Below are 56,371 nucleotides of genomic sequence, written 5' to 3'. Positions count from 1 at the left end.
TCCGTTGACCACCACCGGCACGTTGGCAAAGGCGATGGAGTGCGACTCCGCCGTGCGCCAGAACTGGTTGCGCTCGTCATAGATGTCCTGGGCGTGGACGATCCAGGAATCCTCGTCGAGGTAGAAGGTGCGCTTCTTGTAGCGGTGGGCGAAGCCGGCCTTGACCTCGGCCTCGATCACCCAGACCCGGTGCAGCTCGTAGCGCGCGAGGTCCTGGTTGATGTGGCCCTTGCCGACGATGTCCTTGTACTTCACCGCCGGGTCGTAGAGCTTGTAGCTGTTGTAGGGGATGATCATCTCCTTCTTGCCCAGGAGCTTGATCGTGTAGCGGTCCAGCGGACCGTTGAACATGTCGATCTGGTCGTGCGTCATCAGGCCGTCGAACAGCGGGTTGTCATAGCCCACCTCGCCGATACGGCGCGCGCGGCCGACGCTGTTGTTGTAGACCCAGACGCCGGTCTGGTCCTTGATGCGGTCCAGCGGCACGTGCAGCAGATGCGCCTCGCCGGCCTTGTTGGGCGGCGACACCACCTTGGTCAGGGCGTAGACGTTCATGCCCTTGAGCGTGTCCGCGGTGGTCTTGGGGTTGTTATAGACGAAGCTCAGTTCCAGGTAATCGCGCTCCACCACGTAGGAGCCATCGGCATTGGTCGCGGCCATGTTGAGGAAGCCGCGGAAGCCCTTGGTGTTGTAGCGCAGGATGTGGTTCCACATCACCTCGGTGCCGTTCTTGGGGATCGGGAACGGGTAGCCCTGGGTGGTGCAGCAGAAACCGTAGCCGTTGTTGTTCAGCTCCACCGTGGTGGCGTTCCTCTTGGTCGCCTCGTAGAACCAGGCCGGGTAGCTGGCGCTGCGCCGGGTGGGGTAGACCAGCATCTTGTAGCTGGACGGGAAGGTCTTGAACAACTGACGGTGGCCCTCGGTCAGCTGGTCCTTGTACTGCTCGACGTTCTTGGCCGTGATGGTGTACAGCGGCTTGTCGGCGGTGTAGGGATTGCTGCCACGGGGCATGGGATTCTGCGGCAGGCCGCCGTCCCAGGCGGGGATGGTGCCGGCGGCGTTTCCGGCGGCCTCCGCACCCATCGGCGTCAGTTCCTTGCCCAGCTTGGCCGCCTCGGCCGCGCTGACCTTGGCCTGCGCGGGCAGGGCGAATGCTGCCAGCAGGGCGGCGAGGGCGATGATCGGGCTTCTCTTCATGGCGTCTGGCCTCCTCGGCCGTGCGCGGGCGCTGTTTCTTCTTCGATTGTGCCGCCGGCCGAAGGTTCTTGTCTTTCCTGCCGCAGGACGGCCCAGGCCAGCGCCGGCAGCAGCAGGATGGCGCCGAACAGGTTGGTGGTGAACATGAACAGCAGCAGCAGGCCCATGTCGTGCTGGAACTGCAGGTCGGAGAACAGCCAGGTGACCACCGCGATGATCAGCGACAGCGAGGTGAATATCACCGCCTTGCCGGTATGCCGCAGCGCCTCCAGGTAGGCCTGGCGCAGCGGCAGGCCGCTGGCCAGCATCGCCGCTAGCACGCTCCACAGGTAGATGCCGTCGTCCACGCCGATGCCGACACCGAATGCCGCCACCGGCAGGGTGGCGGATTTCATGCCGATGCCGATGGTGGCCATGCCGCCGTAGGTCAGCAGCGAGCACAGCACCAGCGGGCCGATGATGCAGATGACGCTGGCCAGCGAGCGGAAGGAGATCCAGACGAAGATCAGCAGGGTCAGGTGCACCCAGACGATCACCACGATCTCGCGGGCGCGGATCTCCTCGTTGGTGGCGGCCATCACGCCGACGTTGCCGGACGCCAGCTTGAACTCTACGCCGCTGTCGCGGTTGGCTTCATCAAAGGCCTTGGTGGCGTCGACGATGCGCTGGATCGTCTCGGCGCGGTGATCGCGCGTGAAGATCAGCACCGGCATCACGCTGCAGTCGGGATTGTTGAGCCCCAGCGAGGAGGGCACCATGCCGGCGACGTTGCCGAAGCCCTCCTGGTTGCGCGGCAGCACGCGCCACTTGGGAGCGTCCTCGAACCAGGCGCCGCGGATCATGCGCGCGAGCTGCGGCAGTGCCAGCACTGACTGCACACCCTCGGTGTTCTGCATGTGCCAAGCGAAGCGGTCGATGGCCTCCATCTTATCCGGCATGACGCAGCCATATTCGCCGGCCACCGCCAGTACCTTGAGCAGGTCCACGCCGATGGCGAAGTTGGAGACGATGGCCTGCGAATCGCGGTTGTAGCGGCCGTCGGGTTTCAGTTCCGGCACGCCAACCTGCTGGTCGCCGATGGTCAGCTGCGGGTACATCCAGATCGCCCAGGCCAGCGACACCAGGGCGATGCCGATAGTGGGGATCGCGAACTTGCGCTCGGCAAAACGGGCCAGCTTGCGCCACAGCCGGTCGCCGAGTTCCGCGCGCCGCTGTTGGCGCTGGCGGAACTGCTCCACGTCCGGCAGCGACACCCAGGTCAGCACGATCGGCAGCATCACCTTGTTGGTGACGATCACGGCGGCCATGCCCAGCGCCGCGTTGATCGCCATCTCGCGCACGATCTCGATGTTGATGAAGGCCAGCGTGGCGAAGCCGATGACGTTGGTCAGGATCGCGACCGTGCCGGGGATGAACAGGCGGCGGAAGGTCTCGATGCTGGCCTCCAGCGGATCACGCTGGTTGACCGCCACCTCGTTGCCCCAGCCGTTGATGTACTGCACGCCATGGGACACGCCGATCGACAGGATCAGGAAGGGCACCAGGATCGCGAAGGGGTCCAGGCCGAATCCGGCCAGGTGCAGCAGGCCCAGCTCCCAGATGACGGCCGTGACGGCGGCGGACAGCGGCAGCAGCGACAGCCGCCAGGAACCGCAGAAGGCCCACAGCAGCAGCATGGTCAGCACCAGCGCCACGAAGAAGAAGCCCACCACCTCCAGGCTGGCGTCGGTGACGTCGCCCACCACCTTGGCGAAGCCGATGATGTGGATGGTGAAGCTGGGATCGTAGTCCGGGTTGGCAGATTGGCGCAGGGTCAGCTCGCTGCGCTTGACGGTGCGCAAGGACTCGTCGGCCCGCTCACGGTCGGCGTTGATCTGGAAAAAACCCGGGGTCCAGGGAGGCGAGGAGTAGCGGGTGGACACGACCTCGCCGGCTTTGTAGCCCTCGATGTCGCGCTGCGCCACCCACTCCCAGCGCTGCGGGCTGGCGTAGCGGCCGCGGATGCGTTCCAGCTCGCGCGCCACCCAGCGGTAGTCCAGCTTCTCGCCGGTAGCCGGGTCGTGCTCCAGCAGTTCGCCGACGATCATGGCGCCGTTCTGGTCGGCCGAGACCAGGCGGCCGATGACGCCGGCCTTGGCCACGTTGCCGCGGATCAACTGCAGCGTTTCCGGTGTCGGCTGGTAGTTGCGCGGCACCACGTCGCCGGAGCCGAAGCCGCCTTCCACCACCTCGATGTAGCGCACGCCTGGCGTGAACAGCGAGGACACGCGCGAGCGATCGACCCCGGGCAGGAAGAACACGTCGTCGGTAATGCGGCGCAGGTGCTCCAGGAAGCGCGCCTCGTAGATGCCCTGTCCGTCGGCCGGATTCTTGCGGATCAGCGCGATAGAGATCAGGTTGGCGCCGCCGAAGGCCTGCTCGTATTGCTTGAACACCTTCATGTAGGGGTGTTCCAGCGGAATCTGCTTCTCGAAGCCGGCGTCGGGCTTGAGGTTCATCGCCGAGATGGCCATGCCCACCGTGATGGCGATCAACGCGACGAAGGTGAGGCGCCGCCGGCCGTATACCAGAGCGATGAAGAACCGCAGTATCGAATCGGCAGTGATTGCCACCGGGCTCCTCCACAATGCTTCTGCCGCCGTTCTGGTGGAATCGTGGCGGCCGGGTCCGGGTTCGTTCCCGGATTCAGGATCTTATTGTGGTCACGGAGGCGGGCAGGCTCAAGCGCCGGGCCTGCTTCAGGGCGGCGGCGAGGCCTGGTCCTGGCGGGCGGACACCACGCTGGCCCCGTTGGAGACCTTCTGCAGACCCGAGGTGACGATGGTTTCGCCGGCCTTCAGCCCGGAGGTGACCTCGGCACGGCCGGCCTGACGCTGGCCCAGCTTGATCTCGCGCTCCCGGGCAAGCCCATCCGCGATGACGTAGACGAACTGCTGCTCGCCGCGGGGGAACACGGCCTGTTCCGGCACCACGATCACCTGCTCGCGGGCTCCGGTCTGCAACCGGATGCGGGCGAACAGGCCCGGTCGCAGGCGTCCTTCGGCATTGGCCAGCCTTGCACGCAGGCCCACCGAGCGCGTGGTGTCGGCGACACGCGGCTCGATGGCATAGACCTCGCCGCGGAAGCGCTCTCCGGGCCAGGCGTCGAACTCGATATCGAGAGGCTGCCCCGTGGACAGTTGCGGCAAGGCCAGCTCCGGCACGCGGAAATCGATCTTGACGCTGGACATGGCCTCCAGGTTGACCAGGGCCTGTCCGGGATTCACGTAATCGCCGGGGCTGACCTGGCGCAGGCCGGCAACGCCGGAGAAGGGGGCGGTGATGAGGGTCTTGGCGAGCTGGGCCTGGGCCAGCGCCAGGCTGGCCGCGGCGGCCTCCTGGGCCGAGGCCAGGGTGTCACGTTCCTGCTGGCTGATCAGCTTGCGCTCGAACAGTTCCAGGCCACGCTGGTAGTTGCGCTGCGCCAGCGTGTACTCGGCAGTGGCCTGGCCGACCTGGGCGCGGTGCACGGCGGCATCCAATTCGAACAGGACCTGGCCGCGGGTGACCGGCCGGCCCTCCTCGAAGCCGACTCGGGAAATCCTGCCGGCGATCTCGGGGCTCAGCGTCACCGACTCGTCGGAGCGGACGCTGCCCACGGCCACGATTTCCTGCGACAGCGTTGCTGTGGTCACGGCTGCGGATTCCACGGCCACGGGTGGCTTGGCGGCCTTGGCGGCGCCCTGCTTTCCCCCCTGGGCCTTGTCGCAGGCGGAAAGGCTCAGGCAGGACAGCAGCAGCAGCGTCGGGAAGCGACGGAGGATCATCTGGGGTGGGTCGGGGGTCGGGCTTGGGTGCGGCTGAGCGGATTTCCCAAGCTTAGCAAGCTTTGCGACCTGTCCTTATTGCGATTCCCGGAGGCGATAGCCGACGCCCGGCTCGGTCACGATCAAGCTGGGGCGCTCCGGATCGGGCTCCAGCTTGGCGCGCAGCTGGCGGATGTACACCCTCAGGTACTGCACGTCGGCCTCCAGCTCGCTGCCCCAGACGGCCCGCAGCAGGTGGCGATGAGTCAACACTTTGCCGGCGTGCAGGACCAGCTGCTGCAGGATCTCGTATTCCTTGGGCGACAGATGCAGCTCCGCTCCGTCCAGCAGCACCTGGCGCCGCACCAGGTCCACCGCCAGGCGGCCGTTGCGGTAGACCGGCCGGGCACCCTGCTGCTGCAGGCGATGGCGCAGCGCGGCACGGATGCGCGCCATCAGCTCCTTGGCCCCGAAGGGCTTGGTGACGTAGTCGTCGGCGCCTTCATCCAGCGCCTGAACCTTGCCGGTCTCGCCGTCGCGGCTGCTGAGCACGATCACCGGTACCGGCGACAGGCCGCGGATATCGCGCAGCAGGTCCAGGCCATCGCGGTCGGGCAGGCCCAGGTCCAGCAGCACCAGGTCGGGCCGCTGCTCGCGCACTGCCTGCAGCGCGTGCGCGGCGTTGCCGGCTTCCAGCACCTCGAAGCGATGCGCGCCGAGCGTGGTGCGCAGCAGGCGCCGGATCGGCACCTCGTCGTCCACCACCAGGATCTTGCCGGCATCCATCACAAGGTCTCCGTCGGTGTCACGAACAGCGAGGATGGCAGCTCGATCTCGAACACGCTGCCGCTGCGCTCGCGCCGGTTGCGTGCGCGAATGCGCCCGCCCATGGCGTCGACGAAGCCGCGGCAGACCGCCAGGCCCAGGCCGATGCCGGCGCGCTGGCGGTCGCCGCCGCGGATGCGAAAGAAGGGGTCGAAGATGCGCTGCAGGTCGGCCTCCGGGATGCCCGTGCCCTCGTCGCGCACCTCCACCGACACGGCGTAGCGGTGCCTCTGCGCGGAGATCTCGATGCGCGAGCCCTCGGGCGCGTACTTGCCGGCGTTCTCCAGCAGGTTCACCAGTACCTGCTCCATCAGCACGAAATCCAGCGTCAGCATCGGCAGGTCCGGCGCATAGGCGGTGGTGACCGTGTGCCGCTCCAGCAGGCGCGCCGTGCGCTGCAGGGCCGAGCCGACGATCTCCTGCAGGTCGCAGCTTTCGCGCCGCGGCTGCAGGGCGCCGGCGTCGAGCCGCGTCATGTCCAGAAGGTTGCCGACGAAGCGGTGCATGCGCTCGGTCTCGTCCTGGGCGGTGGTCAGCAGTTCCTCGCGCTGTGCCTCGTCGTACATCGCACCGTAGGAGCGCAACGAGGAAATGGAGCCCATGATGCTGGCCAGCGGCGTACGCAGGTCGTGCGAGATGGAGGTCAGCAGCGCCGAGCGCAGCTGCTCGGTCTCCGCCAGCATGCGTGCCTGGTCGATCTGCCTGGCCAGGCGGATACGCTCCACCGTGATGGCTGCCAGGTCCGCGATGGTGTCGAGCATGCGGCGCTCCGAGGGCTGCAGCAGGGTGCTGCCGCCGTCGCGCTGTGCACCCAGCACGCCGACGATGCCGGAGGGCGTGCGCAGCGGCAGCCACAGGCGGCTGGCGCCGGGCAGGGTATCGGCACCATGGCCGGTGGCCTCGCCCTTCTCGAAGCACCACTGCGCCGCCGCCAGGTCCTTGTCGTCCAGGCCGCCTTCGGCGCGCAGGCGCTTGCCGTCCTCGTCCGGCAGCAGCAGCAGGCCTTGCAGGTCCAGGATGCGAGCGACCTGGCCGGAGGTGACCGCCAGCAGGTCCTCCAGCTTGCGCAGGCCGGCCAGGCGGCGCGTGAAGTTGAGCAGCTCGGCGTTGTCGTAGGCCTGCTCGCGGGTCGCCAGGCCCTGCTGGCGCAGCCGTGCCATGAGCTGGCTCACCACCACCGATACCGCGATGAAGAACACCAGAGACAGCACGTTGGCCGGATCGCCGACCGTGAAGGTGTAGCGCGGCCCCAGGAAGAAGAAGTTGTAGGCGGCGGAACTGGCCAGGGCCGCGTAGAGGCTGGGCACCATGCCGTAGCGGGTGGCGCTGAGCATCACTGCCGCCAGGAAGATCAGGGCCACGTTGTGCACCTGCGTCACGGCATGCAGCGACCAGCCCAGGGCCGTTGCCGCCGCCACCAGCAGGCTCACCGGCAACAGCGCCTGCAGGTTCCACCCCTCGGTGCCGCCGCGATGGCGCGCGGGGCGACGGCTGTCCGCCTGCGGGTCCGCCACCACGTGGATCGAGATGTTGCGCGCGCGCCGCACCAACTGGTCCACCACCGAGCCGTGCAGCAGTTCGAACCAGCGGCTGCGCCGCGACTTGCCGCTGACGATGTGCGTGATGTTGTGCTCGCGCGCATAGGCCAGCAGGTCGCCGGCGATATCGCTGCTGCCGGCGATCGACAGGGCATTGCCGTCGAGACGCTCGGCCAGGCGCAGGTTTTCGGCCACCTGGTCGCGTTGCGCCTCGTCCAGCTGCAGGCTGCGCGCGGTCTCCAGGTACAGCGCTGTCCAGGGGGCATCCAGGCGGTCAGCGAGGCGCTTGGCGTGGCGCACCAGCGCCTGCGAGCCGGGGGATTCGTTGACGCAGACCAGCACGCGGTCGCCGGCCGGCCAGACCTCCTCGATGCCATGGGTACGGCGATGCTGGCGCAACTGCCCGTCCACCTGCTCGGCGGTGCGGCGCAGTGCCAGCTCGCGCAATGCGGTGAGGTTGCCGGTGTTGAAGTAGCCCTGCAGCGCCCGCTCGCCGGCATCGCCCTGGTAGACCTTGCCCTCGCGCAGACGCTCGATCAGCTCCGCCGGCGTGATGTCGATGACCTCGAGTTCGTCGGCCAGGTCGAGGATCGCGTCCGGCACGGTCTCGCGCACGCGCACCCGGGTGATGCTGGCGACGACGTCGTTGAGGCTTTCCAGGTGCTGGATATTGAGGGTGGACCAGACGTCGATGCCGGCGGTCAGCAGCTCCTGCACGTCGAGATAGCGCTTGGGGTGCCGGCTGCCCGGCGCGTTGGTATGCGCCAGCTCGTCCACCAGCACCAGCTGTGGCCGGCGCGCGAGGATGGCGTCGAGATCCATCTCCTCCAGCTCGCGTCCCTCGTAGGGCACCCGGCGGCGCGGGACCAGGGGCAGGCCCTCCACCAGCGCCAGGGTCTCCCGCCGGCCATGAGTCTCGACGATGCCGATCACCACGTCGATGCCGTCGCGCTGCTTCTTGCGCGCGGACGACAGCATTTCGTAGGTCTTGCCCACGCCCGGCGCGGCACCGAGGAAGACCTTCAGCTTGCCGCGCTGCTCGCGTTGCGCGCGCTCCAGCAGCACCTCCGGCGAGGGGCGGTGCGGCTCGGTGGGGACGGTGCTGGTCATCGGCTCATTCTATGCACTCCGCCAACAAAAGCGGCGCACCCACGGAACGGGCGCGCTGCAGCCGGCCAGAAGGGCTCAGGGGCTGCCGGTCGCGTCCTTGCGGCCTGCAGCGTCCAGGGCCAGGTTCAGGGTCAGCACGTTCACTGCCGGCTCGCCCAGGAAGCCCAAGGCCCGGCCCTGGGTGTGTTCCCGGACCAGAAGCCGCACCCGGTCCGCCGGCAGGCCGCGGCTGGCGGCGATGCGCGCCACCTGGTACTCCGCCGCGGCCGGGCTGATGTGCGGGTCCAGGCCACTACCGGAGGCGGTCAGCAGGTCGGCCGGAATGGCTTGCCCAGGCTGATCCTGGGACAGGCGCTCCGCGTCACCGGCGATGCGCTCCATCAGCGCCTTGGACGTGGGGCCGTAGTTGGATCCGCTGGACGAGGCGGCGTCGTAGCCACTCGAGCCGGCACCCGAAGGGCGTCCCTGGAAGTACTGCGGCCCCTTGAATACCTGGCCCAGCAGCGCGGAGCCGACCACCCGGCCGTCGCGCTGCATCAGGCTGCCGCCGGCCTGCTGAGGGAAGAGCAGTTGCCCGATGCCGGACACAGCCAGCGGGTAGATCAGCCCCAGCAACAGCGTCATCAGCAGGAGCAGCACGAGGGCCGGGCGCAGTACGCCCGGTTCGGGCGGAGTATCGGTCAGTACATGAACGCGCATGATCGAGGCTCCTCAGGCCAGGCCGGCAGCCGCGACCAGCAGGTCGATCAGCTTGATGCCGATGAAGGGGACGACCAGGCCGCCGAGGCCATAGATCGCCAGGTTGCGGGACAGCAGGCGTGCGGCCGGGGCCGGCTTGTAGGCCACGCCGCGCAGCGCCAGCGGGATCAGCGCCAGGATGATCAGCGCGTTGAAGATGATGGCCGACAGGATCGCCGACTGCGGCGAGGCCAGGCCCATGACGTTCAACGCGCCCAGTTGCGGGTAGAAGGCGATGAACAGCGCCGGGATGATGGCGAAGTACTTGGCCACGTCGTTGGCGATGCTGAAGGTGGTCAGCGCGCCGCGGGTCATCAGCATCTGCTTGCCGATGCCAACGATCTCGATCAGCTTAGTCGGGTCCGAGTCCAGGTCCACCATGTTGCCGGCCTCGCGCGCCGCAGCGGTGCCGGTCTGCATGGCCACGCCGACGTCGGCCTGGGCCAGGGCGGGGGCGTCGTTGGTGCCGTCGCCGCACATGGCTACCAGCTTGCCCTTGGCCTGCTCGGCGCGGATCAGCTCCAGCTTCTTCTCGGGCGTGGCCTGGGCCAGGAAGTCGTCGACGCCGGCCTCGGCCGCGATGGCCGCGGCGGTCATCGGGTTGTCGCCGGTGATCATCACCGTGCGGATGCCCATCTCGCGCAGCTCGGCGAAGCGCTCGCGGATGCCCCCCTTGACGATGTCCTTGAGCTGCACCACGCCCAGCACGCGACCGTTGCGCGCCACCGCCAGCGGCGTGCCGCCGGTCTTGGCGATGCGCGCGGCGATCTCGTCCAGCTCCGTGGGGATGGCGTGCCCCGCCGGATGCGACTTCACGTAGTCCTGCACGGCATCGACGGCGCCTTTCCTGATTTCATGGCCATCGACATTTACGCCGGACATGCGCGTCTGCGCGGTGAAGGGGATGAACTTCGCGTGCAGGGGCGACATCTCGCGGCCGCGCAGGCCATGCTTCTGCTTGGCCAGGATCACGATGCTGCGACCCTCCGGCGTTTCGTCGGGGAGGCTGGAGAGTTGTGCCGCGTCCACCATCTCGTGCTCGTAGACGCCGGGCAGCGGATGGAAGGCGGTGGCCTGGCGGTTGCCGAGCGTGATGGTGCCGGTCTTGTCCAGAAGCAGGGTATCGACGTCACCCGCCGCCTCCACCGCGCGGCCGGACATGGCCAGCACATTGAAGCGCACCAGGCGGTTCATGCCGGCGATGCCGATGGCCGACAGCAGCGCGCCGATGGTGGTGGGGATCAGCGTGACGAACAATGCCGCCAGCACCATCACCGAGACATCGCCGCCTGCGTAGGCTGCAAAGCCCGGGATGGTGGCCACGGCCAGCACGAAGATCAGGCTCATGCCCGCCAGCAGCACGTTCAGGGCGATCTCGTTGGGAGTCTTCTGGCGCGCGGCACCTTCCACCAGCGAGATCATGCGATCCAGGAAGCTGGAGCCGCTGGCGGCGGTGATGCGCAGCTCGATGGTGTCGGACAGTACGCGCGTGCCGCCGGTGACGGCGGAGCGGTCGCCGCCGGCCTCGCGGATCACCGGGGCGGATTCGCCGGTGATGGCCGACTCGTCGACCGTGGCCACGCCGACCACCACGTCTCCGTCACCGGGAATGATCTCGCCGGCGCTGACGCGAACGCGGTCACCCACGCGCAGTTCGGTGGCATTGACCGTCTCGACCTGGCCATCGCGCAGGCGATTGGCCACGGTCTGGGTGCGGGTCTTGCGCAGTTCCGCCGCCTGGGCCTTGCCGCGACCCTCGGCGATCGCCTCGGCGAAGTTGGCGAACAGCACGGTGAACCACAGCCAGACGATCACCTGTCCGGAGAACAGCAGGCCGCCGGCACCGGTGAGGGCGTCGCGCAGGAACAGTACGGTGGACAGGGCCGCGACCAGGGCTGTGATGAAGATCACCGGGTTGCGCGCCAGCTTGCCGGGGGCCAGCTTGCGCAAGGCGTCCTTGGCAGCCAGCGCCAGCAGGGCGCGGTCGAACAGGGATTTGTTTTTCAGCGTCATGGATCAAGCCTTTAGTAGCGGCTGCCCTGCAGCAGCGCGAAGTGCTCGGCGATGGGGCCCAGCGCCAGGGCGGGGAAGAAGGTCAGTCCGCCGACGATCAGCACCACGCCAACCAGCAGCGCCACGAACAGGCCGTTGTTGGTGGGGAAGGTGCCGGGCGAGGGCGCCACGGTGTTCTTGGCGGCCAGGGATCCGGCGATGGCCAGCATCGGGATGATGATGGCGAAGCGGCCCAGCAGCATGGAGATGCCCAGGGTGGTGTTGTAGAACGGCGAGTTCGCGGTCAGGCCGGCAAAGGCGCTGCCGTTGTTGGCGGCCGCCGAGGTGTAGGCATAGAGTATCTCGCCGAAGCCGTGCGGGCCCTTGTCCTGCAGGCCGACCAGGCCGACGTCGAGCACCCCCGCCAGGGAGGTGAATCCGAGGATGCACAGGGGCGCGGCGAGGATCGCCAGCACCGTGAGCTTGACCTCGCGGGCCTCGATCTTCTTGCCCAGGTATTCCGGCGTGCGGCCGACCATCAGTCCGGCGATGAACACCGCCAGGATCACGAACAGCAGCATGCCGTAGAGGCCGGCGCCGACGCCGCCAATGACGACCTCGCCGAGCTGCATGTTGATCATCGGGATCATGCCGGCCAGCGGCATCAGGCTGTCATGCATGGCGTTCACCGCGCCGCAGGAGGCGGCGGTGGTGATGATCGCGAACAGGATGGAGGCAGGCACGCCGAAGCGGACTTCCTTGCCTTCCAGGTTGGTGTCCACGCCGGCGGACTGCAGCAGCGGGTTGGCAGAGGTCTCGGCCCAGTAGGCGACACCGACCCCGAGCAGGAACAGCAGGCCCATGGCGCCGAAGATGGCCCAGCCCTCCTTCTCGTCGTCGACCATGCGCCCGAAGACATTGGTCAAGGCAGCGCCGATGGCGAAGATCGACAGCATCTGCACCATGTTGCTCAGCGCGGTCGGATTCTCGAACGGATGTGCGGAGTTGGCGTTCATGAAGCCGCCGCCGTTGGTGCCCAGCATCTTGATCGCCTCCTGCGAGGCGATGGGGCCCTGCGCGATCAGCTGCTTCGCGCCTTCCAGTGTCGTCGCCTCGGTGTAGGGCAGCAGGTTCTGCGGCACGCCCTGCCAGACCAGGAACAGCGCATACGGCAGGCACAGCGGCAGCAGGATGTAGAGCGTGACGCGCGTCAGGTCGGCCCAGAAGTTGCCCAGTGCCTGGGCCTGGCGGCGGGCGAAGCCGCGGATGAGCGCGACGGCCAGCGCGATGCCGGTGGCGGCGGAGACGAAGTTCTGCACCGTCAGGCCGACCATCTGGCTGAAGTAGCTCATGGTGGTTTCGCCACCGTAGGACTGCCAGTTGGTGTTGGTGACGAAGCTGATGGCGGTGTTGAACGCCAGGTGCGGGCTCAGGGCCGGCAGGCCCTGGGGATTCAGGGGCAGCCATTGCTGCGTGCGCAGCAGGGCATAGAGCAGCACGAAGCCGGCGAAGTTGAAGGCCAGCATCGCCAGCGCGTAGCCGCGCCAGGACTGCTCGCCCACCGGATCGACCCCGGCCGCCCGGTAGAACAGGCGCTCCACGGGGCCGAATACCCGCGACAAGCCGTGTCGTTGGCCTTCGACTACGCGAAGGATGTGGCCGCCCAGCGGGCGGACCAGCAGGATGGCGATGCCGCAGAAGACGAGGATCTGCAGCCAGCCGTTGGCTGTCATGGAAAGGCTCCCGGATTCAGAAACGTTCCGCGCGGATCAGCGCGTAGACGAGGTAGATCAGCGTGCCCAGGGCGATGCCGCCACCCAGCAGGTAGTCGAAGGCCATGGTCAGAGTTTCCCCGCGCCCTTGGCATAGAGGACCAGCAGTGCGAAGCCCAGCACGCCGAGTCCGAGAAAGATGAAGTCACCCATCGTGAAGCTCCTGGACCGCGATGATTGCGGCGCGGCCATTAGGCGCGCCCGGGGCGTAGGAATTCGAGGAAGGGCCGGCGGCCCAGACATAAAGGAAAGATAAAGATCCGCCGGTCCCGGCCAGCGCTCAGATGAAGCGCTCGGCCTGCCGCGCCAGGGCGGCCGGCTCGGAGGCCTGGGCCACCAGGTAGACCTGGCGGCCAGGGGCAGCGCCCAGCACCAGCCCCGCGGCGATGGCGCCGGCTCCGATGGCGGCAATGGCCAGGCGCACCGGGCCCTGCCAGGCGGAGAGGAATTCGGAGAGAGCGGCGAGACCGGCGTGATCGTTGCGGAAGGCGAGGCGGGCGAGTTGCCGGCCCTCGCGGCGAACGTCGACCTTCACCTCATGCGGCTGGATGTCGATGCCGACGCAGAGCGCGCTGTCCATGTGCAGTTACCTGTGACGGGGCGGATCGCCCCGGCGCAAAAGGTAGGGACAGCGGCATAAATTGGGGGTGAAGAACGGCGGCCTGGACATCAAGGCCGCATAAAGACCCGGGCTCAGGCCAGCTGGTCCACCAGCTTCACCGCGTCCGGCGACTTGGCATACGCGCGGAACAAGGTGCGCGCCAGCACGCGGAGCTGGCGGTTGACCTCGTCACGCGTCAGGTGGCGCAGCGGCAGCACGCAGGCCTCCACCAGTGAGATGATGGCGCGCGCCATGTCGTCCAGGTCGCCGCCCAGGTCCATGCTGCCCTGCTGCTGGCCGCGCTTGAGGGCGTCGTGCAGCACCTCGATGGCGGCCGCCTCGAAGCTGCGCTGAGCCGTCAGGATATGCACGGTCTCCGGCGTGTCGGGGATCAGCCAGTAGCCGCCGATGCCTTTTTCGATGCGCGGGTCCTGCAGCAGCCGCGACAGGCCGCCAAACAGAGCCACCACGGCCTTGACCGGATCGGGCTCGGCGCGCATCACGTCGAAGATGTAGCTGTCGAAGATCGTGTGCAGGCGCTTGAGGCAGTCCAGGTACAGCGCCTCCTTGCCCTGGAAGTGCCAGTAAAGGGCTCCCTTGCTGAGCTTGGCGGAGGCCGCGATGTCGCCGATCGACACCCCCTCGTAGCCATAGCGGCCGAACAGTTCAAAGGCACAGTCGCCGATGACCTTCAGCGTGTCGAACTGTTCGTGGGCGGGCTTGCGGGGCATGGGACCTGTCGGGAGTAAAGGGTTATGTTTATGGTATGTCTCAAGAAATTCTGAACGATTCCGCTATTCTTTGCCTGTGGCCGCCGCAATTCCCATCGCCGAGCAGGACCTTGATCGCGCCGCCGCCCTGCTGCGCGGCGCCCGGCGCGTCCTGGCCATCACCGGGGCGGGCATTTCGGCCGACTCAGGCCTGCCGACCTACCGCGGCGTGGGTGGGCTGTACGACGATGCCGGCACCGAGGACGGCCTGCCGATCGAGCAGGCCCTGTCCGGCGACATGTTCCGGCGGCGCCCCGAAATCTGCTGGAAGTACATTCACCAGATCGAGCGCAGTTGCCGTGGCGCACGCCACAACGCGGCCCACGAAGCGCTTGTTGCAATGCAGCAAATCTTCCCCGGGGTGACCGTGCTGACGCAGAACATCGACGGCTTCCATGTCGATGCGGGCTCGGTCGATGTCATCGAGATCCACGGCAACCTGCGCGAGCTGTACTGCGTCCGGTGCGGTACCACGCGCGAGGTTTCCGACCTGTCGGGCATCGGCACGCTGCCGCCGCGCTGTGCCTGCGGCGGTGTGGAGCGCCCGCGGGTGGTGCTGTTCGGTGAGATGCTGCCGGAGCCGGCGCTTGAGCGGCTGCAGGGCGTGCTGGAGCAGGGCGTAGATGCGGTGCTCAGCATCGGAACCACCAGCGTGTTCCCGTACATCGCCGCACCGGTGCTGATGGCCCGGCGCCTGGGCGCGCCGAGCATTGAGATCAACCCCGGCAGCAGCGAGGTATCCGGCGTGGTGGACCTGCGCCTGCGCGCACGTGCCATCGACGTGCTGCCGGCGCTGGCCCGGAGGCTGTCGTGAGCAACCTCGCACGCTGGTCCGAGGTCTGGGAGGAGCTGGGCCTGAAGGCCGACCCGGAACTGCACGCCGACCTGCGCCTGCGCTACTCGAGCTCGGCTCGGCACTACCACACGCTGCACCACCTGATGGAATGCCTGGATCTGTTCGCCGAGACCCGCGAGCTGGCCGAGCGCCCGGCCGAGGTGGAATTGGCGTTGTGGTTTCACGACGCGATCTACGAAGTGAAGCGCCACGACAACGAGATCCGCAGTGCCGAATGGGCGCAGCGGGCCTTGCGCAAGGCGGGCGCGGATGACGCCCTGGTGGCGCGCATCTACGAGTTGGTGATGGTGACGCGGCATGAGGGCCAGCCGGTCACCCCCGACCAGCAACTGCTGTCGGACATCGACCTCGCTATCCTCGGTGCACGTCCGTCGCGCTTCGACGAATACGAGCGGCAGGTGCGCGAGGAGTACAAGCACGTGCCGTCGCCCACCTTCAAGGCCGTGCGCCGCCAGATCCTGCAGGGTTTCCTGGCGCGGCCGCGCATCTACCACACGCAGTGGTTCCACGACCGGCGCGAGCGCCTGGCGCGCGGCAATATCGAGCGCTCCCTGCGGCAGCTCTCGCGCTGGCGCCTGTCACCGATGTAGGCCGCCTCCGCGACCTCCGGCAGTCCCTCAACCCCTGGAATACGGCGGCGGCGCTGTCGCCGTTCCGAGGCGGCATGCGCCGGAAATCCCGCCTGGGCTGCGCCAGGATTCTGTCGCCGGGACGACGGAATCCCGGCAGAAGCAGGATTTGTTCCTGAAAGGCCTTGAGCAAGTGCCGAAACCGCTTGTCGGCGATTCACCACCGGCGGCGGGGCAGCCCTGTCGGGGCGCTAGGGCGGACTTTGTAACTGTTGTGTTACCGGAATTTGGAAGCAGATGCTGTCCGCAGGGGGAGGTGCTTCTGGAAAATCCCTGTTCCCTCCGATTCTTGTAAGCAATGGACTACAAAATATCAGCCTGAGCCTACATGTTGGCGCTGCTTACTGGTCCAGCGGTTGGCCCGGGAGCCCGTTGAAACACTGACAGGCAGACCCTGACGATATTTAATCTCGTCGCATGTGGATTGTTTGTGACCTGGCGTACCCCAGAGGGCCGCGCCAACGCCATGAACACCATCTGCAGGACTTCGCCGAACTTCCGCCTTCGTACATTCCGCAGCCTGTTGGTCCTGGGCCTGTTCGCCGCCGGCACCTCCCTGGCCGGCACGGCCCGGGGCTCCGATGGCTACGTCTACGAGCAGGACGCCAACATCGCGGTGGGTGAAGGCGCGGGCGCTGCCACCTATAGCCGGCGCCTGGGCAATGACGGCAACTACGAGGTGCAGGCCAGCTTCCGCAGCTTCTCCGGCGATCCGCTCAGCCTGGCTTTCCGCTTCCCGGCGCGCAGCAGCCATGAGTCGGCGCAGGAGTTCGGCGTTTCCGTGGAGGAACTGGATGCCCTGATGGCCGCCTGCCGTGCCCGCGCCGGTTGTAACCAGGAAGAGTTCAACCGCCACACCTCGCGCTATTACCGCGACCACGCGCTGACGCTGAGCCAGGAGCGTGCCGACCAGGCACCGCGGCTGCGCGTGGACGTACCGCGGGTGGTGGAGCGCAACCGCAGCCGCGTGAAGCCGGTGGCGGTCGCGCTGCGTCGCCTGGCCGCGCAGCAGGGCCGCGACACGGAATGGATGATGGAGGCCGCCATCGCCCTGGTGCAGAGCGGCATGGTCTACCGGCAGCCGGCCACCTGGGACGGCGGCCGCAAGATCCTGGGCTTCTACCCGCCGATGCGCGCCCTGGAGCGTGGTTACGGCGATTGCGACACCAAGTCGGCGCTGCTGGCGGCCATCCTGCAGAACCTGTCCAACCGGCCGCTGGTCGGCGTGCACGTGCCGCAGCACTACCTGCTGGGCATGGCCGGCACGCCGCGCAGCGACCAGGCCTACATCATCCACCAGGGCCGTCCCTACGTGCTGGTGGAAGCCGCCGGCCCCGCCGCGCGCCGGCCGGGCGAGGTGTCCAAGGCTACGCATGCCGCGCTGGTCCTGAAGAAGGGTATCCGTGTCGATCCGATGATCTAGAACCGATCCTGGGGAGTCCCCGCGGCGCAGTACGGTGGCCCGGCCGCCGGCCGCGCTGCGGCTTTATTTCAGGTCCTGGCAAATTGGTTAACCCCTTTTTCGCGGCGGCCCCGTTTACAGGTTCAACACCCCCTGAAAACGGAGCTGAAGATGCGTTGCCCACCCTTGCTGCTGACCCTTTCCACTGCCGGCGTCGTACTGCTGGCCGCCTGCACGAATACCTCGGGGTATCACGAGAGCATTGGTACTGGAGAGGTATCGCCGCCACCTGCGGAAATGGAGGCGCGGTCGGAGGCCCAGGACATGGCGGCCGCCAAGGCACAGGTACAGTCGGCCGGAGCGGGCGCCGCCAGGATGAAGATGACGCGCCAGGCCATGGCCATCGCGCCGGCTGCGCCGATGCTGGCGATGCCGATGCCGCCCGTGGAGGATCGCGAGAACTACGCCAAGGTCGAGAGCAACCCGGTGAAGCTCGTGTCCGAGCAGCCCGTCTCCACCTTCAGCATCGACGTCGATACCGGCAGCTACAGCAACGTGCGGCGCTTCCTCAACGGCGGCAGCCTGCCGCCGCAGGACGCGGTGCGCGTGGAGGAACTGGTCAACTACTTCGACTATGACGATCCGCTGCCCAAGGATCGCAGCCAGCCGTTCAGCCTGCACACCGAGATCGCCCCGACGCCGTGGAATGCGAAGACCCGCCTGCTGCGCGTGGCGATCCGCGGCTGGCAGCCTACCGGCCCGCGTCCGGCGTCCAACCTGGTGTTCCTGGTGGATGTCTCCGGCTCGATGGAGGATCCCAACAAGCTGCCGCTGGTGAAGTCCTCGCTCAAGCTGCTGACCCGGCAGCTCGGCGCGCAGGATCGCATCAGCCTGGTGGTCTATGCCGGCGCCTCGGGCGTGGTGCTGGAGCCGACGCCGGGCAACGACAGCGCCACCATCGAGAGCGCACTCGAGCGGCTCAGAGCCGGCGGGTCCACCAACGGCGGTGAAGGCATCCGCCTGGCCTATGCGATGGCGCAGCGTGCCTTCATCCCCGGCGGCAACAACCGCGTGCTGCTGGCCACCGACGGGGACTTCAACGTCGGCACCACCGGCTTCGAGCAGCTGATCGACTTGGTGAAGGAGAAGCGCAAGGGCGGTGTCGCGCTGACCACGCTGGGCTTCGGCGGCGGCAACTACAACGACCGGCTGATGGAGCAGTTGGCCGATGCCGGCAATGGCAACCACGCCTACATCGACACGCTGGCGGAGGCGCAGAAGGCACTGGTGGACCAGCGCGACGCGACGCTGACCACCATCGCCCGCGACGTGAAGATCCAGCTCGAGTTCAATCCGGCGCTGGTCAGCGAATATCGCCTGATCGGCTATGAAAACCGCCAGCTCAAGCGCGAGGACTTCGCCAACGACAAGGTCGATGCCGGGGAGATCGGCGCCGGTCATCGCGTGACGGCGCTGTACGAAATCGCGCTGGCGGGCGAGGGCGGCGAGCGCATTGAACCGCTGCGCTACGGCGCCAGGGCCGAGGCGAAAGCCTCCGGGGAGGAACTGGGCTTCCTGCGCCTGCGCTACAAGCGGCCGCAGGACGGCATGGATGCAGCCAGCCTGCTGATCGAGCGTCCGCTGCTGCGCCGTGATGTCCGCGACAGCCTGGACGGCACCAGCGACGCGTACCGGCTGTCGGCCTCGGTGGCGGCCTTCGGCCAGTTGCTGCGCGGCGGCCAGTACACCGGCAGCTTCGGCTACACTCAGGTCGAGCGGCTGGCGCGCGATGCGCGAGGGCGCGACCGTCATGGCTATGCAGGCGAGTTCCTGCAGATGGTCAGGCTCGCACAGGGTCTTTCCACCGGCCAGGCGCGGGTGCAGATAGGAGAGTAGCGACTGGAAGCCGCAGAGGGCGGGGCGGGGTTCGCCGATACGGCGGCCCCGCCCAGCGACGAAGCACTGATGCTGCAGTACCGGAACGGAAACATGGCCGCGTTCGAGACGCTCTATCGCCGCCACAAGGATCCGCTCTGGCGCTATCTGCTGCGCGGGGCCGGGGACCGCGAGGCCTGCTACGAGATGTTCCAGGACGTCTGGTCCAGCGTGGTCCGCAGCCGCAGCAACTGGGAGCCGCGGGCCCGTTTTACCACCTGGCTGTACACCCTGGCCCATAACCGGCTGGTGGACTACTACCGCCTGCGCAACCTGGCTACGGCACCGCTGGAAGAGGCTGAAGACGTGGCCGGTCCGGAACACGAATCGCCGGACGCCATCGCCCGCAATGCCCAGTTGCGGCAGCGTCTGCTCGATACGCTGGCGCAGTTGCCGCATGAGCAGCGCGAGGCTTTCCTGTTGAGGGAAGAAGGCGGATTGAGTCTGGAGGAAATCGGCCAGGCGACCGGCGTGGGGCGTGAGACGGTGAAAAGCCGCCTGCGCTATGCGCTGGCCAAACTGAGACAGGAGCTGAGCGATGTCTGGCCCTGAGCGCAAGGCACCTGACGACAAGCTGCTCGAGGATTTCCTCGAGGGGCGCAGCCCCGCAAGCCGGGCTTGGCGCGAGGCCAGGCACGGCGAGTCCGCGCCGCCGGAACTGGACGACAAGATCCTTGGCATGGCCCGCGAGGAAATCCAGGCCGCTGCGGCCCGGCCGCCGTCGCGCGACCGCTTCCGTGACCGGCGCTGGCCGTTTGCGCTGGCGGCGGTGCTGGTGCTGAGCTTCAGCACGCTGCTGACCATCTTGCAGGACCCGGTCGCGCACAAGGACGCGATGATGGTGGCGCCGGACGTAGCGCCGGCCGACGCCGTGGTCCTGCCGGAAGCGGCCGCACCAGTGGCCGCGGACGAGGTCCAGGAGCGTCGGATGCAGGCCATCGAGGCCGAGCGACAATCCATGCAGGCGAAGCGCCGGATGGAGGAGCGGCCAGCCAAGCCTTCGGCCGCGCCAGCTGCTGCGGCCGAAGCGCCCGGCTCCGGAAGCTACGCCGATGCCATGCACGAGCCTGCGGCTGCCGGGGGAGAAGCCGAGGCCCCGTCGGCGCCTGCGCCTGCGGCGGCTCCGGCCGCACCGCCGCCGGCCCCCGCGCCCGTGATGGAAGAAAGCCGGGAGGCCACTCCCGCCAAGTTGCAGGCGGCACCGGCGGCGGAGATGCGCCGGCGCGCCCTGACCGCGGACTACCTTGGAGCGGCGAAGCTCAAGGGCGAATCTGCCGAGCCCGGAGCCGCGCTCGTAGAGCTTGAACGTATCCGCCGGATGCTGGCCGAGGGACGGGAGGATGAGGCTCGGCGGGCGCTGCAGACCTGGCGACAGGACTGGCCGGAGCGGCCGGTGCCGGCTGACCTGCAGCGCCTGCTGGACTGATTCGCCGGCTTCAGGCCGGCCCCAGAAGCTCCGGTGTCCCCAGGATCGCGTTGAGGCGCGCGCAGATGCGCGTTTCCATCGGCCGGGCCAGCAAGGGCAGGCCACGGAATGGCAGGTATTGTGGGTGCTCGCCGAACTCGACCTTGGCGCTGCCGCGCGCGCCGCGATAGCCCTCGGCGATGACCGTGCTGTGGCTGCGCAGCAGTTGCCCCTGCAGGATCGAGAAGCTGTTGTGGCTCAGGTCCATCTGCCACTGCAGGTAGCTGCGAGGTGCGGAAACCTCCAGGGCGGCCGTGCGTTGGCCGTCGATTTCCATGCTGGCCAGGCCGGTCTGGCTGCCCAAAGCGAACTCGGCGTGAGCCAGCAGGCGCGGCAGTCCGTACAACTGCACGCCCACGTCGCGCGGGCGGGCCCGGTCCACGGTGGACGCCAGCGTGACCAGGCCCACGGCGGGGTCGCGTCCGCCATGCAGCGCTTCCCGCAGCAGCGACCAGCCCGGCAGGCGCCGGGGCGTGTCGAGCAGCATCGGCGTGGCGATGTTCAGCTCCTGGTAGCGGCCCAGGCCACCGCGGTGTACGTGGAAGGCCGACACCAGCAGGACGCCGTGCCAGGGTGTCAGGCGAGCCGGCGTCAGGCGCGCGGTCTGCGGCAGCAGCGGGCGCAGGCTGGCCAGTGGCACGGCAAAGGCCGCCGACACCATGCTGACGTCGGTGTGGAGCATGGGGAAGCGGTTCGGCGGCCCGTACCAGCCGGACCAGTCGATTTCCACCAGCGCTGGTCCGGACAGGCCTTCGATCAGCCGTGGGACGATCAGGTTGTCGCGCCCTTCCGCTTCGTCGGCCAGCAGCGATTGCAGGGACGGCGCAACGCCGTCCTTCAGGCGCGCCCGCAGCTTGCCCGGCAATTCCACCGGCGAGACGCGCGGCAGTGCAGGCAGGCGCAGCATCAGGGGTTCCTCATCAGATGCGCGGCCAGCCAGGCCAACACCGGACGCGGCGTCAGGCGCGTGAAGAAGGCCGACAGGGCGTTGAACCAGCCCGGCACCACCAGATAGCGCCGGGCCAGCATGGCCCGGATGCCGGCCTGCGCGACGGCCGTGCTGCTCATCATCGTGGCGTTGTGGAACCAGTTGCGTTGCTGGCCTGACACATCCAGGAACTCGGTGGCGGTAACGCCGGGGCAGATCACGCTGCAGGACACGCCGCTGCCGCGCAGTTCGAAATTGAGGGCGTGGCCGTAGTTGAGTACATAGGCCTTGGCGGCACCGTAGGCGGCATAGCTGGGCGAGGGCTGGAAGGCGCCGGTGGAGGCGACCTGCAGGATATAGCCGTCACCGCGCTTGACCATGTCCCGCGCGAACAACTGGGTGAGCTGGGTCAGGGCCACGACGTCCAGTTGCAGCATCTCGGCACTACGGCGCGGAGGCAGGTCCACGTCGCGGCCGAACAGGCCGAAGCCGGCGTTGTTGACCAGGATGTCCACGTCGATCTTCTGCTGTTTCAGCAGGTCGTGCAGGGCACGAGGCGCATCCGCCTGTGAAAGGTCCAGGGTCACCACGGTCACCTCGGTGCCATGGGCGGCCTTGAGTTCCTGCTGCAATTGCTTGAGGCGGTCCTCGCGGCGGGCCACGACCACCAGACGGCAGCCGCGGCTTGCCAGTTCCCGGGCAAAGTCAGCTCCGAGCCCCGACGAGGCCCCGGTGACCAGCGCAGTCCTTCCCCCGATGACGGAATCCGCCACGGCTTCCCCCTGAATGATCGTTTGATCGCAATTCTTGCATGCGGCGGCGGCGAGTGCCGCAATCCGGCCGTAGCCGGATTCTCCAATCCCTGTCAGCAGATGCCGTCCGCTCCTCAGGACTGGGGAGGCTCCGGGTTGCCCGACTCTTCCTGGGCCAGCCGCGCTGCATGGCGGCCGGGCGAGCCGGTGGCGCGGCACAGGGCGGAGTAGAAGGCCGGCACCACGTACAGCGTCAGCACCGTGGAGAACAGCACGCCGAAGAGGATCACGATACCCAGGATGGCGCGAGCCTCATGGCCGGCACCCGTTGAGAAGATCAGCGGAACCGCGCCGGCCATGGTGGCGACCGAGGTCATCAGGATGGGACGCAGGCGGATGCGGCTGGCCTCCATCAGGGCCTCCTCGAAGTCCCGGCCGGCGTCACGCTGCTGGTTGGCGAACTCCACGATCAGGATGCCGTTCTTGGCCGCCAGGCCGATCAGCATGACGATGCCGATCTGCGCGTAGACGTTGAGTGTGATGCCCAGCGCCCACAGCGCGCCCAGCGCGCCGAAGACCGCCAGCGGCACCGTGGTCATGATTACCAGCGGATGGACGAAACTCTCGAACTGCGCCGCCAGCGCCAGGTAGACGATCAGCAGGGCCATGCCGAAAGTGAACAGCAGGGCGCTGCTGGACTCCTTGAAATCGCGAGACTCGCCCTTGTAGCTCAGCCGGACCTGCTGCGGCAGTTCCTCGCGGATGATGTCCTCCATGTAGGCCAGCGCCTGGCCCAGCGTATAGCCGGGCGCGAGGCTGGCGCTGATGGTGATCGAGCGCAGGCGATCCACGCGGTTGTAGGTGGCGGCCGCGGCCTTTTCCTTCAGGGCCACCAGGGAGGTAAGGGGCACCAGGCTGCCGTCGGTCTGCGAGCGCACGTAAATGTCCGACAGGTCCTGCGGATCGCGTCTCTGTTCGTCCGGTGCCTGAAGGACGATGTCGTACTCCTCGCCGTTCTGCTCGAAGCGGGTCACGACGCGGCCGCCCATGAAGGTTTCCAGCGCGGTCGCGATGGCCGACACCGACACGCCACGATCACCGGCGCGGCCCAGGTCCATATCCAGCTCGATCTGCGGCTTGGTCTCCTTGTAGTCGGAGTCCAGGCGCTGCAGGCCCGGATTCTCGCCGGCGCGGCTCAGGATGCGGTCGCGCCATTCGGCCAGCTCGCCGTAGTCGTTGCCGCCCAGCACGACCTGCACCGGCTGGCTGGCGCCGCCGCGCTGGCCGAAGCCGGCACGCTGGTTGACCACCGCGCGCACGCCGGGCAGGTCACGCAGCGCCTTGCTGTACTCCTCGCCGATCTCCGCGGAACTGCGCTCGCGCGACTTCCAGTCGACCAGCGACAGCGACAGGTTGCCGTTGTTGACGTCGTCGTTGCCGCCGCCGACGGCGGGGATGCGCAGCATTACGCGCTCGACCTCACCCTGGCCGATGCGCGGGGTGATCAGGGCCTCGATGCGTTCCATCTCGCGGCTGGTATACGCCAGGCTGGCGCCCTCGGGCGCGGTAACCTGGATCAGGAAGCCGCCACGGTCCTCGCTGGGAGCGAACTCCTGCGGGATGACGTGGAACAGGCCCCAGGTACCCAGGCCCAGCGCCGCCAGTGCTACCCACGCGAATACCGGCCGCCGCACGAAGCCGCCGAGTGTGCGGCCGTAGGCCTGCGACAGGCGCTCGAAGCCGCTCTCGATGGCCTGTCCCATGGGGCCTCCGTGGTCGTTCTTGCGCAGCAGCGCGGCGCTCAGTGCCGGCGAAAGCGTCAGCGCCACGACTGCGGAACAGATCACGCTGCCGGCGAGCGCCAGTGCGAATTCGCGGAACAAGCGGCCGATATTGCCTTCGAGGAAGCCGATCGGCACGAACACCGCCACCAGCACGGCGGTGACCGCGACGATGGCGAACCCCACCTCGCGGGCACCGCGGTAGGACGCCAGCAGCGGCGATTCGCCCAGCTCGATGCGGCGATGGATGTTCTCCACCATGACGATGGCATCGTCCACCACCAGGCCGATGGCCAGCACCAGCGCCAGCAGCGTCAGGATGTTGATCGAGAAGCCAAAGGCATGCAGGAAGATGAACGAGGCCAGCAAGGAAATCGGCACGGTGATGGCGGGGATCAGCGTAGCGCGGGCATTGCCCAGGAACAGGAAGATCACCACGATCACGAACAGCGCCGCGTAGACCAGGGTCAGCTCGACCTCGCGCAGCGAGGCCTCGATGAATGAAGAGGTGTCGTAGTTGACCTCCAGCTTCATGCCCTCGGGCAGGTCCGGCCCGATCTCCTGCAGCATCTGCTTGGCCTGCTGGGCGACGGTCAGCGTGTTGGCGGTCGAGGTCTTGACGATGCCGATGCCCAGGGCCCCGGCACCGTTGGCGCGGAAGGCGCCGCGCGGATTCTGCGGCCCAAGCTCCACCGTGGCGACATCGGAGAGGCGCACAGGGAAGCCATCGGCTCCACGCGCAATCACCAGGTTGTTGAAGTCCTCCGCGCTGCGGAAGGGGCGTGCCGTGCGTAGGCCGAACTCGCGCTCGGCCGACTCGATGCGTCCTGCCGGCCGCTCGATGTTCTGCTGGCGCAGCGCGTTCTCGATGTCCTCGGCGGTCAGCCCCCGCGCCGCCAGCCGGCCGCGATCGAGCCAGACCCGCATGGCGTAGCGGCGATCGCCGCCGTAGCGCACCTGCGAGACACCGTCGATGGTGGAGAACCGGTCCACCAGGTAGCGTTCGGCATAGTCGGTGAGCTGCAGCGTATCCATGCGGTCCGAGGTGAGCACGAACCAGATGATCGGGCTGGAGTCCGCGTCGGCCTTGGCGATTTCCGGCGGGTCCACCTGGTCGGGCAGGCGCCCGACAATGCTCGACACGCGGTCGCGCACGTCGTTGGCCGCGTCGTCGATGTTGCGCGACAACTCGAACTCCACGTTGATCTGCGAGCGGCCGTCGCGCGAGGACGAAGTGACCGTCTTGATGCCCTCGATGCCGGCGACGCGGTCCTCGATCAGCTGGGTGATCTGGGTCTCGACCACCGCGGCCGAGGCGCCGGCATAGGTCGTGCTGATGGAGACGATGGGCGGATCGATGTCCGGGTATTCACGGACCGAGGTCGAGGTCAGGCCGAACAGGCCGAAGACTAACAGCAGCAGGTTGATGACCGTGGCGAGGACTGGACGCTTGACCGAGGTATCGGTGATCCACATGACGGGCTGCCGGCTGTTAGGGGTGGCGCAGAGGCTTCCCGGCTTGTTTCCAGGATTCAAAAAAGACTGTGCCGGACGCAGGGTCCGGCACAGTTTGACAGCAGGGATGCAGTAGGGCTACCTCAGCCCTGTTTCAGGGCGCCGCCGCGGCGCCATCCACGTTGGGGTCCGACACGAAACCGATCTTGCCCAGCCCGGCCTTTGCGGCCTCCGCCATGACCTCGGCGATGATCTGGTACCTGGTCTCGCGGTCGGCGCGCAGGTGCAGTTCCGGCTGTGGCTGCTGCTGGCCGGCTTCCACCATGCGTGCCACTGCCACGGCCTTGTCCACCGGCTCGCCGTTCCAGTACAGCGCGCCAGCCTGGTCGATCGAGAACTCGATCTTATTGGGCGGAGGCGGCGTGGAGTCCGCGGTGGTGCGGGGCAGGTCGATCTTCACCGAGTGCGTCAGCAGCGGCGCCGTGATGATGAAGATCACCAGCAGCACCAGCATGACGTCGATCAACGGGACCATGTTGATCTCCGCCATCGGCGTGGTGTTGCCCTTCTGTTCGAAACCGCCGAACGCCATGGCCTTACGCTCCGGTCTTCAGCTTCACGACATTGCCGCCACCGGCGACCTGCTGGCCGGTGGTGAGGAAGGCGTACAGGTCGTGGGCGAAGGCGTCGAGGGCGCCGAGCACCACGCGGTTGCTGCGGACCAGGTAGTTGTAGCCCAGCACCGCGGGGATGGCCACGGCCAGGCCGACGCCGGTCATGATCAGGGCTTCGCCCACAGGGCCGGCGACCTTGTCCAGGGTGCCCGCGCCGGACATGGCGATGCTGACCAGGGCGTGGTACACGCCCCATACCGTGCCGAACAGGCCGACAAAGGGGGCGGTGGAACCCACCGAGGCCAGCACGCTGAGGCCGGACTCCATCTTGGTGGTTTCCTCGTCGATGACCTTGCGGATCGTGCGGGTCAGGAACTCCGAGGCGGTGCCGGCTTCCTCGAGGCGGCTGGCGCCGAAGCGGGCATGGTGATCGCGCGCGGTGATGGCATGGTGCGCGAGGTGCGAGAACGGCTCATCGGCACGATGCGCGGCGACGGCATCGTGCACCTGATCGAGGCTCTTGGCGTTCCAGAAGAAGTCGAGGAAGGCCTTGCTGCGCTTGCGCTCGAGGTGGCCGCGAATCGACTTGACGACGATCAGGTACCAGGACGCGATGCTCATCACCAGCAGCACGAACAGTAGGAACTTGCCCACCACGTCCGACTGGCCGATGAAGTGGGCAAAACCAAGGGTCTGGGTTTCCATGAGGCTCCGGAAAAACTCTTATTTGTTCAGAGTGAAAGGCATCGGGAAGGTGACGACTTGCTCGAACGGCTTGCCGCCCTTCGTGCCTGGCTTGAATTTCCAGCGCCGCACGGCACTGACCGCTGCGTCGTCGAGGCGGCTGAAGCCGCTGGACTTGCTTACCCTGATGGATTTCGGCAAGCCGTCCACCGATACCAGAACGGTCAGTTCGACAACCCCTTCCTCGCCCAGTTGCCTGGAGCGCATCGGGTACGTCGGCAAAGGGCTGTTGCCATAGGCTGCGTCCAGCTTCGGGGGCTCGATCACGGGCTCGGGCGCGGGACCGGGTGCCGGTGGCGGCGCGGCCTGGATCGGCGGCAGCGGCTCGGGCTCCACCGGCTCCGGCGGCGCCTGGATGGCCTGGGGCGCCGGCTCGGTCGACTGCGTGGTGATCAGCGGCTTGGGCTTGGGCTTTTCCAGCGGCGGCGGCGGTGCCGGTGGCAGCGGCTCGGGCGGCTTGACCGGTTCCGGCACTTCAGGGGTGATGAAGCTGACGAACAGCGGTGCCGGCGCTACCTGCTCGGGTGCGATCTCCGACAGCATCAGAATGCCCCAGAGACCCAACAGGTGGGCGCCGACCACGAGGGCCAGGCCACCGAGATTCAGCGGACGGTCATTACCTTGGGAAAGGGTAGCCAGCATCGGGCGAGCAGTCGGACAGCAGCGAAAGAACGAAAACTCCCTGGTCCGGCTGGAACTGCCGGATTCATTGAGAATGTTTCTCATTCTAGCTGTCTGCTGCAGCGCAGCGCAAGCCGAAAAGGCAGTTAATTAGCAAGCTAGGGATGCTTCGTGCGACACTATTACAACCCCCGTCACCACGATGACATAATCGATCGACTCGGAGCTGCGCTCCCGGCTGAGGAACAAGATGAACAAGCTTTCCACGGCGATGCGTGTCGCCCTGGCCGTATTGGTGATCTATGCCGGCTACCTGGTGGTTCTGGCGGCCAGCCTGACGCCCGAGGTCTTCATTCCGCTGTTCTCGGAGCAGGGCCCCTTCGAGGAAATGAGCATCGTGCTGTGGGTGGCTCTGGGCGCCATGCTGCTGTTCCATGACTTCCGTTCTCGCAGGATGCTGGCGCTGGCGGCGCTGTCCTTCGTGTTCGCGGCCCGTGAGGCCGACCTGCACAAGGCCTTCACCGTGATGAGCATCTCCAAGATCAAGTTCTATGTCAGCCCCGACGTGCCGGTGATGCAGAAGGTCGTCGGCGGCTTGGTGTTCCTGGCCGTGGTGGCTCTGATCGTCTACCTCGCGCGCCTGTGCTGGCAGTATTTCTCCCGCCAGGGCGGCCTGCGCACTCCGGTCGGCCAGGTGCTGTTGCTGCCGGTGTTGCTGTTGCCGATCTCCAAGTTCCTGGACCGCTTCAGCAACGTGCTCCGCGAGAGCTTCAACATTGAGCTCTCGTATGCGGTTAACCAGTTCATCGCCGCCTTCGAGGAGGGCATGGAAATGGCCATGCCGGTGCTGTTCATCGTGGCGTTGATGCTGTATCGCGCCCACCAGCGGGAGTCAGCGCAGCCACAGGGCTCGCCGCTGTCGCCGGGCAAGCACTGAGTGCAGTGATCCTCGGGCTTCACGACAAAGGGCTGCCGAGCGGCAGCCCTTTTTCGTTGGCGCTGGCTTTCAGGCCAGCGGGATGAAGTCCGGCTTCTCGCGCACGGCACAGTCCGGGCAGGGCCAGTGGTCCGGGATCCGTGACCAGGGCGTGCCCGGCTTGAAGCCCTCGTGCGGGCAGCCCGCGGCCTCGTCGTAGATATAACCGCAGTCGCTGCACTGGTAGCGGGCAGCCTGGGCCGCGCCGCCGCTGGCCGCCGGCGGGTGCTCGCCCGGGAAGGTCTCCGGGTGACCGTCGTCCAGCGGCTGGCGATGCCAGCGCGCCATCAGCTCGGCCCGCTTCGGCGGATAGATATTGGCTAGGCTGAGATCGCCTTTGTGATGACGCGCCACCAGCGGATCCATCTGGCGGAACCACAGCCAGGGGATGTAGGCCGGGATCAGCATCGACGCGTAGCCGGACGGCAGCTGAGGTGATTCGTCGAAGTGACGCAGGGCCTGGAAGCGGCGCGTGGGATTGGCGTGATGGTCCGAGTGCCGCTGCAGCTGGTACAGGAACAGGTTGGTCACCACGTTGTTGCTGTTCCAGGAATGCGCCGGCGTGCAGCGCTCGTAGCGGCCGCTGGGCAGCTTCTGGCGCATCAGGCCGTAATGCTCGATGTAGTTGATCACCTCCAGCAGCGAGGCGCCGTAGAAGGCCTGCGCCAACAGGAAAGCCAATGCCGGCCAGCCCAGCCAGGCAGTGAGGGCGCCGAACATCAACGCAGTCATGCCCCAGGCCTGCAGGTTCTCGTTGTGGATGCCCCACACGGACTGGCCGTTGCGGGCCAGGCGATCCTTCTCCAGGTGCCAGGCCGAGCGCAGGCTGCCGAGCATGGTGCGGGGCAGGAAGGCCCAGAAGCTCTCGCCCATCTTCGAGCTGGCCGGATCGTCCGGCGTCGCCACGTTCTTGTGATGGCCCTTGTTGTGCTCGATGAAGAAGTGGCCGTAGGCCACCGGCGCCAGCGTCAGCTTGGCCATCCAGCGGTCCAGGCTGTTGGTCTTGTGCCCCAGTTCGTGAGCCGTGTTGATGCCGATGCCGTTGATGGTGCCCACGGTGAACATCAGGCCGATCCATTCCCAGGCGGCCAGCCCGCCGGTGGCGGCCAGCCAGGCGCCCCAGACCGTCAGCAGGAACTGTGTCGGCAGGTAGGCCAGCACGATCGCGCGGTAATAGCGGTCGTTCTCCAGTTGCGCCACGGCGGTCTCGGGCGGGTTGCTGCTGTCCACGCCCACCAGGCGGTCCAGTGCCGGGATGATGACGTAGACCAGGATCGGGCCTCCCCAGAGCCAGGCACCGTAGCCGGTCAGGTGGTACAGGACCACGGCCAGCGTACCCAGTACCGGGATCATGGGGCTCAGCAGCCAGAGGGCGCGCTTGCCGTCTACCCAGGGTGTGGCGCCCGTCGTCGCCATCGTTGTTGTATTCATCTGCTGCCTCCAGCTCCTGCCACCCGCGAAAGGCCGCGGTGAGCCGCTCCCGGGGTTCTACGCCTGGGGCGGTGCTATAGTCAAACCAGCGGCGGGCAGGGGGAAGTCGTCATTCGCCGCTGTATCATCGTTAGACGCCGCCGCCTGCGCGGAACTCCGGAATACCTATTAAAAACGCCGGCATGGATACGCTGAGCCTGATTCTCGACGACATCCGCCTGAAGGGCGCCGTGTTCCGGCAGTACGCCCTGGCACCTCAGTGGTCGATGCGGCTGGAGACCCCGGGCCTGTCGAGCTTCCATATCGTTACCGGTGGCCAGGCTTGGCTGCGGCGCGAGGCCGAGGCGCCGCTGCTGCTCCAGTCCGGCGATCTGGTGCTGCTGCCGCGTGGAATCGACCACCGCGTACAGGACGACCCGGATTCCGGCACCCCGCCGCGGGACATGCTGCCGGACCTGGATGCTCCCACGGACGAGTTGATCAGGATCGGAGAAGGGGCCGTCGGCTGCACCCTGCTGTCCGGCTACTTCCGATTCGAGGTGGAACTGGCGCGTCCGCTGATGGCCGCGCTGCCGCAGCTCCTGCACCTGCGCACCCTGGCGGCGAGCCCGCCGGTCTGGCTGCGGGCCGGGCTGGAATTCATCGCGGACGAATTCAGCCGGCCGCGGCCGGCTCGGCAGGCCATCGTCAACCGCATCGCCGACATCCTGCTGATGGAATTCCTGCGCCATCACGTGGAGAGCCTGCCGGAAGGCTCCGGCAACTGGCTGCTGGCCCTGCGCGACCAGGCTCTGTCGGCGGCTCTGTCGGCCATGCACCGCGAGCCGCAGCGCGCCTGGACCGTGCCGGAGCTGGCGGACCTGGCCTGCCTGTCGCGCTCAGCCTTCGCCGAGCGCTTCACCCAGGTCCTGGGGCAGCCGCCGCTGGCCTACCTCACCGAGCATCGGATGCGCCTGGCGGCCTGGCAGCTGCGCTCCGGAAGCCAGCCGGTCGCACGTATCGCCGAGGCCAGCGGCTACGCCTCGGAAACGGCTTTCAGCCAGGCCTTCAAGCGGGCCTACGGCAGCAGCCCCAGTGCCTGGCGGCGGGAGCGGCAGGGGTAATTCCACATCATGGCCGGAACGGACGGTGGAATTGTCATGAAGTTGGGGTAAAGTCAGTCTGCTAGACGTTGCGGTCGGACTGCTTTTGACCGCCGTCTCCACTTGGGTCGAACAATCACCGGATGGATCCGGGACAAAACAGGGGAGAGTTGTCCATGCATATGCGGAATGCTGCCGTGCTGGCCATGCTGGTTTCGGCACCGGCCTTTGCGGTCACCACCCAGGGCTACAACATACCGTACGCAGGTGTGTTCTATGGCTATGAAATCTCCGACAGCTCCCGTGATTCCGACGGCGCCAACGGCCTGCAGCTCAACGTCGGCACCCCGATAGATTGGGGCACCAACAACGCCATCGAACTGAGCCTCTACGACGCCGGCCGCAAGCGCGATGTCGATGGCGGCAAGGACTACCAGACTGCATTCTTCGTGGATCTGGTCCACCACTATGCTCCCACCAACGGCGGCATCCAGGCCGTTCCGAAGTTCACCCCCTACGTCCTCGGCGGCGTGGGCGCGATCCAGGAAGACGTGGGCGGCGACGACCACATGCATTTCGGCGGCAGCGTCGGTGGCGGCCTGTTCTTCCCGCTGCCCTGGCACGGCCTGGCCCTGCGCACCGAAGCTCGCGCGCAGCTGCAGCTCAACGACAAGTCGGTCTCCGGTGAGGACTACCTGATCGATTACCGCTTCAACGTCGGCCTGCAGATTCCGCTGTACTTCCTGGCCGAGGGCAAGTTCGCTTCCGCTCCGGCGCAGGAATGCGTGGTCACCGTGGTCGACCCGGTCACTGGCCGCAAGGATTGCGCGGTAGACAGCGATGCCGACGGCGTCAACGATACCGCCGACCAGTGCCCGAACACGCCGGCCGGGGTGGCGGTGCAGGCCAACGGCTGCCAGTAAGCTTCACGGCTTCACGAAAAAGCCCCGCTTTCGCGGGGCTTTTTCGTTGCCGGCCCAGCCGATTCAGGTGGGAGCCTGAGCACCGGCGGCCAGCTTGAGTACCTCGCCGTAGCGCGGCGGCTCGCTGGCCGCGCCCCGCTGCCGCAGCAGGGCATGCAGCTTCGGCAACCGGTAGAAGGGCACCGAGGCCATGGCATGGTGCTCCTGGTGGTAGTTCACATGGGCCGGGGCGAAGAACAGGCGCTGCCAGGCACGGGCCCGGGTCGTGCGCGTGTTCTGGAACATATCCGACACCCGCGGCAGCATGCCGTGCTCGGCGATGGAGCGGATACGCACGAACAGGGGGAACGGCGTGATGTAGGCCAGCACCCATAGCAGGTACAGCCAGGCATGGCCACTGGCGGCGAGGATGCCCGCGAGCAGCGCATTGGTCAGCAGCATGCCGCTGGCATTGCGCAGGAAGTCCGCCGGGTAGTTCCACCAGCGCCGGCCTTGCTGCGGCATTTTCTGCACGTCATTGGCCACCGTCCATTTCAGGACGCCCGTATCCATCAGGGCCAGGCCCAGCATCAGCTTCAGGCCGGTGTAGCCAGAGAGGTCCCGCAGCATCTTGCGGCGCAGCGAGGCCGGCGTGGTGGGATAGGACGCATGCAGCGAGATGTCCGGGTCCTCGTCACTGCCGGTACGCGTGTGGTGAACGAGGTGATGGGCGCGGTACTTGTGCAGGTTCTGCCAGACCGGCCGCGCGCAGAACCAGTCGCCGAAGAAATCGTTCAGCCGGCGCGTGCGGAACAGCGTGCCGTGGGCTGCCTCATGCTGGAGGATCGCCAGCGCCAGCTGCCGGCCAGCCAGCAGCGGCAGGGCGAGCAGCACCGTCAGTACGCCCGGCCACAGCGCCACCATGGCGAAGCTGGCCGCGATCAACCCCCAGGACAGCGCAATGGCCAGCAGGCCGCGCGCGTCAGAGCGTGTCGTCAGTTCAGCGATCTCCTCGGCCGACAGCAGTGAGCGTAGGCGCCGCCGCGTGACGGCGGGCAACTCGACGGGCGTGGAGGTGGGGGCGTCGATCGACATGGCAGCTCCGGACAAGGGCATGACGTATCTTACTTGATAGGAATTAATATGTCTCCGTCCGTAATATTACGTTAATTGAATATACATGCAATTAATAGAAATAAAATGATTGGCGCCGCTCAGCGGTTCCAAACGTCATTCCGTCATGCATTCGGTACGGGAACTAATTTCCCTGCGGCAGACTCTGAGTAACTCCTCTCCCAAGGAACCCTTGGCCCGCCTCGCGCGGGCCGCTCTTTTTGTGCGATCCAAAAAAGAACCCCGCAGGGAGCGGGGTTGGGGAGAGGGCGGGCCGAGGGCCCGCCCAGGGAGACGTCCGCGCCGATGGCGGGTATGGCTGGACTCTGGCGCGGGGGATTCACGGCTTCTGTGGCGGACGTCACAGTCCATGCCGATGTCGGGGTTTGCCTACGGCGTGGCGGGATTTTGGCTGGCGGGGCGGGAAGGCCTGACAGTGAGTTCGCCGGCAGGCAGAGGCTCGGGAAGGCTTCGCTCAGGGAATCCCCTCCGCTGCGCTCCGGGCCGGGGCGGGCACAGAGGCCCGCCCGCTTCGGCGGCGCGGAGCAAAACTGTTTGCTCCGCGACAACCCCGCCGAAGCCCCCCGTCCGTACCGGACAGGGATTCGATTCCTGCGGGGCCTACAAATAAAAACGCCACCTTGCGGTGGCGTTTGTTGTTGGTGGAGGTGAGGGGAATCGAACCCCTGTCCGTCAGCTTTCCGCCCTTGGATCTACATGCGTAGCCTTCTCATTGATTTTGGTCTTCGGCTGCCGGAGGGGCACGGAACGCCGTCGCTTATCCCCTTAGGTTTTTAGCAGATCGGCCAAGGGCGGGCTTCACTGCGAGTTGATGAGAGTCGACATCCGATTCAGGGGCATCAACACCGTCTGGTCGGACGCTCGCCGGGATTAGGCGGCGAGGGCGTAGTTGGAGTCGTTCGCAACTAGCTTGGTTGCCACGGGATTTACGAGGACATGACACCTCGGCATGCACTTCGGGTTTCCAACCAGCGTCGAAGCCAGGTCACCCCCTGTGAACCTTGATTGTAGCACTCAGACCATGGATGGGGGCGGGGGTTCCCATATCAAGAAGGGCGCGCGCCTCGCACCTGACGAGGCGTATCGCTATTCTCCTCGCTTATTCCAGGGTCTGAGGTCGTCAGTGGCAGCTTTTGCAGACAACGCCGTGAGATGCAGCGATGATTCCGGGATATTGAACCTTCCGTGAGCCAGATTGCAGGTGTCCTGCTTTTTGAGCCGCAGGCGGCGAGCCCGGCACTGGCCGATTACATCCTGCCGGAGCTGCAGCAAGTCCCTTGGGACCGCTGCGATACCTGGTCGCCAGGGCAGATCGCCCTGGCGCAACTCGCCTTTGACGTATCCGCGGAAGATGGTTGGGATCGGCAGCCGCTCCTGGATCCCGAGTCGGGATGCTGCCTGGTCTTCGACGGTCGGTTGGACAACCGCGCAGACCTGCATCGTCGGCTCCAGATCGACAAGCCCCTGGCCGGCCTGCCCGATTCGTATCTGGTGCTGGCCGCCTGGAAGCACTGGGGTAGGGATGCACCCGCCCAACTGCTCGGCGACTTCTGCTTTGCCGTCTGGCATCCGGAGAGGCAGACGCTCTTCCTTGCGCGCGATCCGCTGGGGGTGCGTCCCCTGTATTACAGCCTGACGGACCGGCATTTCGCGTTCGCCAGCCAGGCCAAGGGTCTCTACCGGCTACCGGGTGTCGATCTGCGGGTCGATGAGCGCTGGGTTGCGGACTTCCTGACGCTGACCCACTCTGATCGGGAAATAACCATCCACCAGGGCATCCGGCGCCTGCCGGGTGGCCACTGGATGCAACTCGACACCTCCGGAGCCGATCACCAGATCGAGCGTTACTGGAGGCTTGCGGCGCCGGCGGGGGGGATACCGCGCACGGCTCGGGAATGCAGCCAGCATTTCCGCGGCTTGCTGACGGAGGCGGTAGCCTGCCGCATGCGTGGCGCCGGGCCCGTGGCGAGCCTGCTGTCTGGCGGGCTGGACTCCTCCACGGTGACGGCTTTGGCCTACCCCCAAGCAATGGCTGCGGATAGGCCCATGCATGCCTTCAGCTCCGTCCTGCCGGAGGGCCATACGGGGCCGGAGCAGGACGAGCGGTGGTACATCGAGGCCTTTTTGGCCAAGTATCCGGCGGTGCGGTGGACGCCGCTTTCGGATGATGGCGGCGACCCACTGACCGGGATCGAGAAGATTGTCGAAATCCTCGGGCAGCCCTGTCGTGATGCCTTCCATCGCCGCTTCCAGGTCTTGCTGGATGGGGTCCGCGAGACGGGAGCACGGACCCTGCTGACCGGTTTTGGCGGCGATCACTTCGCCAGTCGCCGAGTGACAGGGACGTCCGTCCGCCTGCTCCTGCAACTCCGATGGCGGAGCCTGGTTGGCCAATACCGGCGCGAAAAGAAGCGAGGCCTGGTGGCCGGTCCATTGGCATTCGGCCGCTCAGGTCTGCTCAAGCCGCTGTTGCGAGACACCGCTTTCCACCGGGGGCTGGCAAAGGCGGGTGCTGCGCCAAGGGAGCAGGAGCCCTTGCTGGCACTCTCCCGGACACTCGGCAGGCGGGTGGGAGTGCATCGCCGGCTTCGTGGAAACTCCCACTCGCTCAGTCGCCATCCTCTTCGCAATGCCGTGGCCTGCGAGGAATCCGTAGCGCTCTCCGGGTCCTTGGCTCAGGCAATGGAGTATTTCGCCAGCCTGGGCTACGCCTGGGGAATCCGCATCGAGATGCCCCTGCTGGACTGCAGGATCATCCAGGCGGTGGCGGCTTATCCTCTGGAAGCCCGGGAGTTCGGCACCTGGAATCGGCTGCTCATGAGGCAAGGCGCCAAGGGGCTGCTGCCTCCGCGCATACGCTTGCGACAGGACAAGTCCCCCTTCTGGCCCGACGTGGCGAGCCGCTTGAGGCAGCGGCTGAATGCTGAGGATCTGGAAGCATCGATCCTCGACGGGGCGGCCGACGTAGAGAAGTATGTCGACCGTGCGACGCTACGCGCCGCGATTCGGGACGTTTCGGAGGGGACAGCCGCTCGCGGTGGCATTCATCAGATTGCTGCGATCAGCAGTGCGGCCCAGCTTGCGATCTTCCTGCGGCAGGCTGAGCAGCGTAGCGGCTCCTCATGGGGCTAACGGGATGGCACCAATCCGGTGACCAGGCCCGCTTCCTCATGATGCGCTCTTTGTCGCGCTGCCAGTGGCGACGCGAGCCACGGCGCTCGCGAAGCAGCGCCCAGGCGAAGTCGGAGCATGGGACTGGCGGGATGACACCAATCTGGTGATCAGGCCCGCTTCCTCCTGATGCGCTCTTTGTCCCGCTGTCAGTGGCGACGCGAGCCACGGCGCTCGCGAAGCAGCGCCCAGGCGAAGTCGGAGCATGGGACTGGCGGGATGGCACCAATCCGGTGACTAGGCCCGCTTCCTCATGATGCGCTCTTTGTCCCGCTGCCAGTCCCGATCCTTCAGGTCAGCGCGCTTGTCATGCTGCTTCTTTCCCTTGGCCAAGCCAATCTGCAGCTTGGCGCGGCCGCGGGTCCAGTGCAGGTCCAGGGGGACCAGGGTATAGCCGGCGCGCTCGACCTTGCCGACCAGCATTGACAGTTCGCGCTCGTGCATCAGCAGCTTGCGGGTGCGGGTGGAGTCGGCGATCTCGTGGGTGCAGGTGTGCTTGCCCGGGGTGAAGTGGGCGCCGATCAGCCAGGCTTCGCGGTTCTTGAGGACGACGTAGGCCTCCGTGATCTGCGCACGGCCTTCGCGGAGGCTCTTGACCTCCCAGCCCTGCAGCATCAGGCCGGCCTCATGGCTTTCCTCGATGAAGTAGTCATGGCGCGCACGACGGTTTTCCGCGATGCGGCGGTCACCGTCCTTCTTGTTATCTTCCTTCTTGCTCATCGGTGAATTATAGGCGTCATGGCGGATATCCGTGGCCGGATGGCCTGAACAGGGCCGTTCCGGCCCGGATCAAGGCGCAAAAGCCGCCAGGAAGGGTCATGCGGAATGCGTGGTTCCCGCTAGACTATCGGCATGAACATCCGCGAAAGCAGTTACGGCTACTGGGGATCGTCAAGCCGCTTCCTGTGGGTGGCCGCCGGTGCCACGGTGGGCATCGGCAACGTCGCGCGCCTGCCGTACCTGATGGGCGAGCACGGCGGCGCGGTGTTCCTGGGCTTCTACCTGCTGTGCCTGCTGCTGGTCGGGCTGCCGTTGCTGGCCACGGAATGGGTGCTGGGCCGCTGGATGCGCGACGACGTCATCAGCGGCTTCCGTCGCGTGGTGGATGCGGCGGGGGCCTCGCGTTTCTGGGTGGTGATCGGCTACCTGTCGCTGGCCAGCGCGGTGATGGTCCTGTCGTACTACAGCGTGATTGCCGGCTGGAGCCTGGCCTATGCCGTGCGCGCGGCCGGCGGGGTATTCGATGGCATCGGCGTGGAGCATGCCCGCGAGGCCTTCCTGAGCTTTGCCCAGGACCCGGAGCGCGCGCTGTCCTGGCATACGATCTTCATGGTCACGGCCTGCATCATCGTCACCCACGGTTTTCGCGACGGCATCGAGCGGGCTGCGCTGCGCCTGCTGCCGACAGCCTTCCTGGTGGCGATCGGCCTGTGCCTCTACACCATGCTCACCGGCAGCACGGCCGAGGCCCTGCGCTTCCTGCTGACGCCGGACTGGCAGAAATTCGGCTGGCGTGGCGCACTGGAGGCCCTGCAGCAGGCTTTCTTCACCATGGCGCTGGGCATCGGCTCGATGCTGGCCCTGGGCAGCTACCTGCCGGCGCGGGCGCCGCTCAAGCGACTGGCCCTGGGCGTGGTGCTGATCGACACGGGCTTCAGCCTGCTGGCGGGCCTGGCGATCTTTGCGCTGATCTTCAGCGCTGGCGTGGAGCCGGCCAGCGGCGTGGCGCTGCTGTTCCAGGCGTTGCCGGCGGCATTCCCCGCCGGCGTGGTCGGCATTGTGGTGGCGCTGTCGCTGTACACCATGCTCTTCATCGTCACGCTCACGGCGGCCAGCGCACTGCTGGAGACCACCACGCGCTACCTGATGGATCGCTTCCGCACCACGCGTGTATTCGCCGCCACGTCCAGCTCGCTGCTGATCTGGTTCCTGGGGTTGGGTACACTGCTGTCTTTCGGCGTGCTGCAGGACGTGACGCTGATGGGCCGCAATTTCTTTGGCTGGATGCAGTGGCTGACGGCCAACTGGTTCGCGCCGGCCACGGCGCTGCTGATCTGCATCTTCACGGCGCGGATCATGCCGGAGGAGATGGCGCGCTCCGCCTTCGGCGAGCGCGAGGGCTGGCTGTTCAGCCTCTGGCGCGCGCTGCTGCGGTATCCGACGCGCCTGGCGCTGATCATCATCCTCGGCTATTCGGCCGGCCTGCTGGACTGGATCGCGGAACTCTGGGGCTGATGGCGACCCTGGAACGATCGGCGCTGCTGCGTTTTTCCGCGGCCGCCATGTACGAGCTGGTGGCCGACATCGAGGCCTATCCCGGCTTCCTGCCCGGCTGCGTCTCGGCCGTGGTGGAGCACAGCCAGGACGATCGGGTGCGTGCAAGGGTGGGTTTCAACGTCAAGGGGCTTAAGGACAGCTTCGCCACCGAGAACCGTCTGCAGCCCGGTCGCAGCATCCACATGCGGCTGGTGGATGGCCCCTTTCGCCAGCTCGATGGCACCTGGGAATTCCAGGCTCTGGCCGAGGATGCCTGCAAGGTGACACTGAAGCTGTCGCTGGATTTCGGCAGCCGCATCGTGGAAAGCACGCTGTCGCCCTGGATGGACCGCGCGGTCAACGGGCTGATCGAGGCATTCCGCCGCCGCGCCGAGGCGCTGCATGGCAAACATTGAGACCATCCAGGTTGAAGTGGCCTATGCCAGGCCCGGAGAGCAGGCGATCCTGGTGCTCGCGGTGCCGGCCGGCACGAAGGCCGAAGAAGCCATCATGGCCTCCGGCATCCTCGCGCGCTTTCCCGAGATTGATCTTCCCAATGCCCGCCTAGGCCTGTTCTCGCGGCCCGTGGCCCATGACGAGCCGCTACGCGATGGCGACCGCGTGGAGATTTACCGGCCGCTTCAGGCGGATCCCAAGCAGGTGCGCCGTCAGCGCGCCGCCGCTACGCGCCGCAGGTAATCCAGCCTACTTGGTAATGCGCTTCTGCACCGCGGCGGCGGTGAAGAAGTCCGGCTTGTAATCCGGCGTGAAGTCGTAGGGCTTGTCCTCGTTGAACATCGCCGTGATGAAGTAGCGGCCGCTGTCGAAGTGATAGATCACCTCCGGCGCCGCCGAGCTGGCGAGGATGTTGGTGCCGAACTGCGTGTGCCCTTCCTGGAACTGGTAGAGCTCGCCGCGGTTGTTGTAGTTGTCCACCATGACGATGTTCCAGCCGTCTTCGTCGAGGTAGAAGCGGCGCTTCCTGAAGGTATGCGCCATGCCGGGCCGCAGCTCGGCGTCCACCACCCACACGCGGTGCAGCTCGTAGCGCGGCAGGTCCTGGTTCAGATGTCCGGGGCGTGCCAGCTGCGAGAAACGGATGGTGTTGCTGCCGATACGATGCGAGTTGTAGGGGATATACATCTCGCGCTTGCCCACGAGCCTCCAGTTGTAGCGTTCCAGGGTGCCGTTGAACATGTCCACCTGGTCGTAGAACTGGCTGCCGTCGGTTCCTTCGGCGGGGTTGTCGCAGCAGACCGTGGGCGCACGGCGCACGCGCTTGAGCGTGGGCGTGTAGAGCCAGGCGGCGCGCCCCTCGCTGCCGGTGCCGGCGCGGTCATGCACCAGGATCGTGGTGCCGGCCACGCGCGGCGGCGCGGTGGTGGCCGACAGGTAGCGCAGGAACTCAGCGTCGCCGCGATGCAGCGTCACGGGTTTGCGGATAGAGCCGTAGGTGAACTGCACGTCCTCCAGGATCTTGGTCAGCTGGTACTGGCCATTGGGCTGGACGATCATCTGGTTGTTGTAGCGGCGCACGGCGTCGCCGCGCCAGCGCAGCTTGTGGTTCCAGATCGGCTCCGGCCCAGACTTGGGAATGGGGAAGGGGACGCCCACGCTGCAGCCATCCAGCTCATCCAGGCCATGCAGTTCGCAGACGCTGGCGTTGACCTTGGTGGCGGCGTATATCGCCTCCGGCATCGCCACCGGGCGGTGCGAGGGATACACCAGCATCTTGTAGCTGGGGTGCAGCGACAGCAGCTTCTTGTGGCCTTCAGACAGCCGCTCCAGCGAGCGCGACATGTTGGAGGCGGAGAGCACCAGGATCGGTTGCTCTGAGTCGATGGCGGGGTCGGAGAAGAACTCGCCGCTGAGCTTGCCGCGCTGCTTGCCGGGGGACCAGGCGGGGATGCTGCCATCCTTGTTGGCGGCCCGTTCGGCGCCGACCGGGGTGAGGGGCCCACCGAGCTTGGCGGCCTCGGCGATGTCGGCCTTGGCCGAAGCCTGACCGGCCATGACGAGCAGCGACAGGGCCGCCGCGATCCGCAGGATGGAACGGTTCATGTTGCTCTCCCCAATCGAGCCATGCAGATGGAAGGTGTCGCCCGGGCGGTGACACCACCAAAGACCGGCCCCCGCCGGTCCCCGGGCGCCGCGATCAGGGCGAGCTGCGGTCCGGCGTCAGGATGACGCCCGATTCCTTGCCCTGTTCGCTCTCGATGCGCGTCTCCTCGGCCTGGGCCTTCTTGTCCTCGCGCAGTACGGTCTTCACGTCCGGATCTTCCAGGGCCTTGTTGTCGGCGTCCGGCGCCTTGACCCCGTCCATGCGGCTGACTTTGTCGCCATCGAACCAGAGGCTGACCACTCGGGAGGACACCTTGCCGCGCGGCGACTTGTAATAGCCCACGTAGTCCCAGCGACGGTCCTCGAAGGGGCTGGCGGCCACGGGCGTGCCCATCAGGAAGCGGACCTGCTCGCGGCTCATGCCGACCTGGAGCTGGTCAAGCTGCTTCTGCTCGATGACGTTGCCCTGGCGGGTGGGAAGCTTGTAGACGATCTGGCAGGCGCTCAGGGCCAGGGCCGTGAGAACCAACAAAATAACTCGCATGGGTTGATGCCTCGTAGGGGAGTGCGATAATACCGGAAATCCTCCCTTTGACAGGCATCCCGTGGAATCGTCCGATCTTCGTAGCGCCGGCCTCAAGGTTACCCTTCCGCGCCTGAAAATCCTGGAGATGCTGGAGAGCCATCCGGCTCGCCACATGTCCGCTGAAGATATCTATCGCAAGCTGATGGACTCGGAGGAGGACATCGGCCTGGCCACGGTCTACCGCGTCCTGACCCAGTTCGAGACCGCCGGCCTGGTCAAGCGCCACCATTTCGAGGGTGGCCACGCCGTGTTCGAATTGGAGCGCGGCCCTCATCACGACCACATGGTCAACCTCGATACCGGCGAAGTGATCGAGTTCGTCTCCGAGGAGATCGAGAAGCTGCAGAAGCAGATCGCCGAGAAGCACGGCTTCACGGTGGAGGACCACAGCCTGGTCCTGTACGTGCGGCCCAAGGGCGGCAAGAAGAAGGGCTGATGGCTTTTCCCCTCGCCCGTTTACGGCAGGGTGGCCGTAGGCCGGAAGGGGGTTTCTGTAAATCTGGGCTTGGCTGACTTGGGACGATTTACAGCAGCCCTCTCCCCGACCCCTCTCCCGCAGGCGGGCGAGGGGAGCAAGAGCTCAGGCCTTCGCCGCTCGCTGCAGCAAATCCTTTGCATGGTTCAGCGCCGCAGCGGTGATCTCCACGCCGCCCTGCATGCGCGCCAGTTCCTCCACGCGGTCCTTGTCGGCCAGCGGCCGCACGCGGGTATAGGTCTGGCCTGACTTCACTTCCTTGGCGATGGCGAACTGGCGATGGCCCTGGGCCGCGACCTGCGCCAGGTGGGTCACGCAGAGTACCTGGCCCTGCTGGCCGCCCAGCTCGCGCAGCTTCTGGCCCACCACCTCGGCGACGCCGCCGCTGATGCCGGCATCCACCTCGTCGAAGATCATGGTGGCGGCGCCGGAGCGCTGCTGGCCCACCACCTGCACCGCCAATGACACGCGGGACAGTTCGCCGCCGGAGGCCACCTTGGCCAGCGGGCGGGGCGGCTGCCCGGGGTTGGCGCTGAAGTCGAACCGAACTTCATCGTCGCCGCTGCTGCGGGGGCGACCCTCGGCGTCGGTCTCCACGGCGGCCAGGAACTGGGCGTTGGCCATGCCCAGCTGGCGCACGATCGCCGACACCTGCTCGCCGAAGCCCTTGGCGGCTTTGCGCCGGGCCGTTCCCAGCTTGGCGGCGGCCTCGCGGTAGCGCTTCAGCGCGGCCGTGCGGCGGGCTTCCAGGGCTTCCATCTGGCCGGCCGCGTCTTCCAGGCCGCCCAGTTCCTCGCGCAGGGCCGCCAGCTTTTCCGGCAGTTCCGCCGGGCGGATGCGGTGCTTGCGTGCCAGGTCATGGATATCGGCCATGCGCTGTTCCAGCTGGGCCAGCTGCTCCGGGTCCAGGTCCAGGCGGGCCAGCAGGCGGCTCAGGGAGTCGGCCGCCTCGCGCACCTGGGCCTGGGCGCTCTCGGCCAAGTCCAGGGCCTCGCGGAAACCCTCGTGCAGCGGCACCAGTCCGGTCAGCAGTCCGGAGGCGGTCGCCAGCTGGTCGTAGAGGCTGGCCTCGGCGCCGTAGAGCATCTCCTGGGCCTGGTTGCCTTCCTGCATCAGCCGGCCCGCATTGGCCAGGCGGCGGTGCTCGGCTTCCATCTGCTCGATCTCGCCTTCGCCCAGGTTCATGGCCTCCAGCTCGCGCAGCTGGAAGCGCAGGTAGTCCAGCTGGGCCGGATCGCGGCTGCCGGCAGTGCGCAGGCGCTCGATCTGCTTCTCCACGTCGGACACTTCACGGGCGGCTTCGCGCACCGCGTCCAGTGCCGTCCCGTGGCCGCCGAACTGGTCCAGCAGTCCGCGCTGCACCTCGGGGCGCAACAGGGTCTGGCTCTCGGACTGGCCGAAAATCTCGATCAGCCGCTCGCCCAGGTCCCGCAGCGGGCCGGCATTGACCGGCTGGCCGTTGACGAAGGCGCGGGTGCGGCCTTCGGCGTAGACCACGCGGCGCACCAGGCAGCGGCTGGGCTCGTCCTCATCGACCAGCTCCTGTTCCTTGAGCCAGGCGGAGGCGTCGCCACCGGCGACCAGCGCGAACTCGGCGCTGACCTCGGCCTTCTCCTGGCCGCTGCGCACCAGGCTGGCATCGGCGCGGCTGCCGACGATCAGGCCGATGGCGTCGATCAGGATCGACTTGCCGGCGCCGGTCTCGCCGGTCAGCGTGGTGAAGCCGCGTCCGAAGTCGAGGGCCAACTCGTCGATGATGGCGAGATTCTTGATCTGCAGGTGGGTCAGCATGGGTCAGACTTGGAGGCTCAGCCCGGCTCGCGTTGCGCGGGGCCGCGGCCCCAATGGAGTTTGCTGCGCAAGAGATTGAAGTAGCTGTAATTCTTGGGGTGGATCAGGCTCAGGGGCCACTCGGCCCGGGAGACTTCCACGGCGTCGCCGGGCTGCAGGATTTCGCTGGTCTGGCCGTCGCAGGTCAGCATCACGCGGGAGCCGTCATGGCCGCCCAGCACGATGCGCACCGTCTGGCTGGCGCTGACCACGATCGGACGGTCCGACAGGGTGTGCGGGCAGATCGGCACCAGCGCCAGTGCCTCCAGCGAGGGGTGCACCACCGGGCCGCCACCGGACAAGGCGTAGGCCGTGGAACCGGTGGGCGAGGCGATGATGAAACCGTCGGCGCGGTGCTGCGAGATGAATTCGCCGTCAATCCAGGTTTCGAACTCCACCATGCGGATGGCCGCCTGGTTGCGGATGACCACGTCGTTGACGGCCAGGGCCGGCTGCACCGGCATGCCGTTGCGCAGGATACGGCAGCTCAGCAGCAGGCGGTCTTCGCGCAGGTACTCGCCGCGGAAGATCGCGCCCAGGCTTTCGCGCATGTCCTCGGGGGTCACGTCCACCATGAAGCCCAGGCGGCCCTGGTTGATGCCGAGCAGGGGCACCGCGGCCGGGGCCATCTCGCGCGCCGCCGACAGCAGGGTGCCGTCGCCACCGACCACCACCACCAGGTCGCAGCGCTTGGCCAGCTCGGCGCGGGTGACGAAGCTCACCGGCTCGTCGACCAGGTCGGCGCTATAGGTGTCCACCAGCACGGTGCGGCCCAGTTCCGCCAGGTGGCGGCACAGGGCATTGAGCACGGGCGCAACCTGAGGGCTGCGGTGCTTGCCGATCACACCGACGGTCTGGAAGTGGGTCATGGAGCGTCTGAGAGCCGAGACGGCCGGAAAATACCACGAAATCTCGCGCTCCTGATGCGTTCGTGCTATTGAATTGCGGTAACAAGTGCTTCATTTTTAAGGTATGTCGAATCCCCTGGACTCCCGCGCCGCGGAGCTGCTGAAGCTGCTGGTCGAGCGCTATATCCACGATGGCCAGCCGGTCGGCTCGCGCACGCTCTCGCGCATGGCCGCGTTGGGCCTGTCGCCGGCGACGATCCGCAACGTCATGGCCGATCTGGACGAGCTCGGCTTCGTCGCCTCGCCGCATACCTCGGCCGGGCGCATCCCGACCACGCGGGGTTACCGCTACTTCGTTAACAACATGCTGGCGCCGGAGCCGCTGTCGGATAACGAGCGCGAGCACATCGCCGATACCCTGGTGCCCCACCGCGCCCGCTCGGAGGCTGATCTGGTGCAGGCCGCCTCGGCGCTGCTGTCGCAGCTGTCGCACATGGCCGGCGTGGTCACCGTGCCGCGCCGCAATCTGGCGATCCTGCGCCAGGTGGAGTTCCTGCCGCTGTCGGGCAACCGCGTGCTGGCGATCCTGGTGGTGAACCAGGCCGAGGTACAGAACCGCGTCATCCACACCGAGCGCCCCTATGGCGCCGACGAACTGGGCCGCTACGCCGCGCTGCTCAACGAGCAGTTCGCCGGGCGTGATCTGGTGAGTCTGCGCAATGCGCTGATGAGCGACGCCCTGGATACCCAGAACCGCCTGAACCTGCATCTGCGCGATGCCGCCTCCATGGCCGAGCAGGCGGTGACCGGCGAGCGTGCCCCGGACTACGTGCTGGCCGGTGGCAGCAACCTGATGGGCTTCCAGGAGCTGGCCGACGTGCAGCGCCTGCGCGGCCTGTTCGACGCCCTGGACCGCAAGCGCGACCTGCTGAACCTGTTCGACCAGTGCCTGGGGGCGGACGGGGTGCAGATATTCATCGGCGACGAGTCGGGCTACCAGGTGCTGGACGAGTGCAGCGTGGTCACCGCGCCGTATTTCGTCGAGGGACAGGTGGCCGGCGTGCTGGGTGTGATCGGCCCGACCCGCATGGCCTACCGCCGCATCATCCCGTTGGTACAGGAAACCGCCCGGGTACTCACCCAGGGCTTGAAAACCGGCGGCTAGGCCCCAAAAACCGTTGCCTGGAGGCGTCCGCGGCAGGCGCGGGCGGCCTTTTTTCATTATCCTGCGCGCCCCTGAACGGGCTCCAAACCCGCTATAAAACCCCTTAAAAGCCAAAAAAGCCGACATGACTACGCCGGAAACCCAGGCGCCCGCGGACTCCGCGCCGCCGCCCGACGACGCCAACGCCGAGATCGCCGCCCTCAGCCAGGAGCTGGAGCAGGCCCGCGCTGAAGTCGCCGCTGCCAAGGACGCTCAGCTGCGCGCCGCCGCGGACCTCGAAAACACCCGCCGCCGCCTTGAGCGCGACGCCGCCAGCAGCCTCAAGTTCGCCAACGAACGCGTGATCGGCGACCTGCTGGCCGTGGCCGATAGCCTGGAACTGGGCCTGAAGGCCGCCGGCAGCGCCGAGGGTGCCGCCAAGGCACTGGCCGATGGCATGCAGCTGACCTACCGCCAGCTGATGTCGGTGCTGGAGAAGCACGGCGTCAAGGTCGTGGACCCCACCGGCCAGCCTTTCAACCCGGACCACCACCAGGCCATGACCATGGCCGAGTCCGCCGAACTGCCCCCCAACCATGTCGTCAGCACCATGCAGAAGGGCTACCTGCTGCACGAGCGCCTGTTGCGCCCTGCGATGGTCGTGGTGTCCAAGGCGCCCGCCGCGGCCAGCTGAATATACGGTTGTGCAAGTGGCCTCTTGAATCGCCACTCCGCGCCATCAAATAACGCATAAGCAACGAAATTCACGGAGTACCTGAGCAATGTCCAAGATCATCGGTATCGACCTCGGCACCACCAACAGCTGCGTGGCGGTCATCGAAGGCGGCAACGTCAAGGTCATCGAGAACGCCGAGGGCGAGCGCACCACGCCGTCCATCGTGGCGTACACCGACGACGCCAACCCGATCACTGGCCGCGCCGCCAAGCGCCAGGCCGTGACCAACCCGCACAACACGCTGTTCGCGGTGAAGCGCCTGATCGGCCGTCGCTACGAGGACGCCGAGGTGCAGAAGGCGATCAAGCATTCGCCCTTCAAGATCGTCAAGGCCGACAACGGCGATGCCTGGGTCGACGTCAAGGGCAAGAAGCTCGCCCCGCAGCAGGTCTCGGCCGAGATCCTGATGAAGATGAAGAAGACCGCCGAGGACTACCTCGGCCACCCGGTGACCGAGGCGGTCATCACGGTGCCGGCCTACTTCAACGACAGCCAGCGCCAGGCCACCAAGGACGCCGGCCGCATCGCGGGCCTGGAGGTCAAGCGCATCATCAACGAGCCGACCGCGGCCGCGCTGGCCTTCGGCCTGGACAAGGTCAAGGGCGACAAGAAGATTGCCGTGTACGACCTCGGCGGCGGCACCTTCGACGTGTCGATCATCGACATCGTCGAGTCCGACGGCGAGAAGTCCTTCGAGGTGCTCGCCACCAACGGCGACACTTTCCTGGGCGGCGAAGACTTCGATCACCGCGTGATCGAGTACATCGCGGCCGAGTTCCAGAAGGAGCAGGGCATCGACCTGCACAAGGACCCCCTGGCCCTGCAGCGCCTGAAGGAAGCCGCCGAGAAGGCGAAGATCGAGCTGTCGTCGACCACGCAGACCGAGGTCAACCTGCCGTACATCACGGCCGACGCTTCGGGCCCCAAGCACCTGAACATCAAGCTGACCCGCGCCAAGCTGGAGTCGCTGGTGGACGACCTCATCGCCAAGTCGATGGAGCCCTGCAAGATCGCCCTGCGCGACGCCGGCCTCAAGGCTAGCGAGATCCAGGACGTGATCCTGGTCGGCGGCCAGACGCGCATGCCCAAGGTTCAGGAAGCGGTCAAGAACTTCTTCGGCAAGGAGCCGCGCAAGGACGTCAACCCGGATGAGGCCGTCGCCGCGGGCGCCGCCGTTCAGGGCGCCGTGCTGTCCGGCGACCGCAAGGACGTGCTGCTGCTCGACGTGACCCCGCTGTCGCTGGGCATCGAGACCCTGGGCGGCAAGATGACCAAGCTGATCGAGAAGAACACCACGATCCCGACCAAGAAGTCGGAGACCTTCACCACGGCCGACGACAACCAGACCGCCGTGACGATCCAGGTCTACCAGGGTGAGCGCGAGATCGCCTCGGCCAACAAGTCGCTGGGCCGCTTCGACCTCACCGGCATCGCGCCGGCGCCGCGCGGCATGCCGCAGGTCGAGGTGATCTTCGACATCGACGCCAACGGCATCCTGCACGTCACGGCCAAGGACAAGGCTACCGGCAAGGAGCAGTCGATCCGCATCACCGCCAACTCGGGCCTCTCGGAAGACGAGATCCAGAAGATGGTGAAGGACGCCGAGGCCCACGCCGAGGAAGACAAGAGGTTCGGCGAGCTGATCGCCGCGCGCAATCAGGCCGAGGGCATGGCGCACGCGGTCGAGAAGTCGCTGAAGGACCTGGGCGAGGATCAGGTGCAGGCCGACGAGAAGAAGGCCATCGAGGATGCGCTCGCGGCGTTGCGCGAGGCCGCCAAGGGTGAGGACAAGGCCGACATCGAGGCCAAGACCACCGCCCTGACGGAAGCCTCGGGCAAGCTGATGGAGCGCGTCTACGCCGCCAAGGCGGCCGAGGGCGGCGCTCCGGGTGCCGAGGCGCCGGGCGCGTCGGCCGGTAGCGGCTCCAAGGACGGCGACGTCGTGGATGCCGAGTTCACCGAAGTGAAGGACAAGAAGTAAAGACGTAAGGCGTGAGGGGTGAGGCGTGAGGCGTAACAGCCGCGCCTCGCCCCTTTTGCCGTTTGGGGATTCAACAAAAAAGCTGTAGGGAGCGGTACATGAAGTCGGCTAATGCCTCACACCTCACGCCTCACGCCTCACGATGAAGCGCGACTACTACGACGTACTCGGGGTCGAGAAGACTGCCACCGAGGATGAGCTGAAGAAGGCCTATCGCAAGCTGGCGATGAAGTACCACCCGGACCGCAATCCGGGCGACAAGGCGGCCGAGGAGAAATTCAAGGAAGCCAACGAGGCCTACGAGGTGCTTTGCGACGCGCAGAAGCGCGCGGTCTATGACAAGCACGGCCATGAAGGCTTGCAGCGCGGCGGCCCGGGCGGCTTCGGCGGCGGCGCCGGCGGCTTCTCCGACATCTTTGGCGATGTCTTCTCCGACATCTTCGGTGGAGGCGGCGGACGCGGCGGCCCGCGTCGTGGCGCGGACCTGCGCTACATGATGGAGCTGACGCTGGAGCAGGCGATCTTCGGGACCACCGAATCCATCCGCATCCCCACCTGGGGCGATTGCGAGCCCTGCCATGGCAACGGCACGGCCGACGCCAAGAAACCCTCGTCCTGCCCGACCTGCAAGGGTTCCGGCCAGGTGCGCGTGCAGCAAGGCTTCTTCGTGCTGCAGCAGACCTGCCCGCATTGCCGCGGTCGCGGCACCACCATCACCGACCCCTGCAAGAGCTGCCGCGGTGCCGGCAAGATCAAGCGCGAGAAGACGCTGGAGGTGAAGATTCCCGCCGGCGTCGACACCGGCGACCGCATCCGCCTCACCGGCGAGGGCGAGCCGGGCGACAAGGGCGCCACCCCGGGCGACCTGTACGTGCAGATCAACGTGCACCCGCACGATTTCTTCGAGCGCGACGGCAACGACCTGCACTGCACCGTGCCGATCTCCATCGTCACCGCGGCCCTGGGCGGCAAGCTCGAGGTGCCGACGCTGGACAGCCGCGCCGAGATCGACATCCCGGACGGCACGCAGAGCGGCAAGCAGTTCCGCCTGCGCGGCAAGGGCGTGCGCTCGATCCGCAGCTCGGCCACGGGAGATCTCTACTGCACCGTGATGGTCGAGACCCCGGTCAAGCTCAGCCGCCAGCAGAAGGACCTGCTGCGCGACTTCGGCAAGACGCTGGAGGGCAAGGAAGCCAGCCACCACCACCCGGAAACCTCGTCCTGGCTGAACCGCGCCAAGCAGTTCATCGACGATCACCTGAAGTAACCGGGAGCCGCGACGATGCCGTTCAGCGTCCTGCGCAACTTCGTACTGGGCACCCTGGTGCTGATCATCGCGCTGTTCACCGGCGGCTTCTTCCTGCCGGATACGGCGCGGGTCGAGCGCCAGGTGTTGGTGCAGGCGTCCCCCCAGCAGATCTTTCCGCTGATCAACGGCTTTGCGCGCTTCAACGAGTGGCAGCCCTGGGCCCGGATGGACCCGGGCATGAAGATCGAGCGCAGCGGCCCGGCAGAAGGTGTCGGCGCTCGCCAGGCCTGGTTCAGCGAGAGCAAGGGCGTGGGCTCGGGCAGCCTGGAGATCATCGAGTCGGTGCCCGACAAGACGGTGAGCATGCAGGTGGCCTACACCGGCTTCGACGGTGACAACCAGTCGATCTTCACGCTGAAGCCGGAGGGCGAGGGCACGCGGGTGACCTGGACCTACCGGACCCGCGTGGGCACCAACATCATCGGCCGCTACTTCGGCCTGATGCTGGACGGCATGGTGGGCAAGGACTACGAGACCGGCCTGCTGAACCTCAAGCTGCTGGCCGAGCGCGACGCCGCCAAGCCCGCGTCCTGAAACGCTTCATCCGCCGGGCGTGATGCCCAGGCACCGGTTCCAGGTATCGGCGGCGTAGTCACGCGCAGGGCGCTGCGTGCGGTAGGCCCCGGCCACGATCTCCTCCGACTCGCTGGAGCTGAAGCCGAGCTGTCGCCGGACCGATTCGATCGGCTGGCCAGCCTGGGCCTGGTTCCTGGCGACGAGCGCGACATCGAGATTCCAGATGCACAGGGTCGGCGTCTGCAGGCGCGTCATCGAGTCGATCCCGGCGCTGCGCTGGGCGCAGGTGCGGAAGTATTCCTTCGAGAACTCCCAGGGCGAGCCGAACGTGCTCCGGTACACCGACTCCAGGGCCGACAGCGTATCCGTCGAACGGCCGGCGTGACGATCACGCGCCTGCTCCAGCGGCAGCCCCTGCAGCTTGAAGGTCGCCATCAGGAAGGCTTCGCCCGCCAGGTTGCTGCAGCGCTGCAGGCCGACGAGTTCGGCCGGAGTGAAGCCAGCCGTGGCAGGGGCGGGCTCCTCGGGTGCTTCGGCAGGCGCGGAAGGCGGAGCCGACGCACAGCCCGCCAGGGCCAGCACGGTGGCAACGAGAAACGAACGGGCCATGCCGGAAAGGCCGATGCTCATAGCCCGAGGCTGCGCAGTTCCTGCGCCGGCACCGACTCCTCCCACAGCGCATTGAACGTGCGCAGTTGCTGGCGGGCGTCCAGCGGCGCGTGGGGCAGATATTTTGCGTCGATCTCTTCCGGCGCGCCGCGCAGCAGCAGCGCCTTCTCGTCGGCCAGGATGTACTCGTCACCCGGCAGCGTGCGCTCCGGCAGCGGCTCCCGGAACTCGATGCGGCTGCTGAGCAGGCGGCCCAGCTCCACCAGCCGGTGCGCACCGCGCATGGCCAGCGCCGGTTGGCGCACCAGGGCCCGCAGCCGCGCGCGGCGATGCTGCAGCACGAAGCTGCGCACGGTGGCGACGAAAGCCTCGTCGCCGTAGATGCGGCGGTCGAGGCTGTCGCTGTAGATCACGATCTCCATGCGCGCGGCCCGGGCCACCAGCACGGCGTGCTCGGTGAATGCCGCCACGCCGCTGACAAGGGCGGGAGCCGTTGTCACGTCGTCGGGCGGCATGGCGTCCATGGAGTGCGGGCCTTCAGACGCCCTTGGCCTGCTGCACAGCGTTGCCGGTGTAGCTACCCGGCGTCATCGCCAGCAGGCGCTGCTTGTCCTCTTCCGGCAGGGCCAGGCCCTTCACGAACTCGCGCAGCTGATCCTTGCCCACCTTCTGGCCGCGGGTCAGGCGCTTGAGCTGCTCGTAGGGCTCCGGCAGGCCGTGGCGGCGCATGACGGTCTGGATGGCTTCGCCCAGCACTTCCCAGTTGGCGTCCAGGTCCTGGCCCATCTTCCAGGCGTCGCCTTCGAGCTTGCCGATGCCCTTGGCGATGGCCTGGTAGGACACCAGCGAGTGCGCAATGCCCACGCCGAGGTTGCGCAGGACGGTGGAGTCGGTGAGGTCACGCTGCCAGCGCGAGATCGGCAGCTTCTCGGAAAGGTGCTGCATGATGGCGTTGCCGATGCCCAGGTTGCCCTCGGCGTTCTCGAAGTCGATCGGGTTGACCTTGTGCGGCATGGTCGAGCTGCCCACTTCGCCGGCGACGGTCTTCTGCTTGAAGTAGCCCAGGGAGATGTAGCCCCAGACGTCGCGGCAGAAGTCGATGAAGATGGTGTTGATGCGCGTCAGCGCGTGGAAGTACTCGGCGATATAGTCATGGGGCTCGATCTGGGTCGTGGCCGGGCTCTGGTCCAGGCCCAGGCCCTTGATGAAGCCGGCCGAGAACGTCGGCCAGTCGACATCCGGGTAGGCGGCGTAATGGGCACTGTAGTTGCCCACGGCACCGTTGGCCTTGCCCAGCAGTTGCACCGCGGCCAGCTGGTCGCGCTGGCGGCTGAGGCGATGCACGAACACGGCCATTTCCTTGCCCACCGTGGAGGGCGAGGCCGGCTGGCCATGGGTGCGGGTCAGCATCGGCTGTTCGGAATAACTGCGCGACAGGCCGGCGATGGCGGCGATCAGCTTGTCGATCTGCGGCAGCAGCACCTGTTCGCGAGCTTCCTTGAGCATCAGGGCGTGCGAGAGGTTGTTGACATCCTCCGAGGTGCAGGCGAAGTGGATGAACTCCTTTACCGCAGCCAGCTCGGGGTGGCTGCCGATCTTTTCCTTCAGGTAGTACTCCACCGCCTTGACGTCATGGTTGGTGGTGTCCTCGATGGCCTTGACCCGCTGGGCCTCCTGGATGTCGAAGGCCGAGGCGATCTTCTCCAGTTTCTCCCGGGCGGATTCGGACAGCGGCTTGACCTCGGGGATGCCCGGGTGCTCGGCCATGGCCTCCAGCCAGCGGATTTCCGCCAGCACGCGGAAGCGCATCAGGCCGAATTCGCTGAAGATTTGCCGCAGCTTGACGGTTTTTTCAGCATAACGGCCATCAATGGGGGAGACGGCGGACAGGGAGGTGAGGTTCATCGAAAAGACATTAGCTGGGATTTGTTGACCATTTTACCAATTAACCCCCGCGGAAGCGTCGAAATGCATTTTCGAGGCCGAAGGCGCATTTACGAAGAGCACTCGAAGCGTCAGGGTCGATCCCTGCCGAAAGCAGGGGTGGGGCCGCAGATCGCGCAAATCACCGGAGAGCGGAGCTATCGTACTCTGGCAGTTGCGCATGTTGCCGCAGAAACAGGCCAACGAATGCCTGGACTGCCACGCACCGTTGGCTGAGCGGAAGGCGCTGGTGGCGCAGATCCAGGCCTGGGCCTCGGCCCCCAAGACACCGCCGCCGGCACACGTGCCTGCCACGCTGGGGCATGACGGGCTGGTCTGTGCTGCCTGCCATGTGCGTGGCCACACGCGCTTCGGCCCGCCACCGCGCAGTGGCAAGCCGGCGGCAGGCGGCCCGCACGGCGGCTTCGAGGTCTCGGCGGCCTTCGAGGACGCCCGCTTCTGCGCCGCCTGCCACCAGTTCCCGGAGGAGGGGCCGCGCGTGGCCGGCAAGCTCTAGGAGGACACGCTGGCGCAATGGCAGCAGAGCGAACACGCGGCGCAGGGGCGCCAGTGCCAGTCCTGCCACATGCCGGATCGGGAGCATCGCTGGCCCGGCATCCACTCCGCCGACATGGTGCGCAAGGCGCTGGACGTGAGACTGGAAGTGGAGGCCGATGGCAGAGCCGTGGCGCGGTTGAGCAACGTCGGCGCCGGGCATCACTTCCCGACCTACATGGTGCCCAAGGTCCGCGTGGAGCTGCGGCTGGCGACGCCGGACGGGCAGTCACGGTTGCTGGCCGAGGACACGATCGGCTGGGACGTGAACGTGGAATTGACCGAGGAGAGCTTCGATACCCGCATTCCGCCGGGCGGCTCCCGGACGCTGGAGGCGCGCCTGCCGCCATCCTGGCCGGCCGGCTCGGAGCTGGAGCTGAGGATCGCCGTGGCGCCGCGGGAGCACTACGAGCGCACCTACCTGTCGGTGCTGGCCCAGGCCGACAAGCTGGATGCCGAGACCCTGCGCCTGCTGCGGCAGGCCTACGACGAGGCCGTGGCCGCCCGCTTCGAGGCCCTGCGGCTGCGCCGGCCGCTGCCGCCGGCTCCAGCCGCGAGGCCGGACGGCTGAGGGGGTAGGAGGGGACCGGCCAACAGGGCCGGGCACATCGGGTAAAATTCGCGCGCCGATTCTCGCCCGATATTCCCAGCCAGGCCTTTTCATGACCACGATCCGCCAGGAAGACTTCATCCAGTCCATCGCCGACGCTTTCCAGTACATCAGCTACTACCACCCCCTGGACTACATCCAGGCACTGGGTGCGGCTTATGAACGCGAGGAGTCTCCCGCCGCCAAGGACGCCATTGCGCAGATCCTGACCAACTCGCGCATGTGCGCCGAGGGCCACCGCCCGATCTGCCAGGACACCGGCATCGCCGTGGTCTTCCTGAAGGTGGGCATGAACCTGAAGTGGGATGCCACGCTGTCCGTGCAGGACATGGTCAACGAGGGCGTGCGCCGCGCCTACAACCACCCGGACAACAAGCTGCGCGCCTCCGTGCTGCTGGACCCGGCCGGCAAGCGCATGAACTCCAAGGACAACACGCCGGCCGTGGTGCACTACGAGATCGTGGCCGGCGATCACCTCGAGGTGATCTGCGCCGCCAAGGGCGGCGGCTCGGAGAACAAGTCGAAGCTGGCCATGCTGAACCCCTCCGACTCGATCGTGGATTGGGTCATCAAGACCCTGCCGACGATGGGCGCCGGCTGGTGCCCGCCGGGCATCCTGGGCATCGGCATCGGCGGCACGCCGGAGAAGGCGATGCTGCTGGCCAAGGAATCGTTGATGGCGCCGGTGGACATCCACGAGTTGCGCGAGCGCGCCGCCGCCGGTGTCGAGCTCAGCCGCGTCGAGGAACTGCGCCTGGAACTGATGGACAAGGTCAACGCGCTGGGCATCGGCGCCCAGGGCCTGGGCGGCCTGACCACGGTGCTGGACGTGAAGATCATGGACTACCCGACCCACGCGGCCTCGCTGCCGGTGGCGATGATCCCGAACTGCGCCGCCACCCGCCACGTGCACTTCCACCTCGACGGCACGGGCCCCGCGGTGCTGGAGACGCCGAAGCTGGAAGACTGGCCGCAGGTCACCTGGAAGGCCGACGAGAAGACCGCCAAGCGCGTCAACCTGGATACCCTGACGGATGCCGAGATAGCCAGCTGGCAGCCCGGCGACATCCTGCTGCTGAACGGCAAGATGCTGACCGGCCGCGACGCCGCGCACAAGCGCATCGCCGACATGCTTAAGAAGGGCGAGAAGCTGCCGGTGGACTTCACCGGCCGTGCTATCTACTACGTGGGGCCGGTGGATGCGGTGCGTGACGAGGCCGTGGGCCCGGCCGGCCCGACCACTGCCACGCGCATGGACAAGTTCACCGACATGATGCTGTCCCAGACCGGCCTGCGCGTGATGATCGGCAAGTCCGAGCGCGGCCCGGTGGCCATCGAGTCGATCAAGCAGCACAAGGCGGCCTACCTGATGGCGGTGGGCGGCGCGGCCTACCTGGTGTCCAAGGCGATCAAGACCGCCAAGGTGCTGGGCTTCGCCGACCTGGGCATGGAGGCGATCTATGAGTTCGAGGTCCAGGACATGCCGGTGACCGTGGCCGTCGACAGCCAGGGCACTTCCGTGCACAACACCGGTCCCAAGGTCTGGCAGGCCAAGATCGGCAAGATCCCGGTCGCGGTCGCCTGACCCCCATCCACCCACCTGGGCCCACGATGACCCTCAACTTCCGCCTGCTGAACCTGCTCGGCTTCCTCGGCTGCATCTTCGGCCTGCTGTTCGCGCTGTACCTGCAGCACTACCGCGGCTACGAACCTTGCCCGTTCTGCATCTTCCAGCGCGTGGCGATGCTGGCGACCGGCCTGGTGTTCCTGGCGGCCGCCATCCACGGCCCGAAGGTCGGCGGGCAGTGGGTCTACGTGTTCCTGTCGAGCATGGCGGCGCTGGTCGGCGCCGGCATCGCCGCACGCCACGTCTGGCTGCAGAGCCTGCCGCCGGACCAGGTCCCGGCCTGCGGCCCGACGCTGGACTACCTGATGGACATGATGCCGCTGCAGGAGGTCGTCGCCACCGTGCTCAAGGGTGACGGCAACTGCGCCAAGATCGACGCGCAGTGGCTGGGCATCAGCCTGCCGGGCTGGACCCTGATCGCCTTCATCGGCTTCGTCGTCTATGCCGTCCTGACTCCCGTCCTTCCCAAGATCCTGAGGAAATCCGCATGAGCACTGCTACCACCGATCTCTCCGACGCCCACCCGGACGCCCAGGTCGCCGATCCGATCTTCGCCGACTTCGGCGGCGTGCTGGCCTTCCATGGCCCGATCGTCACGCTGAAGGTGTTCGAGGACAACGCTGCCGTGCGCAGCGCGCTGGAGGAGAAGGGCGAGGGTCGCGTTCTGGTGGTGGACGGCGGCGGTTCCACGCGTTGCGCGCTGGTCGGCGGCAACCTCGGCGTGCTCGGCGTGAAGAACGGCTGGGCCGGCATCGTGGTCAACGGCTGCATCCGCGACTCCGAGGAGATCGGCGGACAGGAGATCGGCGTGAAGGCCCTGGCCACGCACCCGCGCAAGTCCGAGAAGGGTTTGCACACGGCGCACCGCGACAAGGTGGTCAGCTTTGCCGGCGTAACCTTCAAGCCGGGTGCTTGGCTCTATGCCGATGCCGACGGCATCCTGGTGAGCGACACCGCGATCCACAAGTAGAACCGGATTGACCCGTCCTGAAGTAGGTTGACACCTATGCGGGATAAAGCTGGTTGCTAAAGTATGCTGGATACAGACGCCCGATGGACTTCATCGGGCGTTTTGTATTTGAGGGCCAAGTGTGGCCGT

At 67.0% G+C, this 56,371-nt stretch carries 51 protein-coding genes and 1 other RNA gene (1 of these 52 cut by a window edge); 24 read left to right on the top strand and 28 right to left on the bottom strand.

Translation table 11 applies throughout. The annotated features are described in order from the left end of the window. The 11 genes from QT386_RS15895 to QT386_RS15845 all read right to left on the bottom strand — a co-directional run. Window positions 1–1,197, bottom strand: the 5' portion of a protein-coding gene (locus tag QT386_RS15895) for a DUF1329 domain-containing protein (RefSeq protein WP_289274723.1). Its footprint begins 153 nt before the window's first position; the window shows 1,197 of its 1,350 coding nt (coding positions 1–1,197); its start codon is at window positions 1,195–1,197; the stop codon falls past the left edge of the window. Next, window positions 1,194–3,809: an efflux RND transporter permease subunit gene (locus tag QT386_RS15890; RefSeq protein ID WP_289274722.1), complete on the bottom strand. Its 2,616-nt coding sequence runs from the start codon at window positions 3,807–3,809 to the stop codon at window positions 1,194–1,196. Before QT386_RS15890 ends, QT386_RS15895 begins: the two co-directional genes overlap by 4 nt. Window positions 3,810–3,935: 126 nt before the next feature. Continuing rightward, window positions 3,936–5,003: an efflux RND transporter periplasmic adaptor subunit gene (locus QT386_RS15885; RefSeq protein ID WP_289274721.1), complete on the bottom strand. Its 1,068-nt coding sequence runs from the start codon at window positions 5,001–5,003 to the stop codon at window positions 3,936–3,938. A gap of 75 nt (window positions 5,004–5,078) precedes the next feature. Continuing rightward, window positions 5,079–5,768, bottom strand: coding sequence for a response regulator (locus QT386_RS15880; RefSeq protein WP_289274720.1), 690 nt, complete (start codon window positions 5,766–5,768; stop codon window positions 5,079–5,081). Continuing rightward, window positions 5,768–8,455, bottom strand: coding sequence for a sensor histidine kinase KdpD (locus tag QT386_RS15875; RefSeq protein ID WP_289274719.1), 2,688 nt, complete (start codon window positions 8,453–8,455; stop codon window positions 5,768–5,770). Before QT386_RS15875 ends, QT386_RS15880 begins: the two co-directional genes overlap by 1 nt. Window positions 8,456–8,530: 75 nt before the next feature. Beyond that, window positions 8,531–9,154, bottom strand: coding sequence for a potassium-transporting ATPase subunit KdpC (gene kdpC / locus QT386_RS15870; protein ID WP_289274718.1), 624 nt, complete (start codon window positions 9,152–9,154; stop codon window positions 8,531–8,533). Between the two features lie 12 nt (window positions 9,155–9,166). Further along, the gene (gene kdpB / locus QT386_RS15865; protein WP_289274717.1) at window positions 9,167–11,206 is read right to left on the bottom strand and encodes a potassium-transporting ATPase subunit KdpB; all 2,040 of its coding nucleotides are present in this window, start codon (window positions 11,204–11,206) and stop codon (window positions 9,167–9,169) included. An 11-nt stretch (window positions 11,207–11,217) separates the two neighbouring features. Then, on the bottom strand, window positions 11,218–12,918 hold the full coding sequence (kdpA, locus tag QT386_RS15860; RefSeq protein ID WP_289274716.1) for a potassium-transporting ATPase subunit KdpA: 1,701 nt from the start codon (window positions 12,916–12,918) through the stop codon (window positions 11,218–11,220). Window positions 12,919–12,934: 16 nt separating this feature from the next. Further along, entirely contained in the window at window positions 12,935–13,024 is a 90-nt protein-coding gene (kdpF, locus tag QT386_RS15855; protein WP_289274715.1) for a K(+)-transporting ATPase subunit F, read from the bottom strand. A gap of 213 nt (window positions 13,025–13,237) precedes the next feature. After that, window positions 13,238–13,537, bottom strand: coding sequence for a hypothetical protein (locus tag QT386_RS15850; RefSeq protein WP_289274714.1), 300 nt, complete (start codon window positions 13,535–13,537; stop codon window positions 13,238–13,240). Window positions 13,538–13,650: 113 nt separating this feature from the next. Next, window positions 13,651–14,289: a TetR/AcrR family transcriptional regulator gene (locus QT386_RS15845; RefSeq protein WP_289274713.1), complete on the bottom strand. Its 639-nt coding sequence runs from the start codon at window positions 14,287–14,289 to the stop codon at window positions 13,651–13,653. A 76-nt stretch (window positions 14,290–14,365) separates the two neighbouring features. On the opposite strand from QT386_RS15845, the gene QT386_RS15840 reads away from it, so the two are divergent. The 6 genes from QT386_RS15840 to QT386_RS15815 all read left to right on the top strand — a co-directional run bounded on the left by QT386_RS15840 (window position 14,366) and on the right by QT386_RS15815 (window position 20,576). Next, window positions 14,366–15,142 (top strand): NAD-dependent deacylase, encoded by a 777-nt coding sequence (locus tag QT386_RS15840; protein WP_289274712.1) that lies wholly within the window; start codon window positions 14,366–14,368, stop codon window positions 15,140–15,142. Next, window positions 15,139–15,774, top strand: a complete 636-nt coding sequence (locus QT386_RS15835) for a hypothetical protein (RefSeq protein ID WP_289274711.1) — start codon at window positions 15,139–15,141, stop codon at window positions 15,772–15,774. Before QT386_RS15840 ends, QT386_RS15835 begins: the two co-directional genes overlap by 4 nt. Before the next feature lie 469 nt (window positions 15,775–16,243). Continuing rightward, window positions 16,244–17,236 carry a hypothetical protein gene (locus tag QT386_RS15830; protein WP_289274710.1) on the top strand — a complete coding sequence of 331 codons (993 nt, stop codon included), beginning with the start codon at window positions 16,244–16,246 and terminating at the stop codon, window positions 17,234–17,236. A gap of 150 nt (window positions 17,237–17,386) precedes the next feature. Further along, the gene (locus QT386_RS15825) at window positions 17,387–19,111 is read left to right on the top strand and encodes a VWA domain-containing protein (protein WP_289274709.1); all 1,725 of its coding nucleotides are present in this window, start codon (window positions 17,387–17,389) and stop codon (window positions 19,109–19,111) included. 93 nt (window positions 19,112–19,204) lie between these two features. Continuing rightward, entirely contained in the window at window positions 19,205–19,702 is a 498-nt protein-coding gene (locus QT386_RS15820; RefSeq protein WP_289274708.1) for a sigma-70 family RNA polymerase sigma factor, read from the top strand. Further along, the gene (locus tag QT386_RS15815; RefSeq protein ID WP_289274707.1) at window positions 19,689–20,576 is read left to right on the top strand and encodes a hypothetical protein; all 888 of its coding nucleotides are present in this window, start codon (window positions 19,689–19,691) and stop codon (window positions 20,574–20,576) included. The genes QT386_RS15820 and QT386_RS15815 overlap by 14 nt, the downstream gene beginning before the upstream one ends. A 10-nt stretch (window positions 20,577–20,586) precedes the next feature. Here QT386_RS15815 and QT386_RS15810 read toward each other — a convergent pair whose 3' ends face one another. From QT386_RS15810 to QT386_RS15785, 6 genes are all read right to left on the bottom strand, one after another. Next, window positions 20,587–21,522 (bottom strand): hypothetical protein, encoded by a 936-nt coding sequence (locus QT386_RS15810; RefSeq protein ID WP_289274706.1) that lies wholly within the window; start codon window positions 21,520–21,522, stop codon window positions 20,587–20,589. Then, window positions 21,522–22,316, bottom strand: coding sequence for an SDR family oxidoreductase (locus tag QT386_RS15805; protein WP_289274705.1), 795 nt, complete (start codon window positions 22,314–22,316; stop codon window positions 21,522–21,524). The genes QT386_RS15810 and QT386_RS15805 overlap by 1 nt, the downstream gene beginning before the upstream one ends. Window positions 22,317–22,429: 113 nt before the next feature. After that, on the bottom strand, window positions 22,430–25,552 hold the full coding sequence (locus QT386_RS15800) for an efflux RND transporter permease subunit (RefSeq protein ID WP_289274704.1): 3,123 nt from the start codon (window positions 25,550–25,552) through the stop codon (window positions 22,430–22,432). Between the two features lie 133 nt (window positions 25,553–25,685). Further along, the gene (locus QT386_RS15795) at window positions 25,686–26,123 is read right to left on the bottom strand and encodes a biopolymer transporter ExbD (RefSeq protein WP_289274703.1); all 438 of its coding nucleotides are present in this window, start codon (window positions 26,121–26,123) and stop codon (window positions 25,686–25,688) included. Window positions 26,124–26,127: 4 nt separating this feature from the next. Then, on the bottom strand, window positions 26,128–26,850 hold the full coding sequence (locus tag QT386_RS15790; RefSeq protein WP_289274702.1) for a MotA/TolQ/ExbB proton channel family protein: 723 nt from the start codon (window positions 26,848–26,850) through the stop codon (window positions 26,128–26,130). An 18-nt stretch (window positions 26,851–26,868) separates the two neighbouring features. Next, window positions 26,869–27,615, bottom strand: a complete 747-nt coding sequence (locus tag QT386_RS15785; RefSeq protein ID WP_289274701.1) for an energy transducer TonB — start codon at window positions 27,613–27,615, stop codon at window positions 26,869–26,871. A 145-nt stretch (window positions 27,616–27,760) separates the two neighbouring features. On the opposite strand from QT386_RS15785, the gene QT386_RS15780 reads away from it, so the two are divergent. Continuing rightward, window positions 27,761–28,447 carry a hypothetical protein gene (locus QT386_RS15780; RefSeq protein WP_289274700.1) on the top strand — a complete coding sequence of 229 codons (687 nt, stop codon included), beginning with the start codon at window positions 27,761–27,763 and terminating at the stop codon, window positions 28,445–28,447. Window positions 28,448–28,516: 69 nt separating this feature from the next. Here the strand turns inward: QT386_RS15780 and QT386_RS23495 are convergent, their stop codons facing one another. Further along, window positions 28,517–29,917 (bottom strand): fatty acid desaturase, encoded by a 1,401-nt coding sequence (locus QT386_RS23495; RefSeq protein WP_367401452.1) that lies wholly within the window; start codon window positions 29,915–29,917, stop codon window positions 28,517–28,519. 182 nt (window positions 29,918–30,099) lie between these two features. Here QT386_RS23495 and QT386_RS15765 point away from each other — a divergent pair, with 182 nt between their 5' ends. Continuing rightward, window positions 30,100–31,020, top strand: coding sequence for an AraC family transcriptional regulator (locus QT386_RS15765; RefSeq protein ID WP_289274699.1), 921 nt, complete (start codon window positions 30,100–30,102; stop codon window positions 31,018–31,020). A 155-nt stretch (window positions 31,021–31,175) separates the two neighbouring features. Next, window positions 31,176–31,922 (top strand): outer membrane beta-barrel protein, encoded by a 747-nt coding sequence (locus QT386_RS15760; RefSeq protein WP_289274698.1) that lies wholly within the window; start codon window positions 31,176–31,178, stop codon window positions 31,920–31,922. Between the two features lie 63 nt (window positions 31,923–31,985). Here the strand turns inward: QT386_RS15760 and QT386_RS15755 are convergent, their stop codons facing one another. Beyond that, a complete protein-coding gene (locus QT386_RS15755; RefSeq protein WP_289274697.1) occupies window positions 31,986–32,996 on the bottom strand; it encodes a fatty acid desaturase family protein in 1,011 nt (336 codons plus the stop codon). A 678-nt stretch (window positions 32,997–33,674) separates the two neighbouring features. After that, window positions 33,675–34,028: a transfer-messenger RNA gene (ssrA, locus tag QT386_RS15750) on the bottom strand. A 192-nt stretch (window positions 34,029–34,220) separates the two neighbouring features. On the opposite strand from ssrA, the gene QT386_RS15745 reads away from it, so the two are divergent. After that, window positions 34,221–36,167, top strand: a complete 1,947-nt coding sequence (locus tag QT386_RS15745) for an asparagine synthetase B (protein WP_289274696.1) — start codon at window positions 34,221–34,223, stop codon at window positions 36,165–36,167. A 276-nt stretch (window positions 36,168–36,443) separates the two neighbouring features. On the opposite strand, the gene smpB is transcribed toward QT386_RS15745, so the two are convergent. Then, a complete protein-coding gene (gene smpB / locus QT386_RS15740; protein WP_289274695.1) occupies window positions 36,444–36,926 on the bottom strand; it encodes an SsrA-binding protein SmpB in 483 nt (160 codons plus the stop codon). A gap of 132 nt (window positions 36,927–37,058) precedes the next feature. On the opposite strand from smpB, the gene QT386_RS15735 reads away from it, so the two are divergent. From QT386_RS15735 to QT386_RS15725, 3 genes are read left to right on the top strand one after another with little or no spacing between them, the layout of a single operon-like run. Beyond that, window positions 37,059–38,441 carry a sodium-dependent transporter gene (locus tag QT386_RS15735; protein ID WP_289274694.1) on the top strand — a complete coding sequence of 461 codons (1,383 nt, stop codon included), beginning with the start codon at window positions 37,059–37,061 and terminating at the stop codon, window positions 38,439–38,441. Further along, a complete protein-coding gene (locus QT386_RS15730) occupies window positions 38,441–38,878 on the top strand; it encodes a type II toxin-antitoxin system RatA family toxin (protein WP_289274693.1) in 438 nt (145 codons plus the stop codon). Before QT386_RS15735 ends, QT386_RS15730 begins: the two co-directional genes overlap by 1 nt. Next, window positions 38,865–39,161: an RnfH family protein gene (locus QT386_RS15725; RefSeq protein WP_289274692.1), complete on the top strand. Its 297-nt coding sequence runs from the start codon at window positions 38,865–38,867 to the stop codon at window positions 39,159–39,161. The genes QT386_RS15730 and QT386_RS15725 overlap by 14 nt, the downstream gene beginning before the upstream one ends. A gap of 6 nt (window positions 39,162–39,167) precedes the next feature. On the opposite strand, the gene QT386_RS15720 is transcribed toward QT386_RS15725, so the two are convergent. Next, window positions 39,168–40,523, bottom strand: coding sequence for a DUF1329 domain-containing protein (locus QT386_RS15720; RefSeq protein WP_289274691.1), 1,356 nt, complete (start codon window positions 40,521–40,523; stop codon window positions 39,168–39,170). A 94-nt stretch (window positions 40,524–40,617) separates the two neighbouring features. Next, window positions 40,618–41,067, bottom strand: a complete 450-nt coding sequence (locus QT386_RS15715) for an outer membrane protein assembly factor BamE (protein ID WP_289274690.1) — start codon at window positions 41,065–41,067, stop codon at window positions 40,618–40,620. 61 nt (window positions 41,068–41,128) lie between these two features. Here QT386_RS15715 and fur point away from each other — a divergent pair, with 61 nt between their 5' ends. Beyond that, window positions 41,129–41,545 (top strand): ferric iron uptake transcriptional regulator, encoded by a 417-nt coding sequence (gene fur / locus QT386_RS15710; protein ID WP_289274689.1) that lies wholly within the window; start codon window positions 41,129–41,131, stop codon window positions 41,543–41,545. A gap of 144 nt (window positions 41,546–41,689) precedes the next feature. Here fur and recN read toward each other — a convergent pair whose 3' ends face one another. Further along, window positions 41,690–43,375, bottom strand: coding sequence for a DNA repair protein RecN (gene recN / locus QT386_RS15705; RefSeq protein ID WP_289274688.1), 1,686 nt, complete (start codon window positions 43,373–43,375; stop codon window positions 41,690–41,692). Window positions 43,376–43,392: 17 nt separating this feature from the next. Then, complete coding sequence (locus tag QT386_RS15700) at window positions 43,393–44,283, bottom strand: NAD(+) kinase (protein ID WP_289274687.1); 891 nt, start codon at window positions 44,281–44,283, stop codon at window positions 43,393–43,395. 103 nt (window positions 44,284–44,386) lie between these two features. Here QT386_RS15700 and hrcA point away from each other — a divergent pair, with 103 nt between their 5' ends. The 5 genes from hrcA to QT386_RS15675 all read left to right on the top strand — a co-directional run bounded on the left by hrcA (window position 44,387) and on the right by QT386_RS15675 (window position 49,966). Next, the gene (hrcA, locus tag QT386_RS15695) at window positions 44,387–45,427 is read left to right on the top strand and encodes a heat-inducible transcriptional repressor HrcA (protein ID WP_289274686.1); all 1,041 of its coding nucleotides are present in this window, start codon (window positions 44,387–44,389) and stop codon (window positions 45,425–45,427) included. Between the two features lie 124 nt (window positions 45,428–45,551). Continuing rightward, a complete protein-coding gene (gene grpE / locus QT386_RS15690) occupies window positions 45,552–46,100 on the top strand; it encodes a nucleotide exchange factor GrpE (RefSeq protein ID WP_289274685.1) in 549 nt (182 codons plus the stop codon). 88 nt (window positions 46,101–46,188) lie between these two features. Then, window positions 46,189–48,123: a molecular chaperone DnaK gene (gene dnaK / locus QT386_RS15685; RefSeq protein ID WP_289274684.1), complete on the top strand. Its 1,935-nt coding sequence runs from the start codon at window positions 46,189–46,191 to the stop codon at window positions 48,121–48,123. 142 nt (window positions 48,124–48,265) lie between these two features. Next, window positions 48,266–49,390, top strand: coding sequence for a molecular chaperone DnaJ (gene dnaJ, locus QT386_RS15680; protein ID WP_289274683.1), 1,125 nt, complete (start codon window positions 48,266–48,268; stop codon window positions 49,388–49,390). 15 nt (window positions 49,391–49,405) lie between these two features. Then, entirely contained in the window at window positions 49,406–49,966 is a 561-nt protein-coding gene (locus QT386_RS15675; protein WP_289274682.1) for an SRPBCC family protein, read from the top strand. 6 nt (window positions 49,967–49,972) lie between these two features. On the opposite strand, the gene QT386_RS15670 is transcribed toward QT386_RS15675, so the two are convergent. Genes QT386_RS15670 through purB form a run of 3 tightly spaced genes read right to left on the bottom strand, consistent with a single transcriptional unit; the run spans window position 49,973 to window position 52,462 of the window. Continuing rightward, window positions 49,973–50,578 carry a hypothetical protein gene (locus QT386_RS15670; protein WP_289274681.1) on the bottom strand — a complete coding sequence of 202 codons (606 nt, stop codon included), beginning with the start codon at window positions 50,576–50,578 and terminating at the stop codon, window positions 49,973–49,975. Next, the gene (locus QT386_RS15665; protein WP_289274680.1) at window positions 50,575–51,081 is read right to left on the bottom strand and encodes a hypothetical protein; all 507 of its coding nucleotides are present in this window, start codon (window positions 51,079–51,081) and stop codon (window positions 50,575–50,577) included. Before QT386_RS15665 ends, QT386_RS15670 begins: the two co-directional genes overlap by 4 nt. Window positions 51,082–51,094: 13 nt before the next feature. Next, window positions 51,095–52,462 carry an adenylosuccinate lyase gene (gene purB / locus QT386_RS15660; RefSeq protein WP_289274679.1) on the bottom strand — a complete coding sequence of 456 codons (1,368 nt, stop codon included), beginning with the start codon at window positions 52,460–52,462 and terminating at the stop codon, window positions 51,095–51,097. Window positions 52,463–52,661: 199 nt separating this feature from the next. Here purB and QT386_RS15655 point away from each other — a divergent pair, with 199 nt between their 5' ends. The 5 genes from QT386_RS15655 to rraA all read left to right on the top strand — a co-directional run bounded on the left by QT386_RS15655 (window position 52,662) and on the right by rraA (window position 56,242). Beyond that, window positions 52,662–52,997, top strand: coding sequence for a cytochrome c3 family protein (locus QT386_RS15655; protein ID WP_289274678.1), 336 nt, complete (start codon window positions 52,662–52,664; stop codon window positions 52,995–52,997). Window positions 52,998–53,066: 69 nt separating this feature from the next. Next, entirely contained in the window at window positions 53,067–53,606 is a 540-nt protein-coding gene (locus QT386_RS15650) for a hypothetical protein (protein WP_289274677.1), read from the top strand. 91 nt (window positions 53,607–53,697) lie between these two features. Continuing rightward, entirely contained in the window at window positions 53,698–55,230 is a 1,533-nt protein-coding gene (locus QT386_RS15645; protein ID WP_289274676.1) for a fumarate hydratase, read from the top strand. Between the two features lie 26 nt (window positions 55,231–55,256). Further along, a complete protein-coding gene (locus QT386_RS15640; RefSeq protein ID WP_289274675.1) occupies window positions 55,257–55,763 on the top strand; it encodes a disulfide bond formation protein B in 507 nt (168 codons plus the stop codon). After that, window positions 55,760–56,242, top strand: a complete 483-nt coding sequence (rraA, locus tag QT386_RS15635; RefSeq protein ID WP_289274674.1) for a ribonuclease E activity regulator RraA — start codon at window positions 55,760–55,762, stop codon at window positions 56,240–56,242. The genes QT386_RS15640 and rraA overlap by 4 nt, the downstream gene beginning before the upstream one ends. Window positions 56,243–56,371: the final 129 nt, after the last annotated feature.

The organism is Solimonas sp. SE-A11, assembly GCF_030345715.1.
Lineage (GTDB): Bacteria > Pseudomonadota > Gammaproteobacteria > Nevskiales > Nevskiaceae > Solimonas_A.
The sequence above is the reverse complement of the archived record's forward strand: the minus strand, read 5'-3'. Positions and strand labels throughout refer to the sequence as shown.

Coding starts and splice junctions, on each gene's coding strand:
- QT386_RS15885 (WP_289274721.1), bottom strand. CDS start 5,003: ATGATCCTCCGTCGCTTCCCGACGCTGCTGCTGCTGTCCTGCCTGAGC.
- QT386_RS15880 (WP_289274720.1), bottom strand. CDS start 5,768: ATGGATGCCGGCAAGATCCTGGTGGTGGACGACGAGGTGCCGATCCGG.
- QT386_RS15875 (WP_289274719.1), bottom strand. CDS start 8,455: ATGACCAGCACCGTCCCCACCGAGCCGCACCGCCCCTCGCCGGAGGTG.
- kdpC (WP_289274718.1), bottom strand. CDS start 9,154: ATGCGCGTTCATGTACTGACCGATACTCCGCCCGAACCGGGCGTACTG.
- kdpB (WP_289274717.1), bottom strand. CDS start 11,206: ATGACGCTGAAAAACAAATCCCTGTTCGACCGCGCCCTGCTGGCGCTG.
- kdpA (WP_289274716.1), bottom strand. CDS start 12,918: ATGACAGCCAACGGCTGGCTGCAGATCCTCGTCTTCTGCGGCATCGCC.
- kdpF (WP_289274715.1), bottom strand. CDS start 13,024: ATGGCCTTCGACTACCTGCTGGGTGGCGGCATCGCCCTGGGCACGCTG.
- QT386_RS15850 (WP_289274714.1), bottom strand. CDS start 13,537: ATGGACAGCGCGCTCTGCGTCGGCATCGACATCCAGCCGCATGAGGTG.
- QT386_RS15845 (WP_289274713.1), bottom strand. CDS start 14,289: ATGCCCCGCAAGCCCGCCCACGAACAGTTCGACACGCTGAAGGTCATC.
- QT386_RS15825 (WP_289274709.1), top strand. CDS start 17,387: ATGCGTTGCCCACCCTTGCTGCTGACCCTTTCCACTGCCGGCGTCGTA.
- QT386_RS15820 (WP_289274708.1), top strand. CDS start 19,205: ATGGCCGCGTTCGAGACGCTCTATCGCCGCCACAAGGATCCGCTCTGG.
- QT386_RS15815 (WP_289274707.1), top strand. CDS start 19,689: ATGTCTGGCCCTGAGCGCAAGGCACCTGACGACAAGCTGCTCGAGGAT.
- QT386_RS15810 (WP_289274706.1), bottom strand. CDS start 21,522: ATGCTGCGCCTGCCTGCACTGCCGCGCGTCTCGCCGGTGGAATTGCCG.
- QT386_RS15800 (WP_289274704.1), bottom strand. CDS start 25,552: ATGTGGATCACCGATACCTCGGTCAAGCGTCCAGTCCTCGCCACGGTC.
- QT386_RS15795 (WP_289274703.1), bottom strand. CDS start 26,123: ATGGCGTTCGGCGGTTTCGAACAGAAGGGCAACACCACGCCGATGGCG.
- QT386_RS15790 (WP_289274702.1), bottom strand. CDS start 26,850: ATGGAAACCCAGACCCTTGGTTTTGCCCACTTCATCGGCCAGTCGGAC.
- QT386_RS15785 (WP_289274701.1), bottom strand. CDS start 27,615: ATGAGAAACATTCTCAATGAATCCGGCAGTTCCAGCCGGACCAGGGAG.
- QT386_RS15780 (WP_289274700.1), top strand. CDS start 27,761: ATGAACAAGCTTTCCACGGCGATGCGTGTCGCCCTGGCCGTATTGGTG.
- QT386_RS23495 (WP_367401452.1), bottom strand. CDS start 29,917: ATGAATACAACAACGATGGCGACGACGGGCGCCACACCCTGGGTAGAC.
- QT386_RS15765 (WP_289274699.1), top strand. CDS start 30,100: ATGGATACGCTGAGCCTGATTCTCGACGACATCCGCCTGAAGGGCGCC.
- QT386_RS15760 (WP_289274698.1), top strand. CDS start 31,176: ATGCATATGCGGAATGCTGCCGTGCTGGCCATGCTGGTTTCGGCACCG.
- QT386_RS15755 (WP_289274697.1), bottom strand. CDS start 32,996: ATGTCGATCGACGCCCCCACCTCCACGCCCGTCGAGTTGCCCGCCGTC.
- smpB (WP_289274695.1), bottom strand. CDS start 36,926: ATGAGCAAGAAGGAAGATAACAAGAAGGACGGTGACCGCCGCATCGCG.
- QT386_RS15735 (WP_289274694.1), top strand. CDS start 37,059: ATGAACATCCGCGAAAGCAGTTACGGCTACTGGGGATCGTCAAGCCGC.
- QT386_RS15730 (WP_289274693.1), top strand. CDS start 38,441: ATGGCGACCCTGGAACGATCGGCGCTGCTGCGTTTTTCCGCGGCCGCC.
- QT386_RS15725 (WP_289274692.1), top strand. CDS start 38,865: ATGGCAAACATTGAGACCATCCAGGTTGAAGTGGCCTATGCCAGGCCC.
- QT386_RS15720 (WP_289274691.1), bottom strand. CDS start 40,523: ATGAACCGTTCCATCCTGCGGATCGCGGCGGCCCTGTCGCTGCTCGTC.
- QT386_RS15715 (WP_289274690.1), bottom strand. CDS start 41,067: ATGCGAGTTATTTTGTTGGTTCTCACGGCCCTGGCCCTGAGCGCCTGC.
- recN (WP_289274688.1), bottom strand. CDS start 43,375: ATGCTGACCCACCTGCAGATCAAGAATCTCGCCATCATCGACGAGTTG.
- QT386_RS15700 (WP_289274687.1), bottom strand. CDS start 44,283: ATGACCCACTTCCAGACCGTCGGTGTGATCGGCAAGCACCGCAGCCCT.
- hrcA (WP_289274686.1), top strand. CDS start 44,387: ATGTCGAATCCCCTGGACTCCCGCGCCGCGGAGCTGCTGAAGCTGCTG.
- grpE (WP_289274685.1), top strand. CDS start 45,552: ATGACTACGCCGGAAACCCAGGCGCCCGCGGACTCCGCGCCGCCGCCC.
- dnaK (WP_289274684.1), top strand. CDS start 46,189: ATGTCCAAGATCATCGGTATCGACCTCGGCACCACCAACAGCTGCGTG.
- dnaJ (WP_289274683.1), top strand. CDS start 48,266: ATGAAGCGCGACTACTACGACGTACTCGGGGTCGAGAAGACTGCCACC.
- QT386_RS15675 (WP_289274682.1), top strand. CDS start 49,406: ATGCCGTTCAGCGTCCTGCGCAACTTCGTACTGGGCACCCTGGTGCTG.
- QT386_RS15670 (WP_289274681.1), bottom strand. CDS start 50,578: ATGAGCATCGGCCTTTCCGGCATGGCCCGTTCGTTTCTCGTTGCCACC.
- QT386_RS15665 (WP_289274680.1), bottom strand. CDS start 51,081: ATGGACGCCATGCCGCCCGACGACGTGACAACGGCTCCCGCCCTTGTC.
- purB (WP_289274679.1), bottom strand. CDS start 52,462: ATGAACCTCACCTCCCTGTCCGCCGTCTCCCCCATTGATGGCCGTTAT.
- QT386_RS15655 (WP_289274678.1), top strand. CDS start 52,662: ATGTTGCCGCAGAAACAGGCCAACGAATGCCTGGACTGCCACGCACCG.
- QT386_RS15650 (WP_289274677.1), top strand. CDS start 53,067: ATGCCGGATCGGGAGCATCGCTGGCCCGGCATCCACTCCGCCGACATG.
- QT386_RS15645 (WP_289274676.1), top strand. CDS start 53,698: ATGACCACGATCCGCCAGGAAGACTTCATCCAGTCCATCGCCGACGCT.
- QT386_RS15640 (WP_289274675.1), top strand. CDS start 55,257: ATGACCCTCAACTTCCGCCTGCTGAACCTGCTCGGCTTCCTCGGCTGC.
- rraA (WP_289274674.1), top strand. CDS start 55,760: ATGAGCACTGCTACCACCGATCTCTCCGACGCCCACCCGGACGCCCAG.